Source organism: Mangrovibacterium marinum (genome assembly GCF_003046625.1).
GTDB classification, from domain to species: Bacteria; Bacteroidota; Bacteroidia; order Bacteroidales; family Prolixibacteraceae; genus Mangrovibacterium; species Mangrovibacterium marinum.
This window is the reverse complement of sequence record NZ_QAAD01000016.1, coordinates 1-57,671: the sequence shown is the minus strand read 5'-3', so window position 1 is coordinate 57,671 and position 57,671 is coordinate 1. Positions and strand designations below refer to the sequence as shown.

Genomic DNA, 57,671 nt, shown 5'->3' with positions numbered 1-57,671 from the left:
AGTTCGCGCACAATGGCTTGCACAATGGCATTGTCGGGCACGCGGATGCCGACCGTTTTTTTCTTGCCTTTAAAGTATTTGGGAACCTGATTATTGGCTTCAAGAATAAAGGTATAGGGCCCGGGCAAACAACGCCTCATCAGTTTAAATACATGGTTCGGGATGGGTTTGGCATAAGCCGACAGGTGACTTAAATCGCTGCAGATAAACGACAGATCGGCCTTGGCAACATCAACCCCTTTGATTCGGGCCACTCTTTCAACCGCTTTGGCATTGGTGATGTCGCATCCAATACCATAAATTGTATCGGTGGGATAAATAATAATGCCGCCATTGCGCAGCAAATCGACCACCCGGTTAATCTCGCGTTCGTTGGGATTTTCGTTGTAAATTTTAACAAGCATTTGAAAGAGTTTTAAAAACAGTTAAATGTACTCCAAAATTATGGAGGCCTCAAATAAATTTAGCAAATTCGCTGTTCACTCAAATGACGATGGATAGAGAACTTATTTTAACCGCCGACGGATCGCATACCTTGTATGTCCCGGCATTGAACGAACATTTTCACTCGGTTCACGGCGCCATTCAGGAGTCGATGCACGTATTTATCAAAAATGGCTTGCAACGCTCAACCAAGCAAGAGCTTTGTATTTTCGAGGTGGGTTTCGGTACGGGCTTGAATGCCTTGCTGACCCTGGCCAACAAAGGCGAACGTAACATTCGCTATTTCAGCATCGAAAAATACCCCCTGACCGAAGCCGAGTTCAGTCAGCTAAACTTCAGCCGGCAGTTCCCCGATGAATTATCGGCTCCGTTTGAACAGATGCACCAATGTCCGTGGAACAAAGCGCAGCAAATAGCTCCCGGCTTTGAACTGACCAAGCTCGACGCCGACTTAACCATTTTCAACTTCAACATACTGCCCCAATTCGACTTGATTTATTTCGACGCTTTTGCCCCTAACAAGCAAGCCGACATGTGGAGCGAGGCGCTGTTTGCAACCATTGCTGCGCAAACCCGGGCCGGCGGCCTGTTTGTAACCTATTGTGCACAAGGCGAGGTGCGGCGAAAATTGACCCGAAGTGGTTTCGACATGCAGCGCATACCCGGCCCTCCGGGCAAAAAGGAAATGTTATTCGGCCAGAAACCCGCCTGAATTAAGTCAGTTCCAAAAATAACCCTATCTTCGTAGCTCATTAAAAAACAGAATATGTCAGAACAAAAACAAGACAAACGATTGGAAGATTTCAGCTATGCCCTTGGATTGAGCATTGCCAGTAATTTAATCCAATCGGGTGTAAAAACAGTTGATCCGGTAAATTTCATGAACGCCATTGAAGATGCCTTTACCGGCAAGCAACCCAAATTAAGTGTTCAGGAAGCCAACCAGATTCTGCAGGATTTCATGAACGAACAACAAAGCGGCGAGGCCAGCAAAAACCTGGAAGCAGGCGTCAAATTTTTGGCCGAAAACCAACAGGACCCGGAAGTTACCGAAACAGCCAGTGGCTTGCAATATAAAGTTTTAGTACAAGGTGATGGCGAAAAGCCAGCGGCAACCGACGAAGTACGTTGTCATTACCACGGAACCCTGATCGACGGAACCGTTTTCGACAGCTCGGTACAACGTGGCGAGCCGGCTACCTTCCCGGTAAACGGCGTTATTCAAGGATGGGTTGAAGCCCTTCAAATGATGGCGGTAGGTTCGAAATGGCGGTTGTATATCCCCTCGGACCTGGCTTACGGCGAACGCGGAGCAGGCGGTTCAATCGGACCAAACAGCACCTTAATTTTCGATGTGGAATTATTGGAAATTGTCTAACTATTATTTAACAAATTGAATATGAATTTTAAACCTGTTCTCGTGGCAATTGCTGCAGTTACTGCATTCACAGCTTGCCAGCCTGGTGGTCATTCGCCTGCGAAACTGACCAGCAACATCGATTCAACCAGCTATGCCTTAGGGGTTGTAATCGGCGATATGGAAAAACAACGAATCGAGATGACCCCGGGCACAAAAGCGCTCGACATGGACATTCTTTTGTCGGCCGTGGCTGAAAAAATCAAAGGTGAAGAAACACAAATCAGCGCCGAAGATGCCCGCCAAGTCATTCAGACTTATTTTGCCAAAGCCGGCGAAACCGAAGCGGCCGAAAACCTGAAAAAAGGTGAAGATTTCCTGGCTGCCAATAAAGAAAAAGCAGGAATCACTACAACCGAAAGTGGTCTTCAATACGAAGTGTTGGTTGAAGGTACAGGCCCTAAACCAACTTTGGACGACAAAGTAAAATGCCACTATACCGGAACCCTGATCGACGGAAAAGTATTCGACAGCTCTGTTGAACGTGGCGAACCGGCTACATTCCCGGTAAAAGGAGTGATTAAAGGTTGGACTGAAGCCCTGCAATTAATGCCGGTTGGTTCGAAATGGAAATTGTATGTTCCGGCCGAACTGGCTTACGGCGAACGCGGTGCCGGACAAGATATTGCTCCAAACTCGGCCTTGATCTTCGAAGTTGAATTGCTGGATATTGAGAAATAAGACAGACTCTTGATAACTTTTTTAAATCCCTCTGAAAATCGTTTTCAGGGGGATTTTTTTATCCTTATTTTTGATGCTTCAATCGACAATTATTGAAAAAGAAATATGGAAATTAAAGGAAAAATCAACCAGTTTTTACCCGTTCAGTCCGGTGTTAGTAAAGCTGGAAACGAGTGGAAAAAGCAAGAATTTGTAATTGAAACGCAAGATCAATATCCCAAAAAAGTTTGCTTTACCGTGTTTGGCGACAAGATCAGCATGGTCGACGGACTTCAGCCGGGTATGGATGTGAATGTCTTTTTTGATGTGGAAAGCCGCGAGTTCAACGGCCGCTGGTACCATAATATTAACGCCTGGAAAATTGAAACCGTTGGCAGCGAAAGCGGCGCAGTACCTCCGCCATTCGGCATGGACGATGTTCCGCCGGAACCAACTGAAGGCGACGATTTGCCATTCTAAAAAAACAGCATACCCAAACAGCGAGCCCGGTTACTTTGTAGCCGGGCTCGCTGCATAGGGGCCGCAAAAACTGAAGCTGCTGCTACCTTCCCAACAACGTAGGGAACGAAATCGAGGCTGCGACTACCTTCGCTACAACGTAGGGAATAAAATCGAAGCTGCAACTAGCTTCCCTACGGCGTAGGGAGCAAAATCGAAGCTGTTTCCGGCTTCCCTACGCCACAGGGGCTTTTATTTTAGAGTTTACGCTGATGCATACGCCGATTAAGCAGATGATCGAAAACCAGCAATACCGCAACAACCATCAGGGCAAAAATCAAAACCGAAGGCAGTTGCGCCAACCAGCCCAGCACCTCTTTATGGGCTTCGTTAAACACTTCCAGTTCAACTTGCGGCACCTTATCGAGCAAACCGGGAGCTTCGGTTGCCGGGCGCGCCGAACCACTCATGAATAGCACCACGGCTACAAAGCCGGCAAAAACGCTCAGGAAAATCGTTAAAAACCATTTCCCGAATACCGGTTTATATTCCAGTTTCGGAAGCGCATGAATTTGATCCATCACCCGTTTCGAAAAATCGACCGGTGCCCGCTGCGGCCGGTAATTTTGCATTAATTTTCGGAATTGTTCATCTTGTTGATTCATTGCCTTGCTGTTTAAACCGGACTAAAAATACCTTCCTCGTAACTTTGATGCAACAGCGCGTACATTTTTTTACGCGCCCGGTGTATTTTAACCTTCACATTACTATCGCTCAAGCCAGTAATATGGCTGATTTCCTCCACCTTCTGATCCTCGTAATAATACAGGGTGATTAAAACCTGCTCCAACTCGGGAAGTTTTGCCAGAGCTTCCTGAAGCAGTTTTTCAACCAGCGCTTTGTCCATCCCGGTGAGCTGCTCGTTTAACCGGGCTTCATCGCCATCGGTGAGTTGCTGCTCATCCATCGAGCGCACTTCCAACTTGCGCTTGCGCATCAAACTAATACAGCCATTGTAAGTGATGCGGTACAGCCAGGTTGAAAATTTCGACTCCTGCCGGTACGTGGCCAGCGAGCGGTATGCCTTCACAAAACTATCCTGAGCCATCTCCTGGGCATCCTCCTGATTGCGAAGCATTTTCAGCGCCAACCCGAACACCAGATCCTGATAGCGATCCACCAGATACGAGTACGATGCCGTATCGCCACCCAAAACCCGGGCTATATAAAAGTTATCATCCGGTTGATTCATACACCCGATATGACGCCAAACAGCCAACTTGGTTACAGTTGTTCCAACAAAAAAACTTCGTGATTGCGGGGAATCAATAACAGGGATGAAAGTTTAGGATTGTTCGACGTTGCTGTTGTCGTTGTTTTCAGAAGTTGTCGGGTTGTCGTGGATTCCCGTTGTCATGGTTGTCATGGTTGTCTCAAGTTGTCGGGTTATCGGTCTAAAACACCTTCAACAAAAAAGAAGGCCTTCTGATCAATACCAAAAAGTCGGGAGGCGATTGAAAACCCTACCTACCGCTGGCAGGCGCATCACCCGGAGGGACTTTCCGAAAAAAGTAAGTATCGAACTGTAACCGAACTAAAGCAGCTGCGTCATAAGGACGAGTTTGAAAACATTAATCACTAAAAACAAAAGCCATGTTAGAAGACATTTTAATCCCGATCAGTTTCTTTGCCTTTATATTCGCCTCGATCTATATCCACCTGACAACACGCAACAAAGAGCGAATGGCAATGATTGAAAAAGGCGCCGATCCCTCCCTATTCAAGTCGAAAGCAGGGGGCTCGATGTTCTTTACGCTAAAAGCAGGCCTCTTATTTATTGGGGTCGCCATTGGGGTACTCTTCGGAAGCCTGTTGGCCAATGCTGCGGGCATGGACGAAGGAACCGCCTATGTATCGATGATTTTCCTTTTCGGCGGAATTGCCCTGGTTATCGGCTATCGCCTACAATCGAAAAAACAGGAATAAACATGTTCCGGAGCAGAAGCCATCCTTCGGGTTGGCTTTTTTGCTGCACGTCGATTCGGGTGATGAGCTTTCCAACCCTCTGGCTCCCGCGTGGTTCATCGAAAGCACAGACCACACGAAAAATTCGTGCGGAAGCGATGCTTCGAATCGCAATTCAGCTTATAAGCTGCGGCATCCATAACAACCGGCTATTTGAAAAACCGCTACTTTCATCCGTGTAGCGGGCTGCGTAAACGCAAAAAAGCCACCCAATAAATTGAGTGGCTTTTGCGGTGCGGACGGGATTCGAACCCGCGACCCCCGGCGTGACAGGCCGATATTCTAACCAGCTGAACTACCGCACCAGTAAGTGCTTTTATCAATCGATATGCGGTGCGGACGGGATTCGAACCCGCGACCCCCGGCGTGACAGGCCGATATTCTAACCAGCTGAACTACCGCACCAATATTTGGTTAAGCAATCAAGAAAAAAAGCGGTGCGGACGGGATTCGAACCCGCGACCCCCGGCGTGACAGGCCGATATTCTAACCAGCTGAACTACCGCACCATTTTCATGATTTCTTAGTCGATTTCTAAAGCACTTTTTTAAAGAACTAACCTCGTGAACTGTGTTTCTCAAAAGGCTCTGCAAATATAGAGTTTCTTTTTTTGTCTGCAATAGCCCTCCCGAAAAAAAACGCCCAAATTTGGCATGCCACGGGAGCCGCGCGAAATAACCGCTTTATTATCAGAAGGCAATCGAAAGAAAAATTATTGCACAAAATTTTCGTCCAACAGGCTTTTCTCGCCACTCCACCGATAAGCCGTGAGTTTTCCCTTGCGGCTAACGCAGGAGTCCAGGCAACAAACGTTGTGTTTAATCCGGTTCGATCCGTTACGCATGCAATAATGTCCGAAGAAAACAATAGGCGCGTCGGCAGGATAGGGTTCGCGGGCAACAACAAGTTCTTTCGGAATTTGGTATTTGGGTAGTTCGAATCGGCTTTCGAACGACAACTCCTCAAAAGTTTTGCCCTCGGGACTCTCCCACCACCGCGAACGGAACGATCGATGGGCACAGCCCTCTTTGTCGAAAATCAGTAAATCTTTGGGCAAGGAAAAATCAATTCCTTTGCAGGTTTCCCAAAACGCTTTTGCCAAAACGTTATGATTTCGCCCAATGAGTTTCAATTGTTTCTTCTTCAACTTCGGGTTCTCGCAGAAAGCCTCTTTTAAGAGTCGGATATTCTCGTCCTGCCAGCAGGCGTGAACCACACGAATGCCATCCAGTTCCAGAAACAAGGGTAGGCTTCTCATCCATTGCACTTGCTCGTTCCATTTCTCTTTGTTTCCTGCAAATTCGGCCAAGGTGGGATTCAAGTCCATCCGCAAGCGCGACCACCGTTTACTGATGTGTTTGCCTTCTTTATCCAGAAGAGTATAAAATAAGGCGTTGACCTCGTGATTGCCCAGGATGGCATAAGCGGCAGCATTTTCAGTCATGCTTCTAATAATCCGGATTGTCTCCTTAATCTGGGGTCCGCGGTTTATAAAATCGCCCACAAAAACAGCTTTGCGGCTGGGATGGCTAAAGTAACCGTTGGCCGCCGTGTAACCCATTTTTCTGAGCAGGTCTTTCAACATCCCTGCTTGTCCGTGTACATCTCCAATAATATCGTACATAAAAAAAGCCCGGTTTTTACCGGGCAATTTATGATTTTTTTCAGGAATTGCAATCGGGTTAAGATTGCAATAACCAAAGCTTAACGCGTCAGATTCTCTTCGATAAACTGACCAAGCTTGCTGTATTTCTCGTAGATGGCCTGATACTTGGCCGCGTTCTCCGGAATAGGCTGATATTCGGTTTCGAAACCACCACCCATTTTTTCCTGCGCTTCGTGGGTCGTAGCGTACACTCCGGCCACAACAGCCGCAGCCATCGCTGATCCCAAAGCACAAGCTTGCTCCGAGCGAGCCACTTTAATCGGCATATTCAACACATCGCAAACGATCTGCATCACCAGTTTCGATTTTTTTGCCACACCGCCCAGGGCAATCACCCCTTTAATGGGGACACCTTGCTCGATGAAGCGGTCGACAATGGCTTTTGAACCGAAAGCCGTTGCTTCAACCAGCGAACGGAAGATCCGAGGGGCATCGGTTCCCAGGTTCAAGCCGGCAATGGCACCTTTCAGGTTTTGGTTGGCATCGGGTGTACGGCGTCCGTTCATCCAGTCGATGGCCAGCACGCCTTTTTCGTCGATGGGTAATGCTTCAGCAGCCTTGCTCAGCTCCAGAATCATTTTATCAGAAAGCTCATCAAGCAATTTTGCTCGTGTAGCTTCATCTACCAATTCACTTTGACCAATGATTTGCTGTGCCGGCCACATCAATACCTTTTTGAACCAGGCATAAATATCGCCGAATGCCGATTGACCGGCTTCCATTCCGAGCATTCCCGGAACAACCGAGCCGTCAACCTGTCCACAAATACCGGCAATCAGCTTATCTCCTACTTCCTCGTTCGGCGCCACCAGCATGTCGCAAGTTGATGTTCCCATCACTTTACTCAGGTAGTAAGGCTCAATTTGAGCACCAACAGCTCCAAGGTGTGCATCGAATGCACCAACACCAACCACAACATCGGTTGACAAGCCTAATTTTTCAGCCCATTCGGGTGTCAGCTTACCAACGGCAACATCGCAGGTATAAGTTTCTTTAAACATACGATCGCGCAATCCACTCAGGATTGGATCCAGCGCTACCAAAAACTCTTCGGTAGGCAAACCACCGAATGCCTCGTGCCACATGGCTTTGTGACCGGCAGCACAACGGCTGCGCTTCAAAATCTGCGGACGGGTTGTTCCGGTCAATACCGCCGGAATCCAGTCGCAGTGTTCAACCCATGAATTAGCCGCACGCAAAACGCCTGCATCAGCACGCGATACATGTAAAATTTTCGACCAGAACCACTCGGATGAGTATATTCCACCTTCGTATTTGGTGAAGTCAATTTCCCATTTCTTCGCCAGTTCGTTAATTTCGTCCGCTTCTTTTACAGCTGTGTGGTCCTTCCACAGAACGAACATGGCATTCGGATTTTCCTCGAAACCGGGCGTTAATGCCAAAGGTGTACCTTTCTCGTCAACCGCAACAGGTGTTGAACCTGTTGTATCGATTGAAATACCAACAACATTTTCAGCAACTCCGGCCGGAGCTTGTTTCAAGGCTTCAACAATGGTGTATTCCAAACCTTCCAGGTAATCCAGCGGGTGCTGACGGAATTGGTTTTCGTGAGGAACACAGTACATTCCTTTAGCCCAACGTGGATAAGGGAAAACCACGCTGGCGATTTCTGCTCCGGTTGCAACGTCCACAATCAACGAACGTACCGAATCTGATCCATAATCTAGTCCAATCGTATATTTAGCTTGGGTCATGTCAATTTCGTTTTTTTCAGTTTTTATTTTTGGCCATAATAGGCATTTGCTCCATGTTTACGCAGGAAGTGCTTGTCCAGCAATACCTGATCCATCTCCGTGTTCGCATTCAATTGGAAAGAACGGAAAGTCATTTTCGCCACTTCTTCCAATACAACGGCATTATGAACGGCATCGTGTGCATTGGTTCCCCACGAGAAGGGAGCATGGTTATTCACCAACACGCCGGGCACATAATCCGGATTGATATCCTGCGTTTTAAAACACTCGACAATTACGTTACCGGTTTCCAGTTCATAAGCCGATTTAATTTCTTCTTCCGTCATTTTGCGGGTACACGGAACTGTACCGTAGAAATAATCGGCATGGGTTGTACCAACAGCCGGGATCGACTTGCCGGCTTGTGCCCAACTTGTTGCCCACTCGGAGTGCGTGTGAACCACACCTCCAATATTCGGGAATTCCTTATACAGAACCAGGTGAGTAGCTGTATCTGAAGATGGCTTGTATTTACCTTCCACCACATTACCATCCAAATCCACCACCACCATATCATCGGGGCTCATACCATCGTACGACACACCGCTGGGTTTAATCACCACCAGTCCTGATTCGCGGTCGATACCACTAACATTTCCCCAGGTGAAGATCACCAGGCCGTGGGCCACTAAGTCCAGGTTAGCCTGACAAACCTCTTGTTTTAATTTTTCTAACATCTTTTCTTCATTTAGGATTTTAGACAACAACTCCCTTTTCGGAACCAACTTAAAATGCACCAACAGTTTAAATTCGTCGGGGAAATAACCGGCTACCGAAACGGCAGCCGGTGTTTTGTCTTTATTGAAATAAGTTACCCATGATTGTTATTCCCGGTTACGATTACCAGAAATAGATATAGAATGCAGCTGTTAAAGCCAGAATAATTGCGGTATGTATTACTTCTGAAAGTCCCCAGCTAGCGCGGGTCGCAGCTTTGTCTTCCTCAGTTGCCGAACTAAACGTTAAGCCTTTTAGTTGCTCTGCTGAAGCTGCTGGAGTAAACCTACTTACCACCATCACAACAATGATACTGAAGATTAACATACCACCACTGAAGAACAACCAGTTTACATCGTAAAACAAGGTATAAAAGATGTTATTCACACCTGTTTCTGCAGCCCACAACTTAACATCGGTGTAACCGGCATGTCCGGCCAATGTTGTATACATCACTTTCGCACCAAGGCGCATAACACCGACGATAAAACCGGCAATCATACCCCACATCCCACCTTTCGGTGTTGGTTTTGATGAAAGGATACCCAACAGGAAGGCAGCGGCAATACCCGGTGCCAACACCGATTGAACATCTTGCAGATAAGTATACAATACATCACCAATGCTACGCATAATCGGAATCCAGAGAATACCTAAGATCACGATAACAACGGTCGCAATACGGCCTACGCGAAGCAATTTTGTTTCGCTCGTGTTAGGCCGGTACTTTTTGTAGAAGTCGATGGTAAACAACATCGCCGATGAGTTGAACAATGAAGCCAGCGAGCTCATCAACGCAGCCAGGATACCACAAACCACGAGACCTTTCACACCGGCAGGCAACAGTTTCGCAACCATGGTTGGGAAAGCCGCATCAGCATTTGGCGCACCGCTATCCATCATCGGAAGGAAGCTTCCTGTCTTTTGGTGAATGGCAAAAGCAATCATCCCCGGAATCATGAATAAGAATACCGGTGTTAATTTCAGGTAAGCACCGAAAATGGTACCACGACGGGCTTCACGCTCATCTTTTCCCGAAAGTACACGTTGTACAATAAACTGGTCGGTACACCAATACCAGAAACCAATAACGGCTGATCCGATAAGTACACCTAAAAACGGAAACTGCGAATCGCGGTTCGAGCGCACCAGGTTGAACATGGAGTCACCCAGATCATTGACAGGCGTAGCCTTGGTGATACGCACCACCTCTTCCCAGCCTCCAACTTCTTTCAGACCAAGCCACACAATAATCATTGAGCCTAGCAGCAGAATAGGAGTTTGAAGTACTGACGTATAAAGGACGGATTTCATACCACCAATTACAGTGTAAATTGCCGTTAAGAGTACCAAGCCAATTGCCGAAATCCAAAAGAAATCGATTCCCCACATAGTTTCAATTCCAAACACTTGCTGGAACACCAAACCACCGGCGTAAACCGTTACCGCAACTTTAGTTAATACGTAGCTGATCAACGAGATCAACGACAGAATAGTCCGCGACTCTTTATTATAACGACGTTCAAGGAACTCGGGCATGGTTGAAACCATACTTCGGGTATAGAAGGGTACAAACACCCAGCCCAGAATCAAGATCATCCACCCTTGAATTTCCCAGTGAGCCATTGCCATACCGCTTGAGGCACCAGCGCCGGCCAAGCCAATTAAGTGTTCTGATCCAATATTCGACGCAAAAATTGATGCACCGATAGCGATCCATGAGGCATCGCGGCCAGCCAGGAAGTAGTCACCCGAGGTTTCTTCTTTTTGCATGAAAACCCAGGCAATAATCCCAATCAAGGCCAAAGCGAATACCACAATTACGATCCAGTCTAGTAAAGCCATTTGTCTTTAGTTTTAGTTTTAGTTTATTTTAAAGATCGATTGATTATAAGCCTTTTGACAAGTGGTAATACAGGTCGTTCCAACGCAATTCATTTTTAAATTGCGAGATGGTTGTATTGTTGTCAATTAGTACAAACTCTACTCCGGTCATCTCGGCAAAGTCTTCCATGAACTCAACAGTCAGGTCGTACGAGAAGCTGGTGTGGTGTGTACCTCCGGCCAAAATCCAGGCTGCTGCACCAATTTCAAAGTTCGGTTGCGGAATCCACAAGGCACTGGCTACCGGAAGTTTCGGAAGTTGCTTGGTCTCGATACAGTCTACAGTGTTTACGATCATCCGGAAACGGTTACCCATATCGATGACTGTTGCTGCCACACCAGGACCTGTTTTGCTGGTGAATACCAAACGAGCCGGGTCGTTTTTACCACCGATTCCCAAGGGGTGAACTTCCAGTTTTGGTTTGTGATCGGCAATCAACGGACAAACTTCCAACATGTGGGCTTGCAGAATGGCGCTCTTTTCACCATCGAAGTTCAAGGTGTAGTCTTCCAGGAATGAACATCCTTTGTAGTCAGGCAACTCCTGGCTCATAAACCACATTTGACGACACAAAGCAGCTGTTTTCCAGTCGCCTTCGGCTCCAAAACCATAACCTTCGGCCATCAAACGTTGAGAAGCCAAACCAGGCAATTGGTCAACACCTTCCAAATCGTCGAAGTTGGTAGTGAACGCCTTTGCTCCCTTTTTCTCCAGGAAACGACGCAAACCGATTTCGATCCGGGCGGCTTTCACCACTTGCTCGCGAAACTCGCCACCTTCTTTACAGTTGTCAGCCAGGTCATATTCTTGTTCGTAAACTTTCACCAGGGCAGCAACATCTTCGTCCGACACGTTGTCCTGAACTTTTACCAGGTCGCCAATCGGACTATAATCTACGTGGTAACCGAATACTCTTTCGGCTTCCACTTTATCACCGTCGGTTACGGCAACATTGTTCATTTGGTCACCGAAACGGATGATCAACATATCGCGTGAATCAGCGTAAGCAGCTGCTACACGAGCCCAAACGGCGATTCGCTTCACGGTTTTGGCATCTTGCCAGTGACCAACCACCACCTTGCGGTTCATACGCATGCGTGCCATAATGTGACCGAATTCGCGGTCACCGTGAGCACTTTGGTTCAGGTTCATGAAGTCCATGTCAATCTCGTTCCATGGAATTTCTTTATTGTATTGTGTGTGTAAGTGCAGAATTGGTTTGCGCAACTCCTGCAATCCGTGAATCCACATTTTTGCAGGAGAGAAGGTGTGCATCCAGGTAATGATACCGATACAGTTATCAGCGCTGTTGGCCTCCTTACAAATCGTATGGATTTCTTTTGATCCAACGCCAGTAGGTTTTACCACTACTTTTACAGGAATCTCTGACGATGCATCGAATGCCGCTGCAATTTCTTTGGAGTGTTCTGCGACCTGTTCCAATGTTTTGGGGCCGTATAAATGCTGACTACCGGTTACAAACCAAACTTCATAGTTTTTTAATTCGTTCTTTGCCATTTTCGTATCTGTTAAAATGTTTTTGATTAGTATTATATCTTAATAATTCGATTTAGCTCTTTCTCTTGACTATCGGGCTTCTCCTCGTAACTGTAATAAAAAGCCCCCTTTTTCGATTCGGTTGAATCTTTTTTGTTGTGCCTTTTTAACACCCCGAGCGATAAAACTTTTTTGCGGAAATTCCCCGGATCGAGGGTGCGCTGAAAGATGGCTTCGTAGAGCCCGCGCAACTGGGTAATCGTAAATAAGTCGGGTAATAACTCGGGCCCCACCAGCTGGTAGCCCGCCTTTTGTTGCAGCTTGGCCAATGCCTGGGTGATAATTTCTTCGTGGTCGAAAATCAACTCCGGCTTATCACCAAACGAAAACCAATCCGCCCCGTATTGATGAACAATTTCCTCGTCGTGATCATCCAGACGGATTAAGGCGAAATAAGCAATACTGATTACCCGGGCCGATGGTTCACGATCGGGCTGCGTAAAGGCGGCCACCTGCTCCATATAAATCTGATCCAGACCGGTTGTCCGTTTCAAAATTCGCTCTGCTGCCTGATCCGACGACTCATCCTTTTGGATGAAACCACCCAGCAACGACCAGTTTCCTTTGGCAGGTTCAAAACTACGGGGGTAAAGCAAAAGCTTCAACTCACCATCTCTGTATCCAAAGATGACACAGTCGACCGCAACATAGTGCTGGGGATGCTCCCCATATAATTCGTTCAGCAATGTTTGATTATCGAGTTTCATGGGGATCAAAATTATAAAAGTAACTTATACTTTTATTAAAAAACCCATTTTTTTTCATCCAGCATGTTTTATAACACAAAAAGCCCTTCGAAAATATCGCTCGATATCTTCGAAGGGCTTTTATGGATTTTCGAAAGGCCGTTTCGAACAGCCCCGAAAAAAAATCAACTCACTAGTCTACCGGAATATCGGTATTCACATTTTTGCTTCCAATCAATGAATAATAGAACAAGTAAGCCAAACCGATGAAGGGCACCCAATACGAAACCAGGTAACCGGTATTGTCGGCAACAAAGTTCTGAACCAGTGGTAAAATACCACCACCAACAACCATGGTCATAAAAATACCCGATGCTGATGCAGTGAATTTACCCAAGCCTTCAACAGCCAGGTTGAAAATACCGCCCCACATAACCGAAGTACATAAACCTACCAATACCAAAAACATGGCATTAACGGGCACACTTGCCAATCCGAACGAAAGGCCTGTTGCGCTACTCTGGAACACCGGAATTGACACCGCGAAGGTTGATGGTGAAACAATGGCCAGCAGGGTTAAGATCATACCAATTCCGGATGCTGCAACCAACATCGTTTTGCTGGATACTTTTCCGCCGATAGACGCACCGATAAAACGGCCAGCAAGCATCATCAACCAATAAGTTGCAACAACAGTACCGGCTGTTGCGGCATCCAGTCCGCCGGCGTTGGCATCGGCCAAAAAGAAGAACATGGTTCCGGGTACTCCTACTTCAACACCAACATACACACCAATACCGATGGCTCCCAAAACAAAGTGGCGAAACGACCAGGCGCTGTGTTTTGATTTTTCGGCAACTACCTCTCCGGTATTCAGGTGAGGCTCGGGAATATTAACAAAAGCCAGGACGATACCCGCTACGGCAAAAATGCCCATTGCTGTAAACATCACCGGGTTTACGTCTTTGATGGATGTATTGGAAGTAACCACACCAACCAACATACCCACTAGTAAAGGCACAGAGGTACCCATTAACGAGTTGAAAGTGGCTCCGACCTGAAGCAACTGGTTTCCTTTTCTACCGCCACCACCAAGTGTATTCAACATGGGGTTCACAACAACATTGAGGATACACATGGAGAAACCGGCAATGAAAGCTCCCAACAGATAAACCAGGAAACTCTCGGCAATACCCGACATAAACTGAACTCCAACGCCTACAAATCCGACAACGATACCAAGTAAAGCAGTCTTCTTGTAGCCGATTTTTTCCAATAATTTACCTGCCGGGATACCCATAAACAGGTAAGCCAGGAAGTTGGCGAAATTACCCAACATGCCTAAGAAATTCGAAGCCTGAAACTGAGACTTCACAACAACTCCCATGGGTGCAGCCAGATTGGTTACAAACGAGATCATACCAAACAGTAAGATCATCATCAGAATTGGCAATGCATAACTTTTCTTTTGAATCATACTTAAAAAGGTTTAGAGATTGATTCTAATCAACATTTTAATTAAACAACTATTTTGATTTAGGTATATTCTTTTATCGCCAGATACAGCTCGACATGAAGTATGCTGTTTGTTTGACAATTAAAGCGATCCAAAAGTAAAGTATTTTTCCATCGTTTAAAACATTTTCAAGCGATTTTAGTGGCGTGTCTGCGTGTACCAGTCGCCATGTCCGCATTCCGGCGTCTTCGATTAACTAAATCGCAGCGCATAAAAAAGGCCGGACAAAACTGCCCGGCCTTTCTGCTTGTATGTAATCGGATTATGATCTGATTTTTGAGCCTTTGGTGGCAAAAAACACCAGGTAAAGGTAATACACAAACAAACAGCAAACTGCTGCGATAACCGTTCCGGTCGTTGTTTGAATAGCACCCATAATCGGAGTCAGGATTGCTGCACCGATTACAGAAGTCGCGATAATACCGGAAGCCACATCGGCGTGCGGGCCCAGGTCTTCGAGTGCTAAACTGTAAATTACCGGCCACATGATGGAGTGGAATAAACCGGTTCCGAGGAACAACCACATGCTAATATTGCCGGACATCAGGATACTTCCGGCCAACATAGCAGCGCCGCCAAATGCACAGATTGAAAGAATGAGCGTCGGTTTGTATTTCTTCAAAATGAAGATACCCAGCAAACGACCAACCATTAATCCGCCCCAATAGAACTTCAACATATCGGTGGTTGATGTTTCGATGACTGCACCCGCTTTACTGGCAAAATCGGCGAAGAAACTTGGGATACCAATCTCGATTCCCATATACACAAAGATGGCCAGCGAGCCTAACCACACGTGTGGATATTTAAAGGCACTTGATTTGTGTTTCACAGCACTACTTTCTTCAGCAGCCTCCTGCTCGTCCTTAATATTCGGAAGGCTGAGGAAGAACATAATCACCAAAATCACCACAGTAACAACACCAATTCCGATAAACGGGTTCTTAACGATATCCTTGATTGCAGCATTCGACAGAACTTCTCCTTCACCCAGTTCCGGAGTAACCAACAACACAGATACGAAGATCGGGGCAATTACTGTTGCCACCGAGTTCAGCGCGTTGGTCAATGTCAAACGACTGGCGGCACCATCTTTCGGTCCGAGCGCAACGACATAAGGCGCAGCAGCCACTTGCAGGATAACAACACCAATTGCGAAAATTGACACGGCGCAAAGGAAACCATAGTAGCCGAAGCCTACCCCTGGAATACAGGCAAAGAAGCCCAAAGCGATCAACGCCAATCCGGTGAAGATGGAGAAACGGTAGCCGATTTGCTTAATTAAAAAGCCAACAGGCACCGATAATACGTAAGCACCATAGAAGAATGTGTTCGGCAATTGCTTTTGAACATCATTCAAGCCAAAGGCATTCTTTAAGAATTCGATGGTCGAGTTGTTCATGGTTGTAATGAATCCAAACAGGAAAAACAGCGAAGCCATTACAATCAACGGGAACAAATACTTGTTTTTACTCATTTTAAATCGTTTAAGTCTATTATGTTATAATTAGAGGTCTAGTTTGATTGAACCTTTTGAGCGGATGAACAAGGTATGACAGTTCCCCTCACCATACACTGACTCTAAAGTTGAAATATATTCATCCAACAGATCATTCGGAACAAAAGCCTGAATGGTACCGGCAAAACCACCGCCATGCACACGCCATGCGCCCTTGCCTGCCAACACTAATTCACTCAAAGCCAATCCTAAAGCAACAGGTTGGTATTCCGGCTCCCGGTTAACGTAAATATTTTGGTTGTACATGTACGAGCTGTAACCCGATTGAATTACCATGCCCAGGAATCCCTGGAAGTTACCCGCCTCCAAAGCTTCAACTTGTTTAACCACCCGGGCGTTATCTCCCTGGAAGTGAATAGAACGAAGGATGGCACGGTCGCCCACTTTTTCGCGAATAGCAGGAATGCTTTTAACAACATCTTCAATGGAAGCCGGACGAAGAACGTCATGTCCCAATTCTTTGGCCACAGCTTTCATCTCAGCAGGCAATGAATTGTATTCCTTGTCGAGACCACCGTGACTACCACCTGTATTGGTAATGACCAGGGAATAACCGGTTGTTGCAAAGTCGAAATCCAATGCTTTTACAATGGGGTTTGCTTTATCTTCGAAGTCGATTGTAATGAAACCACCAACAGCACAAGCCGTTTGATCCATCAATCCGCAGAATTTATGACACGCGTGTTCGGCTTTCTGACCAATCTTGGCATTATCAACCGGATCCAGTTTTCCATCGTTAAACAGCTCGCTGAAAATAGCTCCGATCAACACTTCAAAAGAAGCCGAAGAGCTTAAACCGGAACCTTCGGGCACAGCACCGTGAATGATGGCATTGAATCCGCCGACTTTCAGTCCCATTGCTTTTAACTCTTTCGCATACACTCTTACCAGGTTGCCTGGTGTTACTGCAAACTCCTTGATTTCCAAGTCCGACAAGTCCACTTCAAATGGCTTAAAGCCAACCGAGTCGATCCGAACAATGTTGGTTCCGTTTGGAGCAGCAACAGCAATATTATCCAGGTTAACCGCACCGGCCAATACACGTCCCAACTGGTGATCGGTATGGTTACCGCCCACTTCGGTACGCCCCGGAGAACTGAATAAACTAACATCGTCCGATCCATAAGCGGCGCTGTATTGCTCCATATACTTGGCATAGCGATCGGCCATTGTTTTTAAAACCGTTTCATCGGTTCCGTATAATTCATGGAAAAGCGGATTGTTTCCGCCGTTAATTTTTTCTACTAAAGAACTAATCTTAGTCATAATTCTGGTTTGTCTTGTTTTATTGATGTTTATAATGAATGTCTGATAATTCGCGAAGGCGACGGGCTGCCTGCTCGGCAGTGATATCGCGCTGCGGTGTAGCCAACATTTCGTAGCCCACCATGAATTTCTTCACCGTAGCCGAACGCAACAATGGCGGATAAAAGTGCATGTGCAGATGCCATTCCGGGTAGTCCTTACCATCGGTTGGTGCCTGGTGTAGACCGGCTGAATATGCAAACGACGTTTCGAACAGGTTATCGTATTTCACCGTCAGCTGCTTGTAAATATCCGCCAAAGCGGTACGTTCGTCGTCGGTCAGTTGAAGAATATTCTGAACGGCACGTTTACTGATGATCATCGCTTCGAACGGCCAAACGGCCCAATACGGCACTAAAGCCACAAAGTGTTCGTTTTCGGCCACCAGGCGTTCCTTTTTATCCAATTCAGCAGCAACATAATCGCCCAGCAAAGTGCGTCCTGTTTTGTCGAAGTACGCTTTTTGTGTAACCGATTCCTTTTCGGGTTCCACAGGCACCGACGATGATGACCAAATTTGGCCGTGCGGGTGCGGGTTTGAGCAGCCCATAATGGAGCCCTTGTTCTCAAAAATCTGCACATAGTTGATCAATTCCTGACTGCCCAGTTCCTCGAACTCGCGGCACCAAACATCAACAACGCCACGAATATCTTCCACCGCCATTTCGGGCACGGTCAGCGCATGGTTTTCGCTAAAGCATATTACTTTACAGATACCACTTTCGCTTTTGGCCTGAAACAGACTACCTTCGTCCATGCCACCATCGGGCGTGTCGGTAAGCAAGGCACTAAAGTCGTTGGTAAATACAAAGGTTCCTTTGTAGTCGGGGTTTTTATGGCCTCCGATTCGTTCGTTACCGGCGCATAAATAGCAGTTGGGGTCGTAAGCCGGGCGTTCTTCAACCGAAGCCTTTTCGACCTGCCCCTGCCAGGGACGTTTGGCACGATGCGGGGACACCAAAATCCACTCGTTCGTTAAGGGATTAAACCTTCTGTGTGGGTGATCTTCAATATTAAATTGCGTCATAATTTTAAGTTTTTAACCACTGGTGGGTACTGGTTGGTAAAAATAGAAATTATCCCACTGCTGGCTCTTGGCCTAAGCCATGTTGTAAAACACATTTTCGGCCAGCAGACGGACTTATAAAGAATTTCGTTGAATCAGCGCTGCGGGGTTGGCAATTTTCTCGGGGCTGCGGTCTTTCACCATCTGAGCGAGGCGCCTGCCCATTTCTGCAAAATCAGTTGAAATGGTTGTAATGCCGCCGGCAACCACTTCTTTCAACATGGTATCGTTAAACGACACAATTCCCAGGTCCTCGCCGAGCAGCAGATTTTGCTCGGCAGCCATCTTCACCAAACGCACCAAATTCCGATCCGAGGGAACGAAATAGGCCTCCCCTTTCCGGATGGTTCGGTTTAGCAGGCTGCGCAAAACCTCGAATTGTATCTTATTCTCGTTACAAAATTTCTGAAAGCCGATCATCCGCCCCTCGGGTTCCTTTCCGCCGGGAAATATCATCACCAGCTTAGCATATTTGGTCAACAAATCTTTGCCGGCAGTCAAAGCACCATACATGTCCTTTTCAAAATCCTGATAAACGACCGGATATTTTTCCAGATCCGGTTTCAAGCGATCGAGAATGTAAACTTTATCGTCGGGCAAAACACTCAGAATGTCGGCCGTATAATCGAAGGTGGCCGGCATAATCACATACGAGGTATATTTCCCGGCACTGGCTGCTATTAAATCCTTAAAAACCTGAAAATTGAAATGATGAAAATAAATATCGACGGTTGTTTTATCGTCCAGTGCATTCAGAAACGAGGTGTACAGATCCTCCTTAAAAGCATTCAACTCGTCGAACAGAACAAAAATGCGTTCATTCACATTCACATCAACACTATTAATATAGTAGCCCTTCCCGGGAATAGAATGAATGATTCCTTTCGCTTTCAACTCATTAAAGGCAACCATCACGGTATCGCGCGACAAATCGAACTCGGCACAGATCTGGTTTAGCGAAGGAATTTTATCGCCGACCTTCAACTCACCATTGGAAATGGCCTGGTAAACGGAGTTAATTATTTGCCGGTATTTGGGAATCCCTAAGCTGTCGTCAATTTGAATATTCTTCACGTTACATTAGATTAGCAGTCTCAAGTGTCAAAAGTAACCATTTTTCAACGAATAACACAACCAGTACCCACCAGTATGTAATTAGAATCACTATATTTGTGTTTGTACGAATAAAAACCACTTGTATATTGCTGTATCAACTTAACGACAAGCATGGCATACAGCGACTTAGCAACAATATGAAATTATGAAAATAACCAGTAAAACATTCGGAAAAACGAAAGACGGCCAGGAAGTAAGCTTATTTAGCCTGGAAAACGACAAGCATGTTTGCATCAACATTAGTAATTACGGCGCATTAATTACATCGGTTTTCACCCCCGACAAGGATGGTAAAACAGAAAACATTGTCTGTGGATTTGAAAAGCTGGACGACTACTTAAGCGAAGCCTACCTGGGAAGTTATCCTTACTTTGGCTGCATCATCGGTCGCTTCGGCAACCGGATTGCCAACGGAAAATATACCATTGACGGAGTTGAGTACAGTGGCGCTATTAATAACGGCCCCAACCATCTGCATGGCGGACTAATTGGGTTCGACCGGAAAATATGGGAGGCTGAAATGTTTGAAATTACCGGCAAAGTTGGCTTAAAGCTAAGCTACCTGAGCCCCGACGGTGAAGAAGGTTACCCCGGCAATTTGAAAGTGAGCTGTACCTACACGCTCGACAACGAGGGTAAACTCGAGATCAGCTACGAAGCTGAAACCGATAAAAAAACCATCGTTAACCTGACCAACCACAGCTATTTCAACCTCACATCGGGTAAGGAAAATATTCTGAACCACGATTTGGAGCTGAATGCCAAACAGATCACCGAAGCTGTTGACATGATCCCCACGGGCAATATTGTTCCGGTGGAAGGTACTGTCTTCGACTTCACCAAAACCAAAAAGCTTGGTAAAGACATTGCCGGGCTGGCTGATGGCTACGACCTGAATTATGTACTGGGCAACGAGCAGGGCAAGTTGGTTTATGCCGGTTGTCTGTCGGAAGAAAAAAGCGGCCGATCGGTGAAAGTGTACACCACCCAACCAGGCATTCAATTGTACACCGGCTACTGGATTCCGGAGTTGACCATCGATGGCGTGAAAAAATTCGGCAGCTATGCCGGTGTAGCGCTCGAAACGCAACATTACCCCGACTCGCCCAACCACCCGAATTTCCCCACTACCGAGCTTGCTCCGGGCGAAAAATACCAGCAAAGCACCATCTATCAGTTCGGAACATTATAAATACTCACAACATCGCATAAAATTAAAAGAGGCTCACTACAGGGCCTCTTTTCTTTTACTCCCCGGCACGAGCTGCCGAAACGAGGGTCTCGCCTAAATTTTCTATTTTTGCTGCCGACTCAAATAAATCCATGCATCCGAATGAAAACAATCATTGAACTATTTGAAAGCAGTGTTGGCAAATTTCCCGACAACATCTACCTATGGGAAAAGTCGACCGACAAATTTGCCGGCACCACCTATCGCGAAACCCGAACCCAGGTTCTGCAATTTGCAGCAGGCTTAATCAGCCTTGGGGTGAAAAAAGGCGACCGAATCGGCTTAATATCTGAAGGTAGAAACCAGTGGATCATCAGCGAACTGGGGATCTTGTATGCCGGGGCCATCAATGTTCCTTTATCGGTTAAGCTTGATGCGCAAACCGAAATGAAGTTCCGGTTGATGCACTCGGGATGTCGCTTCGTGATTGTTTCGAAAGGACAAGCTTCAAAAATTGAAGCCATCAGAAACGAGCTGCCCGAACTAGAGGCCGTCATCTATCTGAATGAAAAAGAAGAACCGCTGGCAAACGATCTTTTCTATTGCGATCTGGTGGAGCAGGGAAAAAACCTTTTACATGAGAACCGAGCCCGCGTGGAGCAACGCTACCAGGCTGTTCAGCCAAACGACCTGGCCAATATTTCCTACACCTCGGGCACCACGGCCGATCCCAAGGGGATTATGCTCTCGCACCTGAACTATGCGGCCAATGTACTGCAGTCGAGCACCCTGATGGACATTACACCTGACTGGAAAACACTGGCTTTTCTGCCCTGGGACCACGCCTTTGCGCACACAGCCTGCCTGTACTGCTTTATGTATTTCGGAGCAAGTGTGGCCTCGCTCGAAGTCGGCTCGACCCCCATGGAGACCTTGAAAAACATTCCGAAGAATATCAAAGAAATTAAGCCGCGCGTGCTGATGAGTGTTCCGGCCATTGCCAAAAACTTCCGCAAAGGCATCGAGTCGGGCATTCGGCAAAAAGGCCCGAAAGCCGAAAAACTATTTAACCACGCACTGAAGATCGCTTACAAATACAACGGCAACGGCTTTAACCGCGGCAAAGGCCTGCGTTTCATCTACAAACCGCTGGTGGCTTTGTACGACAAACTCCTGTTCTCGAAAATCCGCGAAAGCTTTGGCGGTGAACTGAAACTGTTTATCGGTGGCGGCGCCTTACTCGACATCGAGTTGCAGCGTTTTTTCTTTGCCATCGGCATCCCCATGTGCCAGGGCTACGGACTGTCGGAAGCAGCGCCAGTGATCTCGTCCAATGCGTTGCATGCCATCAAAATGGGTTCGTCAGGCCGACTGGTGAAATACATGGAACTAAAAATCGTGGACGCAGAAGGCCTGGAAATGCCCGCGGGCGAGAAAGGCGAAATCATTGTAAAAGGTGACAATGTGATGCTGGGCTACTGGAAAAATCCGACAGCAACAGCCGATACGCTGCAAGATGGTTGGCTTCACACCGGCGACATGGGCTACCTCGATCAAGACGGCTTCCTGTATGTTCTGGGGCGTTTCAAAAGCCTGCTAATCGGTCACGATGGCGAAAAATACAGCCCGGAAGGCATTGAAGAGGCTATTGTTGAACAGTCGCCCCTGATTGACCAGTGTATGCTTCACAACAATCAGGATCCGTACACAACGGGACTTATCGTGCCTAATGCGGCAGCCATCAGCCGGGAGCTTAGCCGTCGCGGGATACAGCCGGGAACCGATCGGGCAATTGAATCCAGTCTAAAACTCATCCAGAGCGAAATTGACAAATACAAGCGCAATGGCGAGTTTGCCAATTCGTTTCCCGAACGTTGGCTGCCCGCAACAATTGCGATTCTGCCCGAAGCCTTTACCGAACAAAATCATTTACTAAACTCGACCATGAAGATGGTTCGCGGCAAAATAGCCGAACGGTTTGCATCGGAGCTTGAATTTGTTTATAGCGCTGAGGCAAAAAATATCGTGAATGAAAACAACCGGCAAGCGATGAAACAGTGGTATGACGAATAAATTTTTTCGTATATAGAAATCCGGGAAAGATGGGAAAGCTTTTGTTTTTCGGCCTTTTCTGCCTTTAACAAAAAACTTTAGGGCAAAAAAAATGACTCTTTTCGAGTCGTTATTTTACGAGGCCGAAGCAAACGCTCAACACCCGCATAATTTGAAACAATAAGCAAAAGTGCTTTTGTTTCAAATTTTCCAATTTAGTTTGTGCCAGCTAGCACGCTTTACTTTGCAGTAGATCCTGCGCAATTTCCCGGGTCAGGTAAGGCTTCACCAGCTCCTTTGTGATGCCATTATTCACCAATACCGATTCGATACCTGCCGAGCGAATATCTTCGATATTCCGGAGCTCATCATCGAAAAAGACGATGTGCTCTTTTGCCACTCCTGTCTCCTTCATTATCCGGTCGAAATGCGTCAATTTAGAACCGGGATAGATTTCTCGTGCATCGAAATAATGATCAATCTCAAACAGATGCAACAACTGTTTGGCAACTGTTGGCGCGTTGGTTCGAGATGCAACAGCAATCAGGTGACCTTCAGCTTTCAGCTCAGCTAAAATTTCTTTTACTTCAGGATACAGATAAATCCATCTGCTTTCCTGATCTTTTAATTTACCATCTTTCCATGCAAACGGAGGATGTGTGCTGTCGCACCAGGTACCACCTGCATTCCAGATCGTGAAATCCAAATCAAATACAAATAGTTTCATAATTTTCATTTCTAGTTAACAAATGATAGATTCATTCGAAAAACAAACCTATCGCAACTCTAAATAAGCAATTAATTTAACTTCTGAATCTGTCGAAAATCACAAAACAACAAAATTATCTATTAATTCACGTTCATTTAAAAAATCCGAAACAATCCAGGCGAAATGTAATCAAGTCCGCAGCGCCACCGCCCCAACACGTGCCTTAGCTGCTCCAAATACGACCACACAGCTTAAAGATCCGGGGGACATCAATGTGCAAGTGCTCTTTTCGGAGAATCTCAAATAAAACAACACTGGTCGGAATCTCGCGCCCCGTTTATAGACGTCTCTTACTGCCAGCTTGATACCGCAAGGCAATCCGCAACAGGTCGATCCGACAGGCCCGAAAAAAATTCTGGGCGTCGAATTTTGCTCAAATAAAAAGAGGGCAACTGCGAACAGCGCCCTCTCTTGTATTCATTATCAAACTTTACGGCTTTGAATAAAAGCCTGTCAAAAATGTCATCAATTCGTGACTATACCAAATCGGTAATGGGTTTGTATTTGGGGACCAGACTCTTCATCACAATCCAGCCGATCAAATAAGCAACCGCACAAACACCGAAGATGATGAAATATCCGGCTTCGATACCACGATATCCCAAGAAGTTCATATTGGTCACACGGGCATGGTCAAACAAGATCCCTGAACTCAAGTTGATTACCACAGAACCTGCACCACCGGCCAAACCACCAATACCGGTTACCGTAGCTACGGCTGATTTCGGAAACATATCACTAACAACGGTGAAAATGTTAGCCGACCAAGCCTGGTGAGCGGCTCCGGCAATACCAATAATAATAACCGGGAACCAGTACGAGAGATGACCTAAGGGTTGCGCAAATACAGCCAACAAGGGGAAGAAAGCAAAAATCAACATCGCTTTCATACGACCAGCATAAGGGTGCATCCCCTTACTGTCGACAAAGTATGTTGGCAACCAGCCACCAATAATCGACAACAAGGTTATCGCGTACAACACGAACAGTGCTAACTGAGCTGCCGGATCCGACGATTCCATTCCGTACACCGAACTCAGGTAGGCGGGAGTCCAGAACAGATAGAACCACCAAACACCATCGGTCATAAATTTACCGAAAGCGAAAGCCCAGGTTTGTTTGTATTTAAACAACTTGGCCATGCTCATTTTCTTACCTCTGGCAGCCATTTCTTCGTCACTATTGGCTGCGTTTTCGTCATGGTCCTGACCAATGTAGTCCAGCTCCGCTTTATTGACTTTTGGATGTTTATCAGGCTTGGCATAGCCAAACTGCCACCAGCCCATCCACAGGAAGCCTAGAGCACCGATCAGGATAAAAGCTGCTTCCCAGCCGAAATGTTTCGCCAATACGGGAATAGTAACAGGAGCTGCCAAGGCACCTACTGTTGCTCCGGCGTTGAAGATAGAGGTTGCATAAGCACGGTCTTTCTTCGGGAAATATTCAGCCGTGGTTTTAATCGCTGCCGGGAAGTTACCGGCCTCACCAATGGCCAGTACCAGGCGGGCAAAAATGAACAATACAACGCTCACATTCAGCACGCGAGCAACATCTTCAACTTGAGCAATATAGTGCCGGGCTTGTTCAAAACCAACCAGCCAGTGGCCGGTTAGAATACCAGAAGTTGCGATACCACAAAATGCGTGAAGAACGGCACCAAGCGACCAAATACCGATGGCCCATAAATATCCCTTTTTCGTATCCAACCAGTCGACAAAACGACCGGCAAATAGCAGACTCACGGCATAAAAAGCCGAGAACCATGCTGTAATTATACCATAATCGGTGTCAGTCCAGTGGAATTCCGGAGCGATAAAATCTTTCCAGGTTAGTGAAAGCACCTGACGGTCGAGGTAGTTTACAGTTGTTGCCATGAACAACATCGCCACAATCGTCCACCGGTACTTGGACATTTTCTCTGTAACTTGATTTAATGTCATAGTTAATAAATTTATTCGGTTTAATTGTTTTATTCTGACGCTAATATTAGCGAAGCTTTGCCGCAATAGCTAATGCTTCGGCACATTTATTGGTAATAAATGCCCAATCTTTTCGGGCCAATACGTCTGCAGGAAACAATTGAGATCCCATACCAACGCAATGTACACCTGCTTTAAACCAGCCACTCATGTTTGCTTCGTCGGGCGAAACACCACCAGTAGGCATAATACACGCGTAAGGCATCGGGCCTTTTACGGCTTTAACGAAATCGGGGCCGCCAACAGAAGAACCAGGAAATACTTTCACCACTTCGCAACCCAACTCGTGTGCACGCACAACTTCGGTAACAGAACCACAACCCGGGCTCCAGGCCACTTTTCGTTTGTTACAGATGCGCGCCATTTCTTCGTCAACAATTGGAGCAACGATAAAATCGGCTCCCAGCTGGATATAAAGTGCCGTTGTTGGTCCGTCGATGATTGAACCAACACCCATCATCATTTCAGGGCATTCAACAGCAGTCCACTTTACCAAAGCCGTAAATACTTCGTGTGCGAAATCGCCGCGGTTGGTGAATTCGAAAACACGAATACCGCCATCATAACAGGCCTTTACTACTGATTTACAAACTTCAATATCTTTATGGTAGAACACTGGCACAACGCCAGTTTCTTTCATTTTAATTGCTACTTCAATTCTGGAAAAACGAGCCATAATAAATGCTTTATAGAAAATAAATTAAATCCAATTCTTTTAAACATCAAAAACCCCCTCCTCCCGGAGGGGGTTTAAAGATTTATCGGGATACACGCCCTGAAGCGTCGCCTCCCATTAATTTTTCTACTTCGTCCACCGTTACACGGTTGTAGTCGCCGTAGATGGTGTGTTTCAAACACGAAGCGGCAACAGCAAAGTTCAATGCTTTTTGATCGTCGTCGGTGTAAGTTAACAACCCGTAGATCAAACCACCCATAAACGAGTCGCCACCACCTACGCGGTCAACAATGTGTGTAATTTGGTATTGCGGAGATTCGTATAGTTTTTCGCCGTCAAAAAGAACACCAGCCCAGCTGTTGTGGTTAGCATTAACTGATCCGCGCAACGTCGTGATTACTTTTTTCACACGCGGGAATTTTGCCATGATCTTTTTAGATACCGATTCGTAAGCAGCACCTTCAACATGACCTCCGGTTACATCAACGCCATCGGGATGGATATCCAGCGCCATTGCAGCATCTTCTTCGTTACCCAAAACAATGTCGGTTCCGGCAACCAAAGCAGGCATAATTTCGCCACAAGCTTTACCATATTTCCACAAGTTTTTGCGGTAGTTCAAGTCGCACGAAACAGTAACTCCCATTTCGTTGGCAACCTGAATCGCTTCCAAACAAGCATCAGCAGCACTTTGCGAAATTGCAGGAGTGATACCTGTCCAATGGAACCATTTGGCATCTTTGAAGATCTCTTTCCAGTTTACCATTCCCGGCTTAATCTCCGAAATTGCAGAATGAGCACGGTCGTAAACCACTTTTGATGCACGGCTAACAGCACCTGTTTCCAGGAAGTAGATCCCTAAACGGTCGCCCCCCCAAATGATGTTATCTGTACCAACGCCATACTTGCGAACATCCATGCGGCAAGCTTCGCCGATATCGTTTTTAGGCAAACGGGTTACAAATTCGACATCAACACCATAGTTGGCCAGCGAAACAGCCACATTGGCTTCGCCCCCACCATAAGTTGCAGTAAACGTATCGGTTTGTGCAAAACGCAAATAACCGGGAGTTGCTAAACGCAACATGATTTCTCCAAATGTAACAACTTTCTTATTCATCGTATTTCAACATTTAATTTTCGTGTGCAATCGATTGCAAAGATAAAACTCTTTTTGAATCCTCCAAGAATTGTGCAATCGATTTCAACCTATTCGGAATGACTAAAAATTAAAGTATTCTTTCGCGTTGTTGAAACAGATGTTTTCGACCATACTACCCAACAGTTCCATGTCATAAGGAATTTCTCCGTTCTCAACATCTTTGCCCAACAAGTTGCACAATGTACGTCGGAAATATTCGTGACGGGTATACGACAAGAAACTGCGCGAGTCGGTTAACATACCGACGAAACGGCTCAATAATCCCAGGTTCGAGAGTGCGTTCATTTGCTTCTCCATACCATCTTTTTGGTCAAGGAACCACCAGCCCGATCCGTACTGGATTTTTCCGGGCACCGAGCCATCCTGGAAGTTACCCAGCATAGTTGCATACAGCTCGTTATCGCGCGGATTAAGGTTATACAAAATTGTTTTGGTCAATTTGTTTTGCATGTCCAGACGGTCCAGCAATTTAGCCAATGGTGCCGCAACAGGCACATCGCCAATTGAATCGAAACCGGTATCCGGTCCTAATTTTTTGAACAAACGGGTATTGTTGTTCCGCTGAGCACCAATGTGAAACTGCTGCGTCCAACCGCGTTTGTGGTCCATTACACCAAATTCATACAACATGCATGATTGGAATTTCAGAATTTCAGTAGCGTCTAAGCCAGCGCCAGCGCGAATTTTAGAGAAAATTGCTTCAATCTCTTCTGCAGTATAATCTTCAGCAAAAGCCGTATCCAAGCCGTGGTCTGACAGGCGACAACCGTTTTCGTGGAAAAACTCGTGACGTTTGTCTAAAGCAGCGATCAGGTCACCAAAAGTTTTGATATCCATTCCGGCCGCTTTTTCCAACTGCTCCATATAGTCGTTGAAGAAAGCCGGATCAGCAACCATCATAGCTTTGTCGGGACGCCATGCCGGCAACACAGCCACCTCGAAACCTGAATCTTTAATTTGGCGATGATATTCCAGGGAATCAACAGGGTCGTCGGTTGTACAAATGGTATGCACGTTAGCCTTGCGGATCAATCCGCGACAGCTGTACTCCGGTGTATTCAGCAAACGATTACATTCGTCGTAAATCTCTTTCGCCGTAGCCGGGCTCAACAGTTTATCAATCCCGAAGAATTTTTTCAACTCCAGATGAGTCCAGTGATACAAGGGATTTCTCAATGTGTGAGGCACCGTTTCGGCCCATTTTTCAAATTTTTCCCAATCGCTCGCATCGCCGGTACAAAAGCGCTCGTCAACGCCGTTTGTACGCATGGCTCTCCACTTGTAGTGATCGCCGTACAACCACACTTCTGTTACGGTATTGAAACGACGGTCTTCGGCAATATCCTTAGGGTTGATATGGCAGTGGTAGTCAAAAATCGGCATTTTTGCCGCATGTTCGTGATACAATTTCTGAGCTGTTTCTGTTTGCAACAGAAAGTTCTCATCCATAAACTTTTTCATTTTCTATCTAATTTCTGATTTTGGTTTTTTATAAATTGAATAACCGCTTCAGGTGGCGGTCGTAAATATTTTCTTCCACACAACGGCCAATCACATCGGCGTGTTTCTCAAGCAAGCCAATGTAGGTCTCGCCTAGCTCGGCGGCCACTTTGTAGCCAACGTGAATCAACTGACGGAAATTTGGATTGTATTCAGGATGTCCCGGAATATGTCGTAAGCTGTTGGCAAATTTCTCAGCATCCCATTTTTTCACTTCATCAACAGTCGGGAGTTTACTGTCGTCAATATCAATTACATCAGCATACGGAGCACATAATTCCTCTTTGCGCGCCAGGGCTTTTTCATAAATTCCTTTAGCTGTTTCCAGCGCCTCGCCGCCGGCCAATGCCAAACCAATCACCTCTTCGAGCCAGGTTGTACCGGCCGTTTTTATATGTAAGCCTTTGTCTAACTTTTTCAAGATCCCGGCCATAATGGGGTAAATGGTAAACTTATCGCTACCCGAGTGCACACTCAATTTCAGGGTTTCGGGCAAACCAAAGTTCTTAACAGCATAGTCAATCACCATCAGGTCGGCTTCAAACTCTTTGGCAAACTGAGCTGTATCGCCTACGTAATCGACACCTTTATTAAAACGGCCGGTAAATTTGGGCGCAAATGTCTGCGCAGGAATTCCCTGGTCGGCAATCATCTTTAAGATAAAAAACATATCCACCGGCGTTTGGGGAGCCTCAACCTCATCCATCGAAACTTCGGTTATAAAATTCCCCTTTCCTTTTACCGACTCAATATGGCGATAAATCCGCCCTGCTTCCTTAATCGCTGCCAAAAACTTACCCGCCTCTTCTTTCAATAATTCATCAGTCACAACAATAGGTTCAGCTACGCCCGGAATCTTAACTTCCGGCCCCAGCAACTTGCACGATTCACAAAATGCAGCTACTTCGTCATCCGACGACGCCGTGCCGATATACATGGCAACATCGAGGGTGAAAAAATCCGACACATCTACAAATCGATCAACATTTGTCAGGTTAATATGGTCAGCATCAACACAATATTGACCACTCCAACCCAAAGCCTTCACCGCGACATCGGCCTCACGGCGGGTTTCAACAGGTTCCGAATGAATCGTATTGTGCTCCCGGTTCGACTTATTCCACACCGGCACAACCTCAACGCCTTGTTGGGTAGCTTTCATTAAAGCTCTTAACTGAGCCTCGCCCTGATGACTAAAACGATCGCCAACGCCAAAACTGAACTTTCCTATTTTCATAACTGATTTAATTTATGGTTTGATTATCTTCTACTAACGACACGCAATGCGATGCCGTGTTCGCACACGAAAATAGACCATAAAAACAAGGAAAACAATTAATCGTCACAAAATTCGACCAAAAGATGTTTTAAAATATATTTACCGTGTGCGAACACGACAAGCCGAAATTTTGTGTAAATTTGTTTGAATTGAATGTTTAACCCTTCAAAGATTTAAGCCATCAAACCAAAAAAGAGAATACGAATTAAAGACATTGCAGAAAAAGCGAATGTATCGATTGGCACCGTTGACCGCGTAATTCACAACCGGGGAGAGGTCAATCCGGAAACCCGTGCGAAAATATTAAAAATACTCGAGGAGTTGGACTACCGCCCCAACATTTTGGCCAGCACCCTGGCTTCGAAAAAGACACACACCTTTGCCGTATTAATTCCCGAGGTGCCCCATCCCGAAGCTTACTGGAGCAAACCCCTAAAAGGAATCAGCGAAGCAGCAACAGAGCTTCAGCAATATGGTGTTGTGGTGGAAACCCACTATTTTTCGCAGGCCAACCCGACCTCGTTTCGCAAAAAAGCGGAAGAAATTTTAAAACAAAATCCAGAGGGCGTTGTCTTCGCGCCGTTTTTCTCGCGCGAATCAATCGACTTTATTGCACAATTAAATCGACATCGGATTCCTTATGTGTTTATTGACTCCAACATGGGAGATTGCAACAAGCTCAGTTTCATCGGCCAAAACTCGTTTCAATGCGGCACTTTGGCTGCCCGGTTATTTGATATTTCACTCCCCCATGATTCAAAAATTTTAATCATTCACTTTGGAAAAGAACTGGATAACCAGAACCATCCCAATCAGCGGGAAAAAGGTTTTCTCAACTATTTTGAACAAAGCAACGAGCAAGGGCAAAAACGCACACACACCCTTAAAATCGAGAACCCAAACAATCCGGATTTTTTCACCGTTATCGATCGTGAGATTGAAAAGCTCGGTGGGGTGAACGGCATTTTCGTCACCAACTCGCAGGTTTTCCGAATTGCCCAGTACCTTGAATCGAAAAATATGCACCATATCCGCTTAATCGGACACGACCTGATTCAACAAAATGTGGAATACCTGAAAACCGGCCTTGTTGACTTTCTGATCTGTCAACGCCCCGAAGAGCAAGGGCACCGTGCCATTCAGACCTTATTCGATCACATTTTATTGAAAAAGCAAGTCAAAAGAGACAACTACACCTCTATCGATATCGTAACCAAAGAGAATCTGGACTTTTATAAAGAATAAAATCAAAGTAATTATGGAACCAATTAGTTTTAATGATCTCGCAGGAAAGGTTTGTGTTGTAACCGGTGGCTACGGCGTACTGGGCATCGAGATGGTGAAAGCACTGGCTTCAGTAAAAGCCCGAATTGCGATTCTGGGCCGCAACAAAGAAGCAGGAGAAAAAGCCGCGGCAGAAATCAGTTCGACCTACAAAACCACAGTAATCGGTGTTCAGGCCGACGTTCTGGACAAAGACTCGTTGGAAAAAGCAAAAGCTGTTATTAACGAACAGCTGGGCGATGTAGCTATTCTGATTAACGGAGCCGGCGGCAACAGTCCTTCGGCAACAACCAAAGTTGAAGAGCTGACCGAAAGCAATATCGACAAGCTGGAAGACTCGTTTTTCGGCTTGAAAATGGACGGATTCGATCATGTTTTCGACCTCAACTTTAAGGGAACGCTGCTGCCAACCATGGTCTTTGCAAAAGATATGATCAAAAACCGCAAAGGCGCCATTCTGAACATCACCTCAATGAACTCCTATAAACCGTTGACCAAAATACCGGCTTACTCGGCTGCCAAAGCGGCAGTCAACAACTTCACCGAGTGGCTGGCTGTTCACTTTGCAAAAACCGGCATTCGTGTCAACGCCATAGCCCCGGGCTTTTTCATCACCGACCAAAACCGCTTTTTGGTTCTAGATGAGAAAACCGGAAATTATTCGCCCCGAGGCCAAAAAATTGTGACCGGCACGCCGATGGGCAAATTTGGCGAACCAGACGATATGCACGGGGCAACCTTATTTCTTTTATCCGATCTGGCCAAATTCATCACGGGCATCGTAATCCCGGTTGATGGTGGGTTCAATGCTTATAGCGGGGTGTAGAAATTTTACCATTTAGCTATTTACTATGTACTATTTGCAGAATCCGCCAGCTCTAACTATTAAGTTAACAAAGAGGATTACAGGATTTTGCGCAAAATTTTACAAAGAAATATATACGATTGCTCTGCCAACGAGTAAACATGTTAACCACGATAACTAAAAATCGTAAATCGTCAATAAATAAATCGTAAATATCGCGTTATGAAACTTCAACTGAAAGAAAATTTTAAATACTCGCTGTTGGTACCAACCAGTATGGGTGTGCGTATTACGCCGGTAAACGGACAGCCGGTTTACAGCAGTAATTTATTCGAAATGCAGGCAACCAGTGCCGAAACCAATGTGGCCAGCATCTCATCGTACCTGGGACTACCGGTAAAAGTTCTGACAACTTTCGTGAAAGGAAGTCCGATTGCCGCATTCATTAAAAGCAACCTGAAAGCCCGCCAGATGGACTATGAAGGCCCCGAAGTTGCGCAAGGCGATCCCTGGGGATATCGCCACCAATTCAACATTGCCGACAGTGGGTTCGGCTCACGAGGACCTCGTGTGCAAAACGACCGTGCCGGCGAAGTAGGTCGTACGTTAAATGTGAAGGATTTCGATCTGGAACGTATTTTCGGACAGGAAGGTGTTCAAATTGTTCACCTCTCGGGATTGATTGCGGCCTTGTCGCCCGACACCAGCGAGTTCTGTCTGCAAATCGCACGCACGGCAAAAAAATATGGCACACTCATTTCATTCGACCTCAACTACCGGGCTTCGTTTTGGAAAGGCCGTGAGGAAGAATTACGGAAAAACTTTACCGAAATTGCTGAAGCCTCCGACATTCTGATCGGAAACGAAGAAGACTTTCAGCTTTGTTTCGGCATTAAAGGGCCCGATGCCGGCGGAAAAGCCATCAACGACGAAATTCAGGAATTTAAAGGCTTAATCAACAATGTAAAGCTCGCCTTCCCCAAGGCTCAGGTATTTGCAACAACGCTGCGCCAGGTGATCAGCACCAACGAGCACCTCTGGGGAGCCGTACTTCGTGCCGGCGACGACTGGCAGGTTGTTGAGCCTCGGAAGATTAACGTGCTCGACCGCATTGGCGGAGGCGACGGCTTTGTGGGCGGCATGTTATACGGGATCCTCAAAGGATGGGACAGCGAAAAATGGCCGCAGTTTGGCTGGGCAACCGGTGCACTGGCAACAACCTTCCTGACCGACTACGCTCAACCGGCCGATGAAGATATGGTTTGGAGTATCTGGGAAGGCAACGCCCGCGTAAAAAGATAAACGTAATTGACCATTTACATATTGACGATTTACCATTTTCACAATGGATGAAGAAAGTCTGAAAAAAAGATTGAAATTATTTGCCTTGCGCATCATAAAGCTTTCCGAGAGTTTACCGCAAACAATGACGGGCCGAACTCTCGGAAATCAAATTATCCGCTCAGGAACATCTCCCGGTGCCAACTATCGGGCTGCATGTCTGGCAAAATCAGATAAAGACTTTTTGAACAAACTGAAAATGGTCGAAGAGGAACTTGATGAAACTCTTTATTGGTTCAAACTGATTATTGAATCTGGTTTAGTTGAAAAATCGTTGTTGGAAAAACTAATGGCCGAGAATTTGGAATTATTCAAAATCATTGCCAGTTCAATTACAACAATGAAGCGAAAAATGAACTCCCAATGACCGGTTCTGTTCATTTAGTAAATGGTAATTAGTTAAATCGTAAATACTATGATTTATTATGAAATTGGCTCAACAAGCCACGAATTAAGCAAAGACGACCTGAAAAAAGGTTTGTTTGCCGCATTGGATCAGTTAAAGGACGTCGATAAAGTATTGGCAGTGCCACCTGACTATACCCGCTTGCCAAGTCGTGCAGGCGATTTAACGGAACTTAGCTGGGAATATTACGGCGAAAAGCTCACCGATGTGTTACCCGCATTGGGAACACACTCGCCCATGACCCGGGAACAAATCCATCACATGTTTGGCAAGCTTCCGGAGTCATTAATTCGTCCGCACGACTGGCGCAACGATGTGGTGACCGTCGGAACCGTTCCGGCCGAATTTGTGAAAGAAGTTTCGGAAGGAGCGGTAGAATTTCCCTGGCCGGCGCAGGTCAACAAATTGTTGCTGGAAGGAAATTTCGACCTGATCCTTTCAATCGGCCAGGTTGTACCCCACGAAGTTGTCGGCATGGCTAACTACAACAAAAACATCTTTGTCGGCACCGGCGGTTCCGAAGGCATTAACAAAAGCCACTTCATTGGTGCAGCCTACGGTATGGAACGCATGATGGGACATGCCGACACACCGGTTCGTCGGGTATTCAACTATGCCTCGGACAATTTCACACAGGACATGCCCATTTTATACGTTCAAACCGTAGTGGGACTGGACAAAACCGACGGCAAAGTTAAATGTCGCGGCTTGTTCATCGGCGACGATTTTGAGGTATTCGATAAAGCGGCAAAGCTATCGCTGCAAGTAAACTTCGAAATGTTGGACCGCCCGCTAAAAAAAGTGGTGGTTTGGCTCGACCCAACGGAGTTTAAATCAACCTGGCTGGGTAATAAATCAGTTTACCGCACCCGGATGGCTATCGCCGACAAAGGCGAACTGATTGTGCTGGCTCCGGCCTTAAAAGAATTCGGAGAAGACAAAATCATTGATGGATTGATCCGGAAATATGGTTATTTCGGAACGCCCAAAACACTCAAAGCAGTCGAAGAAAATCCGGAACTTCAGGATAACCTGGGGGCTGCTGCACACCTGATTCACGGCTCCTCGGAAGGTCGTTTCTCAATCACTTACTGCCCCGGGAAAAAACCAGGCAACCTGACCAAAGAGGAAATTGAAAGCGTGGGCTTCAAGTACGCTGATTATGACGAAGTGACCGAAAAATATAATCCGGAGAAATTGAAAGATGGCTTCAACATCCTGCCCGATGGCGAGGAAATTTTCTATATTTCCAATCCGGCAATCGGCTTATGGGCCTATAAAGAAAGATTTAAATACTAAGCCCCTCCCAGCCTCCCCGGTGGGGAGGCGTAAGAAATTGAAACCCGGATAACAATAATTTTCAATGGCAGAATCAATAAAGACAGAAATAATCTCTCCCCCCTCGGGGGAGACGGAGAGGGCTGTCCGCTGGGGAATTATCGGCTGTGGCGATGTGACGGAAGTGAAAAGTGGCCCGGCTTTTCAGAAGACCAAACACTCCGAACTGATCGCTGTGATGCGCCGCAATGCCGAAAAAGCAGCCGACTACGCACACCGACATGGCGTGCCCAAATGGTACGCCGATGCCGATCAGTTGATCGCTGATCCGGACATCAACGCCATTTATATCGCCACCCCTCCCGGTACGCACGCCCTGTATGCCATTAAAGCCATGCAAGCCGGAAAACCGGTGTATGTGGAAAAACCAATGGCAGCAACCTATGCCGAATGCCTCGAAATGCTTAAGGTTTCCAAAGAAACCGGTATGCCGCTGAATGTTGCCTATTACCGGCGCACGCTTCCTGCCTATTTAAAGGCAAAAGAGCTGATTGAAAACGGTACCCTGGGACAAATCCTAACGGTGTCAATCACGCTGCATAAAGCAGCCGACGAACATTCAACATCCAAAGACAACTGGCGGCTTGACCCTGAAATTGCCGGGGGAGGTTTGTTTTACGACCTGGCATCGCACCAGTTAGATTACCTCGATTTCTTGTTTGGACCGGTGACCGAGGTAAACGGAATGGCATGTAATAAAGCCGGCTATTACGAGGCGGAAGACACAGTTTCTGCTATCTTCACATTCAAAAACGGTGTGATCGGTACCGGAAACTGGTGTTTCGTGGTTGACCAATCGGCCGAACAGGATAAAATAGAGATTTCCGGGACAAAAGGCCGGCTAAGTCTTCCTTGTTTTGCACACGGCGAACTTGAATTAAGAACCCACAAAGGCATTGAACACTTTGGCTTTACCAATCCGGTGAACATTTCACACAACCTGGTGAGAAACGTAATTCAATCGCTGCGCGGTGAAGAGCTTTGCGTAAGTACAGGCGAATCGGCCGCACGAACAAATAGAGTACTGGAAGAAATTGTGAGCAATTATTACAAGAACAGTTAAACCACATAGACGGATAGGATACAATTGGAACTTGCTGTTGAAGAAGAGAACGAGCGGTTCTTGCTATATTCGCCTGTTGGAATTTGAAACCTGTAATTTGGAATTTTACTTAAAATATGAAGTTTATTGTTGACGATAAAATCCCTTACATCAAGGGAGCACTGGAAGCTTTTGGCGAGGTGATTTACTTGCCGGGAGCAAAAACAACGGCCGAGGTTGTTCGCGATGCGGATGCCATCGTAACCCGCACCCGCACCAAATGCAATGCAGATCTGCTTGCAGGATCAGCTGTGAAATTTATTGCTACGGCCACCATTGGTTTCGACCACATCGACACCACTTACTGCGCTGAGGCCGGAATTAAATGGACCAATGCCCCGGGCTGCAACAGTAAATCGGTGGAGCAATATGTGGCCTCCACCCTCTTCGTTTTGGCAGAGAAACACAATTTCGAACTGAAAGGCAAAACCATCGGTGTTGTTGGTGTTGGGCAAGTGGGATCGAAAGTGGCCCGCTTTTGTGAAATCATCGGGATGAAGGTTTTGTTGAACGACCCGCCGCGTGAACGTGCCGAGGGACCGGAAAAATTTGTCAGCCTGAACCAAATTCAGGAGCAGGCAGACTTCATCAGCCTACACGTTCCATTAAACATGGAAGGTGAAGATGCAACTTTCCACCTGGCCGACGAGAGCTTCTTCAATCATCTTCCGAAGAAGCCTTTTGTGATTAACTCCTGCCGCGGAGAAGTGCTCGATAGCCAGGCCGCCAAAGTCGCGCTCCGGGAAAATAAAATCAATGGCCTGGTGTTGGATTGCTGGGAGAACGAACCGGATATCGACTTGGAGCTACTCGCAGCCTGCGACATTGCCACGCCTCACATCGCCGGATATTCCAAAGATGGCAAAGCCAATGGAACCAGTATGAGCATTCAGGCCATAAGCCGTTTCTTCGGGCTGGGAGCCGACAACTGGAGTTGCCCGAATATTGAGCTTCCCGAGCAAACAAAAATCAAGCTCAACGGTTTCAACTGTACCGAAGAGCAAATTATAGCCACGGCCGTGCTGGCCACCTACGACATCCGTCGTGATGATGCCGCTTTTCGGGCACGGGTTCAGGATTTTGAAAAACTCAGAGGCGACTACCCGGTGCGTCGCGAGTTTCCGGTATTCACCATTCATGCAGAACAGATACCTGCGCCAACGCTGGAAAAACTCGAGGCTATCGGATTTCAAATTGAACAAAAATAAGACACATTTTTAGACAATAAATTCAAAATAATACAAATGAAAAAACTAGCAGATATTGGCTTAATCGGGTTGGCCGTAATGGGCGAAAACCTGGTTTTGAACATGGAAAGCAAAGGCTACACCGTTGCTGTTTATAACCGTACAGTAGAAAAAGTCGACAAATTCGTAAATGGTCGCGGAGCGGGAAAAAACTTCATCGGGGCGCACTCCATCGAGGAGCTGGTGGCATCGTTGGAAAAACCACGCAAAGTAATGATGTTGGTGAAAGCCGGAAAGCCGGTCGACGACTTCATCGAACTGTTGATCCCTCACCTGGAACCGGGCGATATCATCATCGATGGCGGAAACTCTCACTTCCCCGATTCTATTCGTCGTACAAAGTATGTTGAAAGTAAAGGTTTGTTGTTCATCGGCACCGGCGTATCGGGCGGCGAGGAAGGCGCGCTGAAAGGCCCCTCGATGATGCCAGGCGGTAGCCCCGCGGCATGGCCTGCTGTAAAAGAAATTTTCCAGTCGGTTGCCGCAAAAGTTGAAGATGGTTCTCCTTGTTGCGACTGGGTAGGTGAAGACGGTGCCGGTCACTTTGTAAAGATGGTGCACAACGGAATTGAATACGGGGATATGCAAATCATCAACGAGGCTTACCACGTAATGAAAGAATTACTTGGCATGAGCGCTGATGAAATGCACGAAGTATTCAAAGTGTGGAATACCCAAGAACTGGATTCGTACCTGACCGAAATTACCCGCGACATTCTGGCGTTTAAAGATGAAGACGGCGAACCGCTGGTGGAAAAAATTCTGGACACTGCCGGCCAAAAAGGTACGGGTAAATGGACGGGCGTTACAGCGCTGGATTTGGGTATTCCGTTGACTTTGATCGGCGAATCCGTTTTCTCTCGCTGCTTATCGGCCCAAAAAGATTTGCGTGTACAGGCATCTAAGGTGATCAGCGGCCCGAAAGTAGAATTCAAAGGCGACAAAGCGCAGATGATTGAAGACCTGAAAATGGCTTTATTTGGTGCCAAAATTATCTCGTATGCCCAAGGCTACAACCTGATGATGGAAGCGGCGAAAGAATTTAACTGGAACCTAAACTACGGTGGTATTGCCTTGATGTGGCGTGGCGGCTGTATCATCCGTTCAGCCTTCCTGGCCGACATCAAAAAAGCGTTCGATGTAAATCCGGAATTGCCGAACCTACTGCTTGCTCCTTACTTTAAAGAGAAAGTAGAAACTGCCCAGGCCGGATGGCGTCGTGTATGCGCGGCAGCTCTAACTAACGGAATCCCCGTACCTGCATTGACTTCAGCCTTATGCTACTTCGACGGTTTCCGCAGCGAGCGTTTACCTGCGAACTTGTTGCAAGCGCAACGCGACTACTTCGGAGCGCACACTTACGAACGTGTTGATAAGCCTCGTGGCGAATTCTTCCACACCAACTGGACCGGTCGTGGTGGCGATACCGCTTCGACAACTTACGATGTATAATTGCGTGAATAATATTTTTCGATTGAGGGTTTCACTTAAAGTGAAGCCCTCAGTTTTTTTGAGTCAGTTTTTTTGAGTGATCGCTCCTGTTGAAAGGCAAAGTTCTCCGTTGAAAATGCTCCCCCGCCTAACATTCCCTTTACAAAAATCAGATTATCGATCCATACCGCTCGGAGCATCCGTCTTTTCAATACTTTCGCGCAAATTTCTTTCATCATGATCATCAGAGAACGTAGAAATTGGCTCCGGATGCTTTTTATATGGCAAGGATCGGTCCTTCCCAAAATCATGCCCCGCCTGGTTATGCTTACCGCATTTTCCATTGTGATTTACCTTTTTCACGGCTCGTTTTTCAGTTATAAAATCACCCTCAACCCCTCGGCTTTTACGCTACTCGGCGTGGCACTAGCCATCTTCCTGGGCTTTTGCAACACGGCCGCCTACGATCGCTACTGGGAAGGACGGAAGCTTTGGGGAGCCCTGGTAATCGACACCCGAAGTTTCACGCGCCAAATTCTGACTTATCTGCCCGGCAACGACTCTGGCAAAACCGCATCAACCAAAGCTGTCTATCTAACCATTGCCTATACCTACGCCCTAAAGCATCAACTTCGAGATACCGATGCAATGCCCGATCTGCAGAGGCTGCTATCAGCCGATGAATGTCGCCAACTGGAAGCAATCCGCTTTAAACCGGTGATGCTTCTCAAAATGCTGGGGCATCTGATTGCTCAGGCCGGGCAAAACGGCCATATTGATTCGATCACTAAAATGGGAATCGACCGAAATATAGACCGCCTTTCGGCAACCGTCGGAGGCTGCGAACGGATTGCCAACACGCCAATCCCCTTCCCCTATCATGTGCTGATTCACCGCACCGTCTATATCTATTGTCTGTTACTGCCCTTTGGTCTGGTCGACACCATCGGCTGGATGACCCCGATTATGGTCTCTTTTATCGGCTATACCTTCATGGCTTTGGATGCTATTGTTCACGAAATTGCCGACCCCTTCGGCACCGAACCCAACGATCTGGCCTTAAACAGCCTTTGTAAAACCGTGGAGCACTCCCTGCTCGAGATGGCCGGGCTTCCGATGCCGAAGGCAGAAATGCGAAATGCAAATTTCTGCATCGATTAAGCGAATAAACACCACGCGCACAAGCATCTGGAATAAATGTTTTATCTTTATCTGTTCCTTGCTCAAAATTCCAAAAAATAATTGTAGTTTTGCGCAATTTTTTAACACAAAAAGCTGGCATATCATGGCAAAATATTCGAATGAAGTTTCAAGAACCTTTAGTGAATACCTGCTTATCCCTGGTCTGACCGACAAAAACTGCACTCCTGCAAATGTGTCGTTGAAAACTCCGCTGGTAGCCTTTAACAAAGGCGAAAAACCGGCCTTGGAGCTCAATATCCCGTTTGTATCGGCAATCATGCAGTCGGTATCCGACCACAATATGGCAATCGGATTAGCACGTAATGGTGGACTTTCATTTATTTTCGGTTCTCAGGCAATCGACACTCAGGCTGAGATGGTTCGTAAAGTAAAAAAATTTAAAGCTGGTTTTGTTGAAAGCGACTCAAACCTAACACCGGAGCAAACTTTAAAAGATGTGCTTGCCTTAAAAGCAAAAACCGGACACGGTAACATCGCCATCACTGAAGACGGTAGTGCAAATGGTAAGCTGATGGGCATTGTTACCAGCCGTGATTACCGTCCGAGCCGCGACTCGCTGGACAAAAAAATTAAAGACTTCATGACTCCGTTCAACAAGTTAATTACCGGTAAACTGGGAATTAGCCTGAACGAAGCCAACAATATTATTTGGGACAACAAGCTGAACAGCTTGCCCATTGTCGACGAAAATCAAAATTTCCACTTCTTTGTCTTCCGCAAAGACTACGAAAGTCACAAAGAACACCCGCAGGAATTGCACGACGACAGTAAAAAACTACTGGTTGGCGCCGGCATCAACAGCCGCGACTATAAAGAACGTGTTCCCGCTCTTGTTGAAGCCGGAGTTGACGTGCTTTGCGTCGATTCATCCGACGGCTTCTCGGAATGGCAAAAAGAAGCCGTGGTTTGGGTGAAAAAAGAATATGCCGGCAAAGTGTATATCGGTGCCGGTAATGTGGTCGATAAAGAAGGTTTCACTTACCTAGCAGAAGCCGGAGCCGACTTCATTAAAGTTGGTATTGGTGGTGGTTCTATTTGTATCACCCGCGAGCAAAAAGGAATTGGCCGTGGCCAGGCAACTTCGGTGATTGAAGTGGCTGAAGCCCGTGACGAATACTTCGAAAAAACCGGCCGTTACATCCCCATCTGTTCCGATGGCGGTATTGTGCAGGATTACCACATGGTGCTGGCCCTGGCAATGGGTGCCGACTTCCTGATGATGGGCCGCTACTTTGCCCGTTTCGACGAAAGCCCTACACGCAAGCTGATGGTCAACAACCGCTATGTGAAAGAGTACTGGGGTGAGGGTTCCAACCGCGCCCGTAACTGGCAACGTTACGATATGGGTGGCTCTGAAAACCTGAAATTCGAAGAAGGTGTTGACAGCTACGTTCCTTATGCCGGTAAGTTGAAAGATAATCTCGACATCACTGTGGGAAAAATTAAATCAACCATGTGCAGCTGTGGTTCTATCTCTATCCCGCAATTGAAAGATACCGCAAAGATCACCCTTGTTTCAGCAACAAGTATTGTTGAAGGTGGAGCACACGACGTGATTTTGAAAGACGCGAATATGTAATGTTCATTTTTTGAATAAATAGATCCGGTCGGGAGCTGCCTTTGTTTTAGGCGGCTCTCGCTGTTTCCGGCCCTTTGCGAAGCAGCACCCCTGCCCTATACCCCGCCCTTGAGGGCAAAGAAAACAACACGGGGCAGCAATGTTCAAAAAGATAGCTGCTTCCCGAAGAATCTCCAACAAAGATGAAAGTTTACTATTTTTCGACCAGGCTGTTGTCATTGTTTTCAAAAGTTGTCGGGTTGTCGTTCCTCTTCTAATCAAAACCAGTTATTGGCATTGCAACTTAGCACCTCTGCGTAGTAAGACTTTCAGAAAAAACCTTCATGATTCGGAGGGAATCTCCAATAGGGATGATAGCGGTGGAAGACAACAGAAGGCATTTAAGAGAAGACGAAAGCTCGCTCGGAGCGGAACCGGCCTACTTTTTATCGATGGTGAGAGGCGAACCGGAAGCTTAGTGAAACCGGGAAGTTCCGATCCGGCAGCTGCCGGAGTGGAAATCACCCGGTTGAACTTAGCTTTCGGAAGCTGACACCTGAAGATAAAAATAAGCCTTGCGTTTTCTGTTTCGTCTTTGGGGCAAGCCAAAGATGAAAACCCGTCCGGTAGGACAAAAGATCCGAGTTGATCAAACGTAAAATAGAAAAAGCGGTCGGGTTTGGAACAACGCCCATTAACACAAGTTTGCTACGAAATGAGCCTAGCTTTTGATTGGAGCTGAATCACGATTCAAGGCATCCCCGCTGCGGTTGGAAACCACATCACCCGAAGGACTTTCAGAAAAAGGCTGTTCCGACCTTCGGGTCAGACAGCCTCGCTTCCCGTCTACCACACCATTCTACTTCCCGAATGAAACATATTTTAAAAATTCATCTTTACGTTCTTTCTCTTTAAAAACACCACTGTATTCGGCTGTCACCGTCGAGCTGCTCTCATCTTCAATGCCGCGCGAAGAGACACATAAGTGTTTGGCATCAATAACAACCGCAACATCCTCTGTTTGCAGAATTTGCTTCAGCTCGTTGGCAATTTGCACCGTTAGCCGTTCCTGCACCTGCGGACGCCGCGCAAAATAATCCACCACCCGGTTAATTTTCGACAGCCCGATAACCTGACCGTTTGCAATGTAGGCCACATGAGCTTTCCCCACAATGGGTAAGAAATGATGCTCACAGGTCGAATTCAGGTTGATGTTGCGTTCAACCAACATTTCACCGTAATTGAACTTGTTTCCAAACACCGATATTTTCGGCTTATTCACCGGATTTAAACCATTGAATATTTCCTGAACATACATTTTGGCAACGCGATGCGGGGTTCCGCTCAGGCTGTCATCAGTCAGGTCTAAACCCAAGGTTTCCATAATTTCCCGAAAATGATCCTCAATAACAGCCATTTTTTCCTGATCCGTTTTTTCAAAAGCATCAGGGCGCATCGGCGTGTCGACTGATGTACCAACATGATGATCCCCAATCAAATCAACACTCGAACTGTTGTTTACCCGGGGGATCGTATTTTGTCCGTTTCGGGAAACGGAGCCAGATTTTATAAATCCATTCACTTTCATCATCTGCTTCCTTTCTGTTTTCAATGATACTAAAACAGACAAAAAGGTTGTTTGTTTAAAACCAGACAATAAAGTTTAAACAGCAATTGAGACAAAATAGCAATTCCCCGACGCGAGAAACATCGAGTGGTTGGACAATAAAGCACAATTATTCATTTAAATTAACAAATGATCGAAACCCTATCGGGATTCAATTTTTCGTGCTAAATTTGCGCCATCAAAAAGAAGGTTGATCGATCAATTCTCTTTTTGCCTTGTTTTTTATATTGCTTGAATTAGAAATTGACCATGGGGATTTTAATTGGAATTTTTATTGCATTGATTGCTGTTGTTGCATTGGCAACCCTGTTATCGAATAAGTTTAAGAGAAACAGCTCAAAGGGCAAGCAAGAAGAGCAAGCAGCAGAAGTTCCGAGCGATTGCTGCGGAGCGCACGAGGTTTGTGAGTTTGAAGAAATGCGGCAGAACCCCGACGAAATCTTCTACTTCGAAGACGAAGAGCTCGACCGTTTCAGAGGTATTGCGGCAGAACAATATACCGATAGCCAGATCGATGAGTTCCGGGAGGTACTTTACACCTTAAAAACTGACGAACTTCCCAAATGGCTGGTAAGCATTGAACGCCGAAATGTTCAGTTGCCGCTGATCTTGCGCCAGGAGGCTCTTTTATTGCTCGCCGATGTCTGATTCCCCCTCCTCAAAGAACAGCTCCTCTTTGATTCGTTCGATCCGCAAAAGCGCATAATCAATATTTTTTCCCCGCTCGCCTACTGCTTTTACATACTCGCGATAGTAGTGCAGAGCAACCACCTTATTGGCATTAAATTCTTCGTAGGTCGTGGCAATATCGAAATAAAGCTCACCTTTTTCCGGATCGATCTCCAAGGCTCGTTGGTAAGCCTGAATTGATGCTTCAAACCTACGCTGTAAACCATACACCTGCCCCAGATGATGAAAAATGTCGGCCAAATAGGCGGGAGTTGCTGTTTCAATAGCCAGCTCCAGAAATTCCGCACTTTCATCAAAACGCTTTAACTTCTTATAGCAAGCCCCGATATAAAAGTTCACGATCGGATCGTTTACAGCAGCTTCGTAACAAGGCTCAAGCATAGTTAATGCTTTTTCTTCTTCTTTGTCAAAGTACAGACAAATACCGTAGTTTTTCAGCACATCCAGCGTCGAATCTCCTACCGCAAAATAATTCTCGTAGGCCTGCCGTGCTTTGCCGTATTCCCTGAAGAGAAAATAGTTATCAGCAATTTTTAGTAGCAAATTCGGATTTTGAGGAAAAAGATCAAGTCCACGCTCACAAGTTACCACTGCTGCGTCCAGTCGTTTCTGCTGAAGATAGATCGTCGACAAATTCAGCCAGGTATTCAGATCACCGGAACCATCAGCGGCAAGCAGTTCATAAATCTTTATGGCCAGCTTGTTCTTTCCGGTTCGGTAAGCCGCATAAGCATAATAGCGATTGTAATAGGTATTTGTCGAATCGTTGGTCCAAATCTTCTGATAACACCGAAAAGCATCCGAATAGGCTTTCAAATTGATGTATGCCTGTGCTAACTTTCCTTGCATCCGTATATCCGTCGTATCGAGTGAAATAGCCTTTTTGAAATAAGTAACCGAATACAGGTAATTTCCCAGGGCCGAATGCGCATCGCCTAATTCTTCCCAATAAATTGGATGATCGGGTTCCAGTTTGCAGGCTTTGTTCAAAGCTTCGATTGCAGATTCGTAGTCGGTCAGTTTCTCGCAGACCAGCCCCTTCTTGAAATACAAGCTTGCGTCGGACATCACGTTCAACTGCTGTTCGAGACTATTCAGTGCTTCAGAATATTGCCGGTTTAAAATCAGGAGGTCTACTTCGTTTTGTGCCTTACCGGAAAAAATGATCGTCCAAATCAGGCAAACGGAAAAGATGAATTTCATGTTTCTGGCTTGTTTTCGGTTTTTGTCAGGACTTTAAGGGAAGCATGATCAGCCCACCCGACATGAGCGGGCTGATATATTTTGAGAACTGCTATTGCAATAAAAAACTGATCGGCAGGGTGAAAGACACAGCAACTGGCTCGCCGCGCTGTTTACCGGGAGTCCAGTCTGGCAGAGAAGAAACGACGCGAATCGCCTCCTGATCAAGTGACGGCGCCACGCCGCGAACAACTCTAGCATTCCGCACTTTTCCAGCACTGTCAATGACGAATGTAACGTAAACCTTTCCTTGAACGCCGTCTTTTTGAGCCTCAACCGGGTATTTAACGGTGCTTGCGATCGCTTTACGAAGTGCCAATTCGCCTCCCGGAAATTCCGGCATTTGTTCAACGATAAAAAAGATTGGTTTACCATCAATCGTTTTGACTTCTTCTTTTGCTTCAGAAGACTTGTTGTAAGCAACAACCGTAACGCCATTTTCATCAGAATCATTGTTCTTGCTCAATTCTAAATCTCCTGTTGCCAGATTTCGAATAACCCGGTAGTCGCCGGAAACTGCAATGAGTTCCTTTAATTTTTCAACTGCTGTGGAATCTCCTCCAATTGTCAACGATGAACCAGCATACTCAATAGTAACTGTTTGATCAACTGAATCTGAAAGAGTTGTTGTGGATTGTTCCTGCTCGCAGGCAAATATCACGATTAAGGTACTGGCCAAAAGGATACCGCCAAACAACTTAATGCGTGCTAATTTTGATGATTTTATTTGTGACATCATTTGAATTCTTTTTTTGATTAGAGAGTAATTGAAATTGTTGGCCAGATTGATTTGTGGGCCAACAAACTGCTGCAAAAGCAGCTTCTTATAATAACCGGGATTGGAGAAATGAGCCAACACTGCCCGATCGGCCAGGTACTCATGATTCTCGCGCAACAAACGCTTCATCAGCCAGAAAAACGGGTTAAACCACTGGAAAACGGTGAGCACTTCCAATACCAAAATATCAAAAGAATGCCCCTGTTTCACATGCTCGAACTCGTGAATCAGCATCTTATCCCAACCATCCTGAGTTTTCAGATTTTTGCCGGCAAATACGTAGGAAAGAAAAGAGAAAGGTGTTACTTCGCAATCGAGTAAAACAAGTTTCATCCCGCTCTCGCGAATCACTTTGCTTTTTCGAATGAGCCAAGAGATTTGGGCCAAACGCCATACCAGGCGGAATGCAAACAAACACACTCCAACCAAATAAACACCAATGATATAGGTGCTGGCTGAAATCTCACGCACGATGCTTGTTGACACTTCTGTTCCGTAAACAGAAACTGTTTCGAGCAAGTTGCGGTATGGTGTCACCGTGATCTCGTCCAACATCACGGGATGACCTTCCCAAACGCGTAGGTGAACAAACGGAAGCAAGGCTGAAAATGTCAATGCGAAAAGCAAAAACAAACGGTTGGTTCGAAAAAACGTCTCGCGTTGCAGAAACAGGAAGTACAGCAAAGTGAACAGTGCCAGACTAATTCCTGATTCAAAAATATAATTCACGAAATCAACCATTGTTTTCCGGTTTATCGTCTTCTAAATCTCTTCCAACTTCGTTTATCAAGGTTTCCAGGTCCGAAAGACTCATATTATCTTCCTTTGCAAAAAAGGAAACCATTTCCTGAAACGAGTTTCCAAAGTAGTTGCTTAAAAAATTTCTGAAATAGGCTTTGGTATAATCGCGCTTACTAACAAGTGGAAAATACCGATGGGTCTTTCCAAAAGCGTCATGATCAACAAAGCCCTTTTTCTCAAGAATACGCACAATTGTAGAAACAGTATTGTAAGCCGGCTTGGGTTCCGGTATTTTCTCCAAAATATCGTTCACAAAAGCTTTTTCAAGTTTCCATAAAATCTGCATCACTTGCTCTTCTGCCTTGGTTAATTCTTTGATCATGATTACTTTTTGTTGTTTCGAATGAATTGTCTATCAAAATTAACTAAACAATTCGTCAACTAACTAATTTTTTAGTTAAAATGGCGAAAAAAATTTCAAGGGTCGGGCCGGATTAAGATGATTTGTTTCATAGTCGGATGATTTAATTTTCTGAAACAAAGCTACAACTAACATTTTAGTTTTCAAACTAAAGAAATAGTTTTTAAACTAGATATTTAGTTTTGCGTCTAAAAAAAGAGGCCTGCCCTCTGGCAGACCCCCATGTTAGACTAAACGAAAGTGCTTACGCAGCAACTCTAAATCTTTATTTTCCCAAAGAAGCCTTTGGTGTTATCTTCGACTTCTTGATTTCAAATACTGTACGTCTGTTTTCCTGATGTTTTTCTTCAGAACAATCAACATCATCAGCACATTCGTTTACCAATTGTGTCTCACCGAAGCCAATGGCTTCAATCCGAGACTTGTCTATACCTTTACGCACTAAGTAATCCAAGGTTGCCTTTGCACGGCGTTCGGACAGCTTTTGGTTGTACTCGTCGGTACCACGGCAGTCGGTATGTGCTTCCAGTTTTATATCGATATCCGGATATTTAGCCAGGGTTTCGGCCATACGATCCAGTACGCGAACCGCATCCGGGCGAATGTTATACTTGTCGTAGTCGAAGTAAATATTAGTCAAGCCAATGCGGGTACCGGCATCCAGCGGATAAAGCTGGAAGTAGTAGAACAGCTCACCCGGTTCCATTCCCTGAGTTGAAAATTCAACATCAGTGCCGAAGAAGTTATCAGCCTCTGCGGTAACCAGGTAATTGTGCTCAGGCTGGATATCAGCTTTGAAATTACCTTCGGCATCGGTCGTTGCCGAATCAACAGCTTTCCCATCCTGTGCAATGGTAATCGTAGCTCCAGCTATTGGTTCATCACCAAAAATATTCACAACCTGCCCTCTCAATCGATGTGACGGATCGATATAAAGCACTTCTTCTTTGTTCACAAATCCGGCATCGGCCACCAGGCTGATCTCTTTGGTCTTGTCGTAATAGCCAGCCTTTGTTGCCAGCAGATCGTAGCGTTTACCCATCTCGGCCTTCAGCGGAGTATGGCCCGACGCATCGGTCACCGACTCAGCCACCACTTTTCCTTTTTCATTTTTAATTTCAACTTTTACGCCAGCTACTGGCTTATCGGTAAAACTCGAAATCACCAGTAAGTTGAATTTATATTCCTCGGGTAAGACCACATAAATGTCATCAGCTCCCTGTCCGCCGCTGCGGTTCGATGAGAAATAAGCATAACGCTCGGCAGGTCCGGGAATAAAGCCAAAATCGTCGGCGGCAGAGTTAATTGCATTGTTAAAGGTCAGAATATCGGCGGGATCAAGGCCATTCAGGCTGGTGTAGTAAATATCCAGCCCCCCTTGCCCGTCGCGACCATTGCTGGCAAAATACAAGGTACCATCGGCATCCCAGTAGGGGAACATCTCGTTACCGGCCGTATTCAGTTTTTTCAGGTTAACCGGATCGGTCCACTCCTCCCCTTTGCGGATGGTGTAATACAGATCGGTGCCACCCGCACCGCCGGGCATATCACTAATAAATATCAGGGTATCACCTGTTGAGCTGACTGTTGGGTGCGCAACCGAATAATCCTTCGAGGCAAAAGGAAACGGACCAACTTCTTTCCAGTCGTCGCCGGCTTTTTCAAAGCGGGTGATGCATAAACGGATGTTCTCTTTCTTGAAAACGATATTCTTCACATCTGTTTCCTCTTCATACGATTGGGTCAGGTACATCTCGCCGGTGGCTTCACAAATGGTCATCGGCCCTTCCTGAATTTTCGTGCTTATACGGGAACGATGTTCTCCTTTTTTCGCGGTTTGCCCTTCCGGCAACAGCTGAGTCGAGTAAACATCGTACATCAGATAGCTCTCTTTCTTTTTGTCACCTTCAACTTTAACTTCCGAATTGTAAATCAACTCCTGTCCGTAGAGGTAAGAAGCAAAATCACTCTTCGCGGTATTCACTGAAGCATTTTTGATGTCGATTTGCACATCATCAAACACCTTTTGCGTTTGTGCATTTCCCAGGAGAACGACAAACATTAAGGCTAATCCGGTTAAATATCTAACTTTCATGGGTTAAAGTTTTCAGGGTTAGAAATATCGAGGTGAAGTAAATGATTTGACTAAGGAGCGGAGTTCGTAAGAGATCATCACCTCGTGCGAACCGTTTCCATAGGAACCAATATCTGTTAAGTCCATGTCGTAAGCGTAGCCGATACGCAGTTTTTCACTGATAATAAACTGGGTATTAAAACCGATGGCACTACCGCCGCCTTTCCAGGTCGTGGACCGAAACATACCGCCCAGCCAGAATTTCTCTTTAAACAGAAAGCTGGCATTTAAATCGTAGACAAACGGCAAGGCTTCGGAGTGACGGAACATAAACGATGGCTTAAACTTAACATACGATCCCATATCAAATACATATCCCCCGATTAAGTTCAGATTCCGGTATTCAAAATCGGTCTTATAATCTTCCGGTCCAAACTCGAAATCGTTTTTCAGCAATTTCGGAATCGAGAAACCGGCATAGTATCGCGGAGCCGACAGGAACAAGCCAACCCCAACATTGGGCATAAACTTCTCGCGGATCTCGCCTTCGAATGCCGGGTCATCGGTATCGATGATGATATGATCCGACAGCAGATGCCGATAGTTGGTGAACCCGGCTTTTAATCCCAGCCGCAAATTGGCATCTCCTCCGAGCCGTAACTTGTATGAATAATCGGTGAAAAATGCCAGTCGTTTTTCCTTTCCGATTACATCGTTAATCACAGACAATCCAAGACCGATTCGTTCATTCCGCAACGGTGTCTGCACCGAGAAGGTATGTGTTTCAGGTGCTCCGTTAAATCCTACCCACTGGTAGCGCCCCAGAACCATGAAACCTACACACTCCCACGAACCGACATACCCCGGGTTGAAGGCTTGAATGTTGAACATGTATTGGCTGTACATCGGGTCGTCTTGCTGACCAAAAGAGCTTACAGCCGTGCTGAACAGTAGTACTACACTGACAGCCAGTTTGGTTAAATATTTCATCGCTTTCATCGTTCTTGAGTTTACCGGTTAATAAATACTGTTCCTTTGTACACTTGATCGTCCAAAATCAGGATCACGAAATAGGTACCTTCAGGCACAATATCTCCGTCTCCACCGACGTTCGGCCTACCATCCCACCAGGCATCACCGCCCAGTCTTTGGGTGTCACCGTAATCTTCCTGCTCATAAATTTTAGCTCCCCAACGGTTGTAGATCTCGATATGCACTTTTTCATGGTCGCGGATCGCCGGGATCACGAACAGTTCGTTGTATTCGTCGCCGTTTGGCGAGAAAGCATCCGGTATCAAATCATCCAGCTTCGGATCGTGAGCCAGGTTAACAACTGCCCGATCGCAAAGCCCGGCACCGTCGCAAACCTCATACTCAAACCAGTCGTCATCGAAATAATACAGATCGGGCGTATAAGTAAATGTTCCGTTGGCATTCCATACCAGGGTTCCGTGTTCTGGCTCAACGGTAATCTCAGTCACCTGAATCTGATCTCCATCCGGATCGTAATCGTTTGCTAACACGTTAGCATCTGTTTCGGTCATGATGAAATTGTCATCGACGGCCACCGGTGGCTGGTTGGTTTCGTCAACAGTAATGTAAACTGTGGCATTTCGGCACAAGCCTTCAGCCGTACAGATACTGTATATAAATTGATCGGGTCCAACATATTCGGCATTGGGGGTATAGGTAAATTCGCCGCTGGCCTCCCAATTTACAACACCGTGAGCCGGTTCGCTCTCCATTGTCAACGATACAGCATCGCCCAATACGTTCAGGTCGTTCATATATACATCACCTGTCACGGCCAGGTCTTTACCGGTATGCACGGCATCATCAACGCCGAAAATGCCATCGTTCTGAGCCGAAGCCGAGTAAACAATCAACACCTGTGCGACACTTGCTGTCGAAGGATCGTTTTCAAGATAAGCTTTATAAGAAAACTGAACAGCTCCTTCGTAGTCGGCCATATCTTCCGGCAAATCATACGTGAAACTACCATCAGCCGACAAGCTCAAGGTTCCAAATGCCGGAGCTTCAACAGGGCTTGTATCAATCAGCAGATCTCCTCCTGCCGGGTCGAAGTCGTTTGCCAGCAGCTGACTTTGTACGGTATGCGCATTGAATCCCTGGAAAATATCAGCATTGGCAACCGGCGGACGCACGGTCAGGTGGTCCGGATCGAGGATCCACAGATATACGGTAGCCACGGCTGATTCGCCACTGATCGGATCGTTGATTAAGTATGTGAACGAGTCGTCTCCGCTAAAATCATCATCCGGCTCAAAGACATAGGTACCATCACTGTTCATCACCACGCTACCATGCTGTGGATCGGTTAATTTAGATGCTGTGTTACCCGGATCAAGCTCCCGCTCCTGCGGGTTGATGGTCAATGCCGACATACGGGCTGCTGGTTTTCCTTTTTCCGAAGTCGTTAACGACGGACCGGATGGCAGATCATCGTATTTCACATCGTTGGTAAACACGTCGCCGGCAACCACCATACCGGTGTAGGTATTGTGGATATCTCCCATAGCCACCGGCGGATCGTAAACCGACCGCACCTGAATGGTCACTGTGGCTTGAGAGCAATAACCATCGGCATCACAAATTTCGAAGGTAAACTCATCGGCTCCGTAGTAGTTTAAATCCGGCTGATAAGTGATGGTTCCATCCTCATGCACGGTTGTTGTTCCATGAGCCGGCTCCGAAATAACGGTCAATGTCGTCAAGTCGATATTATCGTCACAGTCGTACACGTGCTCCATAACGTTAACCACAAGCGGCTCATCTTCATTAACCGATTGAGGGAATGATTCGGCAAATGGCTCTGATTTCAGGACCACCTGTTGCGGACAAGTTGCTGTATTGCCATGAATATCGGTCACGGTCCACAAAAGATCTGTTGTTCCAAAGTCATAATCCCCCGAAGCATCGGCAGACTCTGTTTTGCTGTTCATTATCTGTTGAACACCACAATTGTCTGCTGCAGTCGGCGCAGGCACTTCAACGTATTGATCGCAGCCCATCGCAGAAGAGACGACTAGCTTAAATACATCCTCGCCGCATGAAATAACAGGCTGTTCGTTGTCTGTTACCGTTACAGTTTGTGTTACTGTTTCGGCATCATTTCCATGAATGTCGGTCACATTCCAACTAATGGTTGTAGTACCTACCGGATATGGATCAGTAAGCGCCTGTTCATCGCTACGGGTACCTACCGGATCGCCAACAGCACAATTATCGGTTGCCGTTGCCGGAGTGATGGTCACCACTGCTTCACAAAGGTCGGCATCGGCTGTTTGCTCCATGTCTGGCGATGCCGTAATGACGGGAGCTTCGTTGTCGGTTACAATAACCTTTTGCAAACAGGTAATAAACTTACCGGACATATCCGTAACGATCCATTCCACGTCAGTTTCTCCTACCGGGAATGTCTCCGGAGCATTATTGGCAACCAGCAGCGCTGAAGTTGGCGTACAGTTATCAGAAACCTCAGGAGTTCCTAAATCGACATTGCTGGCAAAACAACTTCCGGCATCAGCTGTGACAGTAACATCAGCAGGGCAATTCATTTCAGGATCACTGGTATCGTGCACGGTAATTAACTGTGTACACGAACTCTCGTTGTCGCACTCGTCAACAGCCAGCCAGGTCCGTTCAATGATATAATCGTTATCGCTCTCACCGGCAACTACATTGTCTGAATAATCAACGATAACGTTTGCCGAACAATTGTCGGTAGCCGTTGCATATCCTGTAGACTGCGGATCCGTTGGTGCATCACATTCAACAGCCACATCTGCCGGACAGCTAATTTCAGGTTTTACATCATCATTAACGGTCACGGTATGAACATACATCGCAGTATGCCCTGCACAATCGGTATAAGTCCAGGTGTAACTTACGTCTCCGGTGCATACAGGCACTTCACTTTCAACCGGGCCAACAGGCTCCAGTAAATTACCGCAAACGTCGTAGACCACCGGAGGCACCGGTAATTCGATGTCAGCATAACAACTCACAGTTGCTGTCGTTGGCTCAGGAGTTTCTAACTCCGGCAACACGATCTGATACGTATAAATCCATTCGTGCTCATTTCCTTCACAGTCTGCATAGTTCCAACTGTAAGTGATGGTGCCTTCGCAGTCCTCATAAGTTCCGCCAACAGTCGGACCTGTCGGGATGATTGCATTGCCACAGTTGTCCATCACCGTTGGAGCTATTGGTTCTGTTGCCAATGCAGCACAAGTAACTGTTGAACCATCATCTTCCGGCATGGTGAAATCTTCTGCTTCAATCGTGTAGGTATATACCCAATCATGGGTGTTGTCTTCACAGTCGGTATAAGTGAAGGTATAAGTTATCGTTCCTTCACATCCATCATAGGTTCCGCCTTCCACCGCATCCGATGGCGTTAACTCATTATCGCAGTTGTCCACGACGGTTGGTGGCGTTGGCTCTGTTGCCAAAGCGACACAGGCTACTGTTGCGCCATCGTCCTCAGGCATTTCAAAGTCCTCAATTTCTATGGTATAGGTGTATATCCAGTCGTGACTGTTGCCTTCACAGTCGGTATAGGTGAAGGTGTAAGTTATCGTTCCTTCGCATCCATCATAGGTTCCGCCCTCTGCGGCAGCCGACGGAGTCAACTCATTACCACAGTTGTCGACTACTATTGGTGGCGTTGGCTCGGATACAAGAGCCACACAGGCTACTGTTGTGCCATCGTTCGCAGGCATCTCAAAGTCCTCAATTTCGATGGTGTAGGTATATATCCAGTCGTGGTTGTTGCCTTCACAATCGGTATAGGTGAAGGTGTAAGTTATCGTTCCTTCGCAACCGTCATAAGTTCCGCCTTCCACCGCAGCCGACGGAGTCAACTCATTTCCACAGTTGTCGAATACTGTTGGGGGTGTGGGCTCGGATACCAGAGCCACACAGGCTACTGTTGTACCATCGTTGGCCGGCATTTCAAAGTCCTCTATTTCGATGGTGTAGGTATATACCCAGTCATGGCTGTTGCTTTCACAGTCGGTATAGGTGAAGGTGTAAGTTATCGTTCCTTCGCATCCATCGTAAGTTCCGCCCTCGACGGCCGCCGACGGAGTCAACTCATTTCCACAGTTGTCGACTACCGTTGGTGGTGTGGGCTCAGATACCAGAGCTACACAAGCTACCGTTTGGCCATCGTTCGCAGGCATTTCAAAATCCTTGACTTCGATAGTGTACGTGTATACCCAATCGTGGCTGTTGCCTTCACAATCGGTATAGGTGAAGGTGTAAGTTTTGGTTCCTTCGCAACCATCATAAGTTCCGCCTTCCACCGCAGCCGATGGAGTCAACTCATTATCGCAGTTATCCACGACGATTGGCGGCGTTGGCTCTGTTGCCAAAGCGATACAGGCTACTGTTGCGCCATCGTTAGTCGGCATTTCAAAATCTTCATACTCGATGGTAAACGTGTAAGTCCAGTCGTGACTAAAGTTACCCGAGCAATCCGTATAGGTCCACACATAGCTTACAGTTCCCTCGCACTCGGGGCTTTCGCTGATAACAGGCCCCTCGATATTTGTAATCAACTGGTCGCCGTTGTCATAAACGTCAGGATGCTCTGGAGTGTACAAATCAGCTGCACATTCAATCGTTTCTCCATCATTAGGAGGCATGTTATCGACAAAGTCCTCACGTTCTATATTGAAGGTATAGGTCCAATCGTGGCTGAATTTACCGGAGCAATCGGTATAAGTCCACACATAGGAAACGGCCCCCTCACAATCAGGACTTTCACTCACAACCGGCCCGGTTACATTGGTGATCGCCAGTCCGCAGTTGTCGTAAACAGTCGGGTGCTGCGGCGTGTACAGTTCATCTTTATTTTCAATTTTCTCGCTATCGTCAACCGGCATATTCACGGCAAAATCTACTCTTTCAACAGTATAGGTATAAGTCCAGTCGTGGCTGTTACCCGCACAATCGGTATAAGTAAATACCCAGGCCATATCACCTTCGCAGGCTATAGCGGCAGGTGTCGTTTTTAGAATCGGTGTGATTGGGTTACCGCAGTAATCATTTATGGCCGGTGGTGTCGGTTCAACCTGTGCATCGGCCAGGCAGTTCACTGTAGAACCATCGTCTTCGGCCGGAGTGAAGTCCGGAATATCGATGGTGTAGGTGTAAGTCCAGTCGTGGCTGTTACCCGCACAATCAGTATAAGTAAATACCCAGGCCATATCACCTTCGCAGGCTATAGCGGCAGGTGTCGTTTTTAGAACCGGTGTGATTGCATTTCCGCAGTAATCATTTACGGCAGGTGGTGTCGGTTCAACCTGTGCATCAGCCAGGCAGTTCACTGTAGAACCATCGTCTTCTGCCGGAGTGAAGTCCGGAATATCGATGGTGTAGGTGTAAGTCCAGTCGTGGCTGTTACCCGCACAATCAGTATAAGTAAATACCCAGGCCATATCACCTTCGCAGGCAATAGCGGCAGGTGTCGTTTTTAGAACCGGTGTAATTTCATTTCCGCAGTAATCATTTACGGCAGGTGGTGTTGGTTCAACCTGTGCATCGGCCAGGCAGTTCACTGTAGAACCATCGTCTTCGGCCGGAGTGAAGTCCGGAATATCGATGGTGTAGGTATAAGTCCAGTCGTGGCTGTTACCCGCACAATCGGTATAAGTAAATACCCAGGCCATGTCACCTTCGCAGGCTATAGCGGCAGGTGTCGTTTTTAGAATCGGTGTGATTGGGTTACCGCAGTAATCATTTACGGCAGGTGGTGTCGGTTCAACCTGTGCATCGGCCAGGCAGTTCACTGTAGAACCATTGTCTTCGGCCGGAGTGAAGTCCGGAATATCGATGGTGTAGGTGTAAGTCCAGTCGTGGCTGTTACCCGCACAATCAGTATAAGTAAATACCCAGGCCATATCACCTTCGCAGGCTATAGCGGCAGGTGTCGTTTTTAGAATCGGTGTGATTGGGTTACCGCAGTAATCATTTACGGCAGGTGGTGTCGGTTCAACCTGTGCATCGGCCAGGCAGTTCACTGTAGAACCATCGTCTTCGGCCGGAGTGAAGTCCGGAATATCGATGGTGTAGGTGTAAGTCCAGTCGTGGCTGTTACCCGCACAATCGGTATAAGTAAATACCCAAGCCATATCACCTTCGCAGGCAATAGCGGCAGGTGTCGTTTTTAGAACCGGTGTGATTGCATTTCCACAGTAATCATTTACGGCCGGTGGTGTCGGTTCAACCTGTGCATCGGCCAGGCAGTTCACTGTAGAACCATCATCTTCGGCCGGAGTGAAGTCCGGAATATCGATGGTGTAGGTGTAAGTCCAGTCGTGGCTGTTACCCGCACAATCGGTATAAGTAAATACCCAAGCCATGTCACCTTCGCAGGTAATAGCGGCAGGTGTCGTTTTTAGAACCGGTGTGATTGCATTTCCACAGTAATCATTTACGGCCGGTGGTGTCGGTTCAACCTGTGCATCGGACAGGCAGTTCACTGTAGAACCATCGTCTTCGGCCGGAGTGAAATCCGGAATATCAATGGTGTAGGTGTAAGTCCAGTCGTGGCTGTTACCCGCACAATCGGTATAAGTGAATACCCAGGCCATATCACCTTCGCAGGCAATAGCGGCAGGTGTCGTTTTTAGAACCGGTGTAATTGCATTTCCACAGTAATCATTTACGGCAGGTGGTATCGGTTCAACCTGTGCATCGGCCAGGCAGTTCACTGTAGAACCATCGTCTTCGGCCGGAGTGAAATCCGGAATATCAATGGTGTAGGTGTAAGTCCAGTCGTGGCTGTTACCCGCACAATCGGTATAAGTAAATACCCAAACCATGTCACCTTCGCAGGCAATAGCGGCAGGTGTTGTTTTTAGAACCGGTGTGATTGCATTTCCGCAGTAATCATTTACGGCAGGTGGTGTCGGTTCAACCTGTGCATCGGCCAGGCAGTTCACTGTAGAACCATCGTCTTCGGCCGGAGTGAA

The 57,671-nt window shown here is 46.5% G+C and carries 45 protein-coding genes and 3 tRNA genes (1 of these 48 running past the window's edge); 18 read left to right on the top strand and 30 right to left on the bottom strand.

Features of this window, described 5'->3' with window-relative positions:
* On the bottom strand, nucleotides 1-404 hold the 5' portion of the coding sequence (locus C8N47_RS14120; protein ID WP_107823219.1) for an L-threonylcarbamoyladenylate synthase. The gene continues 211 nt to the left of window position 1, outside the view; only the first 404 of its 615 coding nucleotides appear in the window; the start codon lies at nucleotides 402-404; its stop codon lies beyond the left edge, outside the window.
* 83 nt (nucleotides 405-487) lie between these two features.
* Between C8N47_RS14120 and mnmC2 the strand changes: the two genes are divergently transcribed.
* From mnmC2 to C8N47_RS14100, 4 genes are all read left to right on the top strand, one after another.
* Nucleotides 488-1,156, top strand: coding sequence for a tRNA (5-methylaminomethyl-2-thiouridine)(34)-methyltransferase MnmC2 (gene mnmC2 / locus C8N47_RS14115; protein WP_211316146.1), 669 nt, complete (start codon nucleotides 488-490; stop codon nucleotides 1,154-1,156).
* Nucleotides 1,157-1,210: 54 nt separating this feature from the next.
* On the top strand, nucleotides 1,211-1,822 hold the full coding sequence (gene bamJ / locus C8N47_RS14110; RefSeq protein WP_107823217.1) for a BamJ family beta-barrel-assembly machinery protein: 612 nt from the start codon (nucleotides 1,211-1,213) through the stop codon (nucleotides 1,820-1,822).
* 21 nt (nucleotides 1,823-1,843) lie between these two features.
* Entirely contained in the window at nucleotides 1,844-2,542 is a 699-nt protein-coding gene (gene bamJ, locus C8N47_RS14105; protein WP_107823216.1) for a BamJ family beta-barrel-assembly machinery protein, read from the top strand.
* A 105-nt stretch (nucleotides 2,543-2,647) separates the two neighbouring features.
* Nucleotides 2,648-3,001, top strand: a complete 354-nt coding sequence (locus C8N47_RS14100; RefSeq protein ID WP_107823215.1) for a DUF3127 domain-containing protein — start codon at nucleotides 2,648-2,650, stop codon at nucleotides 2,999-3,001.
* Nucleotides 3,002-3,237: 236 nt separating this feature from the next.
* Here C8N47_RS14100 and C8N47_RS14095 read toward each other — a convergent pair whose 3' ends face one another.
* The gene (locus C8N47_RS14095; protein WP_107823214.1) at nucleotides 3,238-3,645 is read right to left on the bottom strand and encodes a hypothetical protein; all 408 of its coding nucleotides are present in this window, start codon (nucleotides 3,643-3,645) and stop codon (nucleotides 3,238-3,240) included.
* An 11-nt stretch (nucleotides 3,646-3,656) separates the two neighbouring features.
* Nucleotides 3,657-4,232 carry an RNA polymerase sigma factor gene (locus tag C8N47_RS14090; protein ID WP_107823213.1) on the bottom strand — a complete coding sequence of 192 codons (576 nt, stop codon included), beginning with the start codon at nucleotides 4,230-4,232 and terminating at the stop codon, nucleotides 3,657-3,659.
* Between the two features lie 401 nt (nucleotides 4,233-4,633).
* Here C8N47_RS14090 and C8N47_RS14085 point away from each other — a divergent pair, with 401 nt between their 5' ends.
* Nucleotides 4,634-4,966, top strand: coding sequence for a DUF6249 domain-containing protein (locus tag C8N47_RS14085; protein WP_107823212.1), 333 nt, complete (start codon nucleotides 4,634-4,636; stop codon nucleotides 4,964-4,966).
* 270 nt (nucleotides 4,967-5,236) lie between these two features.
* Here C8N47_RS14085 and C8N47_RS14080 read toward each other — a convergent pair.
* The 14 genes from C8N47_RS14080 to C8N47_RS14010 all read right to left on the bottom strand — a co-directional run bounded on the left by C8N47_RS14080 (nucleotide 5,237) and on the right by C8N47_RS14010 (nucleotide 19,750).
* Nucleotides 5,237-5,310 (bottom strand) — tRNA-Asp (locus tag C8N47_RS14080).
* A 26-nt stretch (nucleotides 5,311-5,336) separates the two neighbouring features.
* Nucleotides 5,337-5,410, bottom strand: a tRNA-Asp gene (locus C8N47_RS14075).
* 30 nt (nucleotides 5,411-5,440) lie between these two features.
* Nucleotides 5,441-5,514: transfer RNA gene (locus tag C8N47_RS14070), tRNA-Asp, on the bottom strand.
* 203 nt (nucleotides 5,515-5,717) lie between these two features.
* Nucleotides 5,718-6,629: a metallophosphoesterase gene (locus C8N47_RS14065; RefSeq protein WP_146161535.1), complete on the bottom strand. Its 912-nt coding sequence runs from the start codon at nucleotides 6,627-6,629 to the stop codon at nucleotides 5,718-5,720.
* A gap of 80 nt (nucleotides 6,630-6,709) precedes the next feature.
* Nucleotides 6,710-8,386, bottom strand: a complete 1,677-nt coding sequence (locus tag C8N47_RS14060) for a ribulokinase (RefSeq protein WP_107823210.1) — start codon at nucleotides 8,384-8,386, stop codon at nucleotides 6,710-6,712.
* Between the two features lie 23 nt (nucleotides 8,387-8,409).
* Complete coding sequence (gene araD, locus C8N47_RS14055; protein WP_107823209.1) at nucleotides 8,410-9,102, bottom strand: L-ribulose-5-phosphate 4-epimerase; 693 nt, start codon at nucleotides 9,100-9,102, stop codon at nucleotides 8,410-8,412.
* A 163-nt stretch (nucleotides 9,103-9,265) separates the two neighbouring features.
* Entirely contained in the window at nucleotides 9,266-10,987 is a 1,722-nt protein-coding gene (locus tag C8N47_RS14050; protein ID WP_107823208.1) for a sodium:solute symporter, read from the bottom strand.
* 43 nt (nucleotides 10,988-11,030) lie between these two features.
* Nucleotides 11,031-12,545 (bottom strand): L-arabinose isomerase, encoded by a 1,515-nt coding sequence (araA, locus tag C8N47_RS14045; protein ID WP_107823207.1) that lies wholly within the window; start codon nucleotides 12,543-12,545, stop codon nucleotides 11,031-11,033.
* Nucleotides 12,546-12,577: 32 nt separating this feature from the next.
* Nucleotides 12,578-13,291 carry an NUDIX hydrolase gene (locus C8N47_RS14040; RefSeq protein ID WP_107823206.1) on the bottom strand — a complete coding sequence of 238 codons (714 nt, stop codon included), beginning with the start codon at nucleotides 13,289-13,291 and terminating at the stop codon, nucleotides 12,578-12,580.
* A 172-nt stretch (nucleotides 13,292-13,463) separates the two neighbouring features.
* On the bottom strand, nucleotides 13,464-14,747 hold the full coding sequence (locus tag C8N47_RS14030) for an MFS transporter (protein WP_211316145.1): 1,284 nt from the start codon (nucleotides 14,745-14,747) through the stop codon (nucleotides 13,464-13,466).
* A 301-nt stretch (nucleotides 14,748-15,048) separates the two neighbouring features.
* Nucleotides 15,049-16,263, bottom strand: a complete 1,215-nt coding sequence (gene gluP / locus C8N47_RS14025; RefSeq protein WP_107823204.1) for a glucose/galactose MFS transporter — start codon at nucleotides 16,261-16,263, stop codon at nucleotides 15,049-15,051.
* A 30-nt stretch (nucleotides 16,264-16,293) separates the two neighbouring features.
* Nucleotides 16,294-17,571: a galactokinase gene (locus tag C8N47_RS14020; protein ID WP_107823203.1), complete on the bottom strand. Its 1,278-nt coding sequence runs from the start codon at nucleotides 17,569-17,571 to the stop codon at nucleotides 16,294-16,296.
* Nucleotides 17,572-17,590: 19 nt separating this feature from the next.
* Nucleotides 17,591-18,637: a UDP-glucose--hexose-1-phosphate uridylyltransferase gene (locus C8N47_RS14015; protein ID WP_107823202.1), complete on the bottom strand. Its 1,047-nt coding sequence runs from the start codon at nucleotides 18,635-18,637 to the stop codon at nucleotides 17,591-17,593.
* 114 nt (nucleotides 18,638-18,751) lie between these two features.
* A complete protein-coding gene (locus C8N47_RS14010) occupies nucleotides 18,752-19,750 on the bottom strand; it encodes a GntR family transcriptional regulator (protein WP_107823201.1) in 999 nt (332 codons plus the stop codon).
* Between the two features lie 187 nt (nucleotides 19,751-19,937).
* On the opposite strand from C8N47_RS14010, the gene C8N47_RS14005 reads away from it, so the two are divergent.
* Together C8N47_RS14005 and C8N47_RS14000 are read left to right on the top strand one after the other, a co-directional pair.
* Nucleotides 19,938-20,984, top strand: a complete 1,047-nt coding sequence (locus tag C8N47_RS14005; protein WP_107823200.1) for an aldose epimerase family protein — start codon at nucleotides 19,938-19,940, stop codon at nucleotides 20,982-20,984.
* 141 nt (nucleotides 20,985-21,125) lie between these two features.
* Nucleotides 21,126-23,036 carry an AMP-dependent synthetase/ligase gene (locus tag C8N47_RS14000; RefSeq protein ID WP_107823199.1) on the top strand — a complete coding sequence of 637 codons (1,911 nt, stop codon included), beginning with the start codon at nucleotides 21,126-21,128 and terminating at the stop codon, nucleotides 23,034-23,036.
* A 208-nt stretch (nucleotides 23,037-23,244) separates the two neighbouring features.
* Here the strand turns inward: C8N47_RS14000 and C8N47_RS13995 are convergent, their stop codons facing one another.
* The 6 genes from C8N47_RS13995 to C8N47_RS13970 all read right to left on the bottom strand — a co-directional run bounded on the left by C8N47_RS13995 (nucleotide 23,245) and on the right by C8N47_RS13970 (nucleotide 30,338).
* A complete protein-coding gene (locus tag C8N47_RS13995) occupies nucleotides 23,245-23,742 on the bottom strand; it encodes a magnesium-dependent phosphatase-1 (RefSeq protein ID WP_170111400.1) in 498 nt (165 codons plus the stop codon).
* A 518-nt stretch (nucleotides 23,743-24,260) separates the two neighbouring features.
* On the bottom strand, nucleotides 24,261-25,724 hold the full coding sequence (locus C8N47_RS13990) for an MFS transporter (protein WP_107823197.1): 1,464 nt from the start codon (nucleotides 25,722-25,724) through the stop codon (nucleotides 24,261-24,263).
* Nucleotides 25,725-25,770: 46 nt separating this feature from the next.
* Nucleotides 25,771-26,439 (bottom strand): bifunctional 4-hydroxy-2-oxoglutarate aldolase/2-dehydro-3-deoxy-phosphogluconate aldolase, encoded by a 669-nt coding sequence (locus C8N47_RS13985; protein ID WP_107823196.1) that lies wholly within the window; start codon nucleotides 26,437-26,439, stop codon nucleotides 25,771-25,773.
* Nucleotides 26,440-26,521: 82 nt separating this feature from the next.
* Nucleotides 26,522-27,559 (bottom strand): sugar kinase, encoded by a 1,038-nt coding sequence (locus C8N47_RS13980; RefSeq protein WP_107823195.1) that lies wholly within the window; start codon nucleotides 27,557-27,559, stop codon nucleotides 26,522-26,524.
* A 102-nt stretch (nucleotides 27,560-27,661) separates the two neighbouring features.
* Nucleotides 27,662-29,062 carry a glucuronate isomerase gene (gene uxaC, locus C8N47_RS13975; protein ID WP_107823194.1) on the bottom strand — a complete coding sequence of 467 codons (1,401 nt, stop codon included), beginning with the start codon at nucleotides 29,060-29,062 and terminating at the stop codon, nucleotides 27,662-27,664.
* Between the two features lie 28 nt (nucleotides 29,063-29,090).
* Nucleotides 29,091-30,338 carry a tagaturonate epimerase family protein gene (locus C8N47_RS13970; RefSeq protein WP_107823193.1) on the bottom strand — a complete coding sequence of 416 codons (1,248 nt, stop codon included), beginning with the start codon at nucleotides 30,336-30,338 and terminating at the stop codon, nucleotides 29,091-29,093.
* A gap of 222 nt (nucleotides 30,339-30,560) precedes the next feature.
* Here C8N47_RS13970 and C8N47_RS13965 point away from each other — a divergent pair, with 222 nt between their 5' ends.
* The 10 genes from C8N47_RS13965 (at nucleotide 30,561) to C8N47_RS13915 (ending at nucleotide 42,116) form a co-directional block, all read left to right on the top strand.
* Nucleotides 30,561-31,625, top strand: a complete 1,065-nt coding sequence (locus C8N47_RS13965) for a LacI family DNA-binding transcriptional regulator (RefSeq protein WP_320168384.1) — start codon at nucleotides 30,561-30,563, stop codon at nucleotides 31,623-31,625.
* Between the two features lie 13 nt (nucleotides 31,626-31,638).
* The gene (locus tag C8N47_RS13960; protein WP_107823191.1) at nucleotides 31,639-32,490 is read left to right on the top strand and encodes an SDR family oxidoreductase; all 852 of its coding nucleotides are present in this window, start codon (nucleotides 31,639-31,641) and stop codon (nucleotides 32,488-32,490) included.
* A gap of 201 nt (nucleotides 32,491-32,691) precedes the next feature.
* Complete coding sequence (locus C8N47_RS13955) at nucleotides 32,692-33,771, top strand: sugar kinase (protein WP_107823190.1); 1,080 nt, start codon at nucleotides 32,692-32,694, stop codon at nucleotides 33,769-33,771.
* A gap of 43 nt (nucleotides 33,772-33,814) precedes the next feature.
* Complete coding sequence (locus C8N47_RS13950) at nucleotides 33,815-34,177, top strand: four helix bundle protein (RefSeq protein WP_107823189.1); 363 nt, start codon at nucleotides 33,815-33,817, stop codon at nucleotides 34,175-34,177.
* A gap of 48 nt (nucleotides 34,178-34,225) precedes the next feature.
* On the top strand, nucleotides 34,226-35,515 hold the full coding sequence (locus C8N47_RS13945; RefSeq protein WP_107823188.1) for a nickel-dependent putative hexonate epimerase: 1,290 nt from the start codon (nucleotides 34,226-34,228) through the stop codon (nucleotides 35,513-35,515).
* A 64-nt stretch (nucleotides 35,516-35,579) separates the two neighbouring features.
* Nucleotides 35,580-36,617 carry a Gfo/Idh/MocA family protein gene (locus C8N47_RS13940; protein WP_107823187.1) on the top strand — a complete coding sequence of 346 codons (1,038 nt, stop codon included), beginning with the start codon at nucleotides 35,580-35,582 and terminating at the stop codon, nucleotides 36,615-36,617.
* Between the two features lie 116 nt (nucleotides 36,618-36,733).
* A complete protein-coding gene (gene pdxB, locus C8N47_RS13935; protein ID WP_107823186.1) occupies nucleotides 36,734-37,864 on the top strand; it encodes a 4-phosphoerythronate dehydrogenase PdxB in 1,131 nt (376 codons plus the stop codon).
* 36 nt (nucleotides 37,865-37,900) lie between these two features.
* The gene (gene gnd, locus C8N47_RS13930) at nucleotides 37,901-39,355 is read left to right on the top strand and encodes a decarboxylating NADP(+)-dependent phosphogluconate dehydrogenase (RefSeq protein ID WP_107823185.1); all 1,455 of its coding nucleotides are present in this window, start codon (nucleotides 37,901-37,903) and stop codon (nucleotides 39,353-39,355) included.
* Nucleotides 39,356-39,571: 216 nt separating this feature from the next.
* On the top strand, nucleotides 39,572-40,495 hold the full coding sequence (locus C8N47_RS13920; RefSeq protein ID WP_107823183.1) for a bestrophin family protein: 924 nt from the start codon (nucleotides 39,572-39,574) through the stop codon (nucleotides 40,493-40,495).
* 124 nt (nucleotides 40,496-40,619) lie between these two features.
* Nucleotides 40,620-42,116, top strand: a complete 1,497-nt coding sequence (locus C8N47_RS13915) for an IMP dehydrogenase (protein WP_107823182.1) — start codon at nucleotides 40,620-40,622, stop codon at nucleotides 42,114-42,116.
* Between the two features lie 838 nt (nucleotides 42,117-42,954).
* Here C8N47_RS13915 and folE read toward each other — a convergent pair.
* A complete protein-coding gene (folE, locus tag C8N47_RS13905) occupies nucleotides 42,955-43,686 on the bottom strand; it encodes a GTP cyclohydrolase I FolE (protein ID WP_245915720.1) in 732 nt (243 codons plus the stop codon).
* Nucleotides 43,687-43,971: 285 nt separating this feature from the next.
* Between folE and C8N47_RS13900 the strand changes: the two genes are divergently transcribed.
* On the top strand, nucleotides 43,972-44,370 hold the full coding sequence (locus C8N47_RS13900; RefSeq protein WP_107823180.1) for a hypothetical protein: 399 nt from the start codon (nucleotides 43,972-43,974) through the stop codon (nucleotides 44,368-44,370).
* On the opposite strand, the gene C8N47_RS13895 is transcribed toward C8N47_RS13900, so the two are convergent.
* The 6 genes from C8N47_RS13895 to C8N47_RS13870 form a co-directional block, all read right to left on the bottom strand.
* Nucleotides 44,350-45,615 (bottom strand): tetratricopeptide repeat protein, encoded by a 1,266-nt coding sequence (locus tag C8N47_RS13895; protein ID WP_107823179.1) that lies wholly within the window; start codon nucleotides 45,613-45,615, stop codon nucleotides 44,350-44,352. The two genes, C8N47_RS13900 and C8N47_RS13895, sit on opposite strands and share 21 nt — an antisense overlap.
* 91 nt (nucleotides 45,616-45,706) lie before the next feature.
* Nucleotides 45,707-47,173: a M56 family metallopeptidase gene (locus C8N47_RS13890; RefSeq protein WP_107823178.1), complete on the bottom strand. Its 1,467-nt coding sequence runs from the start codon at nucleotides 47,171-47,173 to the stop codon at nucleotides 45,707-45,709.
* Nucleotides 47,166-47,555, bottom strand: coding sequence for a BlaI/MecI/CopY family transcriptional regulator (locus C8N47_RS13885; protein ID WP_245915719.1), 390 nt, complete (start codon nucleotides 47,553-47,555; stop codon nucleotides 47,166-47,168). Before C8N47_RS13885 ends, C8N47_RS13890 begins: the two co-directional genes overlap by 8 nt.
* A 304-nt stretch (nucleotides 47,556-47,859) precedes the next feature.
* Nucleotides 47,860-49,689, bottom strand: a complete 1,830-nt coding sequence (locus C8N47_RS13880) for an OmpA family protein (protein WP_107823177.1) — start codon at nucleotides 49,687-49,689, stop codon at nucleotides 47,860-47,862.
* Between the two features lie 18 nt (nucleotides 49,690-49,707).
* Nucleotides 49,708-50,667, bottom strand: coding sequence for a PorP/SprF family type IX secretion system membrane protein (locus C8N47_RS13875; RefSeq protein ID WP_107823176.1), 960 nt, complete (start codon nucleotides 50,665-50,667; stop codon nucleotides 49,708-49,710).
* Nucleotides 50,668-50,678: 11 nt separating this feature from the next.
* On the bottom strand, nucleotides 50,679-57,671 hold a 6,993-nt coding region (locus tag C8N47_RS13870), incomplete at its 5' end, for an HYR-like domain-containing protein (RefSeq protein WP_146161534.1).

Coding starts and splice junctions, on each gene's coding strand:
- pdxB (WP_107823186.1), top strand. CDS start 36,734: ATGAAGTTTATTGTTGACGATAAAATCCCTTACATCAAGGGAGCACTG.
- C8N47_RS13950 (WP_107823189.1), top strand. CDS start 33,815: ATGGATGAAGAAAGTCTGAAAAAAAGATTGAAATTATTTGCCTTGCGC.
- C8N47_RS13900 (WP_107823180.1), top strand. CDS start 43,972: ATGGGGATTTTAATTGGAATTTTTATTGCATTGATTGCTGTTGTTGCA.
- C8N47_RS14015 (WP_107823202.1), bottom strand. CDS start 18,637: ATGACGCAATTTAATATTGAAGATCACCCACACAGAAGGTTTAATCCC.
- araD (WP_107823209.1), bottom strand. CDS start 9,102: ATGTTAGAAAAATTAAAACAAGAGGTTTGTCAGGCTAACCTGGACTTA.
- C8N47_RS13920 (WP_107823183.1), top strand. CDS start 39,572: ATGATCATCAGAGAACGTAGAAATTGGCTCCGGATGCTTTTTATATGG.
- C8N47_RS13945 (WP_107823188.1), top strand. CDS start 34,226: ATGATTTATTATGAAATTGGCTCAACAAGCCACGAATTAAGCAAAGAC.
- C8N47_RS14100 (WP_107823215.1), top strand. CDS start 2,648: ATGGAAATTAAAGGAAAAATCAACCAGTTTTTACCCGTTCAGTCCGGT.
- C8N47_RS13970 (WP_107823193.1), bottom strand. CDS start 30,338: ATGAAAATAGGAAAGTTCAGTTTTGGCGTTGGCGATCGTTTTAGTCAT.
- gluP (WP_107823204.1), bottom strand. CDS start 16,263: ATGAGTAAAAACAAGTATTTGTTCCCGTTGATTGTAATGGCTTCGCTG.
- C8N47_RS13875 (WP_107823176.1), bottom strand. CDS start 50,667: ATGAAAGCGATGAAATATTTAACCAAACTGGCTGTCAGTGTAGTACTA.
- C8N47_RS14040 (WP_107823206.1), bottom strand. CDS start 13,291: ATGAAACTCGATAATCAAACATTGCTGAACGAATTATATGGGGAGCAT.
- C8N47_RS13980 (WP_107823195.1), bottom strand. CDS start 27,559: ATGAATAAGAAAGTTGTTACATTTGGAGAAATCATGTTGCGTTTAGCA.
- mnmC2 (WP_211316146.1), top strand. CDS start 488: ATGACGATGGATAGAGAACTTATTTTAACCGCCGACGGATCGCATACC.
- C8N47_RS14020 (WP_107823203.1), bottom strand. CDS start 17,571: ATGACTAAGATTAGTTCTTTAGTAGAAAAAATTAACGGCGGAAACAAT.
- C8N47_RS14095 (WP_107823214.1), bottom strand. CDS start 3,645: ATGAATCAACAAGATGAACAATTCCGAAAATTAATGCAAAATTACCGG.
- C8N47_RS14065 (WP_146161535.1), bottom strand. CDS start 6,629: ATGTACGATATTATTGGAGATGTACACGGACAAGCAGGGATGTTGAAA.
- C8N47_RS14090 (WP_107823213.1), bottom strand. CDS start 4,232: ATGAATCAACCGGATGATAACTTTTATATAGCCCGGGTTTTGGGTGGC.
- gnd (WP_107823185.1), top strand. CDS start 37,901: ATGAAAAAACTAGCAGATATTGGCTTAATCGGGTTGGCCGTAATGGGC.
- C8N47_RS13995 (WP_170111400.1), bottom strand. CDS start 23,742: ATGAAACTATTTGTATTTGATTTGGATTTCACGATCTGGAATGCAGGT.
- C8N47_RS14000 (WP_107823199.1), top strand. CDS start 21,126: ATGAAAACAATCATTGAACTATTTGAAAGCAGTGTTGGCAAATTTCCC.
- bamJ (WP_107823216.1), top strand. CDS start 1,844: ATGAATTTTAAACCTGTTCTCGTGGCAATTGCTGCAGTTACTGCATTC.
- bamJ (WP_107823217.1), top strand. CDS start 1,211: ATGTCAGAACAAAAACAAGACAAACGATTGGAAGATTTCAGCTATGCC.
- C8N47_RS13880 (WP_107823177.1), bottom strand. CDS start 49,689: ATGAAAGTTAGATATTTAACCGGATTAGCCTTAATGTTTGTCGTTCTC.
- C8N47_RS13885 (WP_245915719.1), bottom strand. CDS start 47,555: ATGATCAAAGAATTAACCAAGGCAGAAGAGCAAGTGATGCAGATTTTA.
- C8N47_RS14005 (WP_107823200.1), top strand. CDS start 19,938: ATGAAAATAACCAGTAAAACATTCGGAAAAACGAAAGACGGCCAGGAA.
- C8N47_RS13985 (WP_107823196.1), bottom strand. CDS start 26,439: ATGGCTCGTTTTTCCAGAATTGAAGTAGCAATTAAAATGAAAGAAACT.
- C8N47_RS13960 (WP_107823191.1), top strand. CDS start 31,639: ATGGAACCAATTAGTTTTAATGATCTCGCAGGAAAGGTTTGTGTTGTA.
- C8N47_RS14050 (WP_107823208.1), bottom strand. CDS start 10,987: ATGGCTTTACTAGACTGGATCGTAATTGTGGTATTCGCTTTGGCCTTG.
- C8N47_RS13915 (WP_107823182.1), top strand. CDS start 40,620: ATGGCAAAATATTCGAATGAAGTTTCAAGAACCTTTAGTGAATACCTG.
- C8N47_RS14060 (WP_107823210.1), bottom strand. CDS start 8,386: ATGACCCAAGCTAAATATACGATTGGACTAGATTATGGATCAGATTCG.
- C8N47_RS13890 (WP_107823178.1), bottom strand. CDS start 47,173: ATGGTTGATTTCGTGAATTATATTTTTGAATCAGGAATTAGTCTGGCA.
- C8N47_RS14030 (WP_211316145.1), bottom strand. CDS start 14,747: ATGATTCAAAAGAAAAGTTATGCATTGCCAATTCTGATGATGATCTTA.
- C8N47_RS13895 (WP_107823179.1), bottom strand. CDS start 45,615: ATGAAATTCATCTTTTCCGTTTGCCTGATTTGGACGATCATTTTTTCC.
- C8N47_RS14085 (WP_107823212.1), top strand. CDS start 4,634: ATGTTAGAAGACATTTTAATCCCGATCAGTTTCTTTGCCTTTATATTC.
- C8N47_RS13940 (WP_107823187.1), top strand. CDS start 35,580: ATGGCAGAATCAATAAAGACAGAAATAATCTCTCCCCCCTCGGGGGAG.
- uxaC (WP_107823194.1), bottom strand. CDS start 29,062: ATGAAAAAGTTTATGGATGAGAACTTTCTGTTGCAAACAGAAACAGCT.
- C8N47_RS13990 (WP_107823197.1), bottom strand. CDS start 25,724: ATGACATTAAATCAAGTTACAGAGAAAATGTCCAAGTACCGGTGGACG.
- folE (WP_245915720.1), bottom strand. CDS start 43,686: ATGATGAAAGTGAATGGATTTATAAAATCTGGCTCCGTTTCCCGAAAC.
- araA (WP_107823207.1), bottom strand. CDS start 12,545: ATGGCAAAGAACGAATTAAAAAACTATGAAGTTTGGTTTGTAACCGGT.
- C8N47_RS13955 (WP_107823190.1), top strand. CDS start 32,692: ATGAAACTTCAACTGAAAGAAAATTTTAAATACTCGCTGTTGGTACCA.